The 55,786-nt window shown below is 63.0% G+C and carries 52 protein-coding genes (2 of these 52 only partly in view); 26 read left to right on the top strand and 26 right to left on the bottom strand.

The features are described from left to right. A protein-coding gene (gene paaZ / locus WG899_RS07495; RefSeq protein ID WP_339595002.1) for a phenylacetic acid degradation bifunctional protein PaaZ crosses the window boundary here: on the top strand, positions 1 to 136 show its final stretch. Its footprint begins 1,919 nt before the window's first position; 136 of the gene's 2,055 nt are visible here — the last part of the coding sequence; the start codon falls outside the window, past its left edge; its stop codon occupies positions 134 to 136. A gap of 46 nt (positions 137 to 182) precedes the next feature. After that, positions 183 to 707, top strand: a complete 525-nt coding sequence (locus WG899_RS07490; protein WP_339595001.1) for a hypothetical protein — start codon at positions 183 to 185, stop codon at positions 705 to 707. A 34-nt stretch (positions 708 to 741) separates the two neighbouring features. Here WG899_RS07490 and WG899_RS07485 read toward each other — a convergent pair whose 3' ends face one another. After that, complete coding sequence (locus WG899_RS07485; protein ID WP_339595000.1) at positions 742 to 1,566, bottom strand: C40 family peptidase; 825 nt, start codon at positions 1,564 to 1,566, stop codon at positions 742 to 744. A gap of 327 nt (positions 1,567 to 1,893) precedes the next feature. Between WG899_RS07485 and WG899_RS07480 the strand changes: the two genes are divergently transcribed. Further along, positions 1,894 to 3,801 (top strand): propionate--CoA ligase, encoded by a 1,908-nt coding sequence (locus tag WG899_RS07480; RefSeq protein WP_339594999.1) that lies wholly within the window; start codon positions 1,894 to 1,896, stop codon positions 3,799 to 3,801. Positions 3,802 to 3,939: 138 nt separating this feature from the next. Then, positions 3,940 to 4,374, top strand: a complete 435-nt coding sequence (locus tag WG899_RS07475; RefSeq protein ID WP_339594998.1) for a YidB family protein — start codon at positions 3,940 to 3,942, stop codon at positions 4,372 to 4,374. Positions 4,375 to 4,415: 41 nt separating this feature from the next. On the opposite strand, the gene WG899_RS07470 is transcribed toward WG899_RS07475, so the two are convergent. The 4 genes from WG899_RS07470 to WG899_RS07455 form a co-directional block, all read right to left on the bottom strand. Further along, entirely contained in the window at positions 4,416 to 5,252 is an 837-nt protein-coding gene (locus WG899_RS07470) for an HAD family hydrolase (protein WP_339594997.1), read from the bottom strand. Between the two features lie 80 nt (positions 5,253 to 5,332). Further along, positions 5,333 to 7,099, bottom strand: a complete 1,767-nt coding sequence (locus tag WG899_RS07465) for a PhoH family protein (RefSeq protein ID WP_339594996.1) — start codon at positions 7,097 to 7,099, stop codon at positions 5,333 to 5,335. Between the two features lie 310 nt (positions 7,100 to 7,409). Continuing rightward, positions 7,410 to 7,889 carry a peroxiredoxin gene (locus WG899_RS07460; RefSeq protein WP_339594995.1) on the bottom strand — a complete coding sequence of 160 codons (480 nt, stop codon included), beginning with the start codon at positions 7,887 to 7,889 and terminating at the stop codon, positions 7,410 to 7,412. Between the two features lie 139 nt (positions 7,890 to 8,028). Further along, positions 8,029 to 8,406, bottom strand: coding sequence for an Mth938-like domain-containing protein (locus tag WG899_RS07455; RefSeq protein ID WP_339594994.1), 378 nt, complete (start codon positions 8,404 to 8,406; stop codon positions 8,029 to 8,031). A gap of 175 nt (positions 8,407 to 8,581) precedes the next feature. Here WG899_RS07455 and WG899_RS07450 point away from each other — a divergent pair, with 175 nt between their 5' ends. Genes WG899_RS07450 through WG899_RS07425 form a run of 6 tightly spaced genes read left to right on the top strand, consistent with a single transcriptional unit; the run spans position 8,582 to position 14,523 of the window. After that, positions 8,582 to 9,808 carry a pyridoxal phosphate-dependent aminotransferase gene (locus WG899_RS07450; RefSeq protein WP_339595154.1) on the top strand — a complete coding sequence of 409 codons (1,227 nt, stop codon included), beginning with the start codon at positions 8,582 to 8,584 and terminating at the stop codon, positions 9,806 to 9,808. Between the two features lie 57 nt (positions 9,809 to 9,865). Next, complete coding sequence (locus tag WG899_RS07445; protein ID WP_339594993.1) at positions 9,866 to 11,188, top strand: homoserine dehydrogenase; 1,323 nt, start codon at positions 9,866 to 9,868, stop codon at positions 11,186 to 11,188. Further along, on the top strand, positions 11,185 to 12,591 hold the full coding sequence (gene thrC / locus WG899_RS07440) for a threonine synthase (RefSeq protein WP_339594992.1): 1,407 nt from the start codon (positions 11,185 to 11,187) through the stop codon (positions 12,589 to 12,591). Before WG899_RS07445 ends, thrC begins: the two co-directional genes overlap by 4 nt. After that, positions 12,584 to 13,831: a molybdopterin molybdotransferase MoeA gene (locus WG899_RS07435; RefSeq protein ID WP_339594991.1), complete on the top strand. Its 1,248-nt coding sequence runs from the start codon at positions 12,584 to 12,586 to the stop codon at positions 13,829 to 13,831. The genes thrC and WG899_RS07435 overlap by 8 nt, the downstream gene beginning before the upstream one ends. A 14-nt stretch (positions 13,832 to 13,845) precedes the next feature. Next, positions 13,846 to 14,097, top strand: a complete 252-nt coding sequence (gene moaD, locus WG899_RS07430) for a molybdopterin converting factor subunit 1 (protein ID WP_339595153.1) — start codon at positions 13,846 to 13,848, stop codon at positions 14,095 to 14,097. Positions 14,098 to 14,103: 6 nt separating this feature from the next. Beyond that, positions 14,104 to 14,523, top strand: coding sequence for an S-adenosylmethionine decarboxylase family protein (locus tag WG899_RS07425; protein ID WP_339594990.1), 420 nt, complete (start codon positions 14,104 to 14,106; stop codon positions 14,521 to 14,523). 24 nt (positions 14,524 to 14,547) lie between these two features. Here the strand turns inward: WG899_RS07425 and WG899_RS07420 are convergent, their stop codons facing one another. Both WG899_RS07420 and WG899_RS07415 read right to left on the bottom strand, forming a co-directional pair. After that, the gene (locus WG899_RS07420) at positions 14,548 to 16,140 is read right to left on the bottom strand and encodes a flavin monoamine oxidase family protein (RefSeq protein ID WP_339594989.1); all 1,593 of its coding nucleotides are present in this window, start codon (positions 16,138 to 16,140) and stop codon (positions 14,548 to 14,550) included. Between the two features lie 17 nt (positions 16,141 to 16,157). Beyond that, positions 16,158 to 17,750 (bottom strand): polyamine aminopropyltransferase, encoded by a 1,593-nt coding sequence (locus tag WG899_RS07415; protein WP_339594988.1) that lies wholly within the window; start codon positions 17,748 to 17,750, stop codon positions 16,158 to 16,160. A gap of 259 nt (positions 17,751 to 18,009) precedes the next feature. Between WG899_RS07415 and WG899_RS07410 the strand changes: the two genes are divergently transcribed. Then, complete coding sequence (locus WG899_RS07410) at positions 18,010 to 18,693, top strand: PEP-CTERM sorting domain-containing protein (protein WP_339594987.1); 684 nt, start codon at positions 18,010 to 18,012, stop codon at positions 18,691 to 18,693. A gap of 37 nt (positions 18,694 to 18,730) precedes the next feature. On the opposite strand, the gene WG899_RS07405 is transcribed toward WG899_RS07410, so the two are convergent. Genes WG899_RS07405 through WG899_RS07395 form a run of 3 tightly spaced genes read right to left on the bottom strand, consistent with a single transcriptional unit; the run spans position 18,731 to position 21,710 of the window. Continuing rightward, positions 18,731 to 18,955 (bottom strand): DUF350 domain-containing protein, encoded by a 225-nt coding sequence (locus tag WG899_RS07405; protein WP_339594986.1) that lies wholly within the window; start codon positions 18,953 to 18,955, stop codon positions 18,731 to 18,733. A 54-nt stretch (positions 18,956 to 19,009) separates the two neighbouring features. Then, a complete protein-coding gene (locus WG899_RS07400; protein WP_339594985.1) occupies positions 19,010 to 20,644 on the bottom strand; it encodes a DUF4178 domain-containing protein in 1,635 nt (544 codons plus the stop codon). Between the two features lie 7 nt (positions 20,645 to 20,651). Next, complete coding sequence (locus WG899_RS07395) at positions 20,652 to 21,710, bottom strand: SPFH domain-containing protein (protein ID WP_339594984.1); 1,059 nt, start codon at positions 21,708 to 21,710, stop codon at positions 20,652 to 20,654. A gap of 178 nt (positions 21,711 to 21,888) precedes the next feature. Between WG899_RS07395 and WG899_RS07390 the strand changes: the two genes are divergently transcribed. After that, positions 21,889 to 22,407 carry a molybdenum cofactor biosynthesis protein MoaE gene (locus tag WG899_RS07390; RefSeq protein WP_339594983.1) on the top strand — a complete coding sequence of 173 codons (519 nt, stop codon included), beginning with the start codon at positions 21,889 to 21,891 and terminating at the stop codon, positions 22,405 to 22,407. A gap of 5 nt (positions 22,408 to 22,412) precedes the next feature. Continuing rightward, on the top strand, positions 22,413 to 22,787 hold the full coding sequence (crcB, locus tag WG899_RS07385) for a fluoride efflux transporter CrcB (RefSeq protein WP_339594982.1): 375 nt from the start codon (positions 22,413 to 22,415) through the stop codon (positions 22,785 to 22,787). 33 nt (positions 22,788 to 22,820) lie between these two features. Here the strand turns inward: crcB and WG899_RS07380 are convergent, their stop codons facing one another. The 3 genes from WG899_RS07380 to WG899_RS07370 all read right to left on the bottom strand — a co-directional run bounded on the left by WG899_RS07380 (position 22,821) and on the right by WG899_RS07370 (position 26,943). Further along, positions 22,821 to 23,486 carry a hypothetical protein gene (locus WG899_RS07380; RefSeq protein ID WP_339594981.1) on the bottom strand — a complete coding sequence of 222 codons (666 nt, stop codon included), beginning with the start codon at positions 23,484 to 23,486 and terminating at the stop codon, positions 22,821 to 22,823. 72 nt (positions 23,487 to 23,558) lie between these two features. Next, positions 23,559 to 26,156 (bottom strand): M9 family metallopeptidase, encoded by a 2,598-nt coding sequence (locus WG899_RS07375; protein ID WP_339594980.1) that lies wholly within the window; start codon positions 26,154 to 26,156, stop codon positions 23,559 to 23,561. Between the two features lie 229 nt (positions 26,157 to 26,385). Next, on the bottom strand, positions 26,386 to 26,943 hold the full coding sequence (locus WG899_RS07370) for a DUF1993 family protein (protein WP_339594979.1): 558 nt from the start codon (positions 26,941 to 26,943) through the stop codon (positions 26,386 to 26,388). Between the two features lie 130 nt (positions 26,944 to 27,073). On the opposite strand from WG899_RS07370, the gene clpB reads away from it, so the two are divergent. Both clpB and WG899_RS07360 read left to right on the top strand, forming a co-directional pair. After that, positions 27,074 to 29,680, top strand: coding sequence for an ATP-dependent chaperone ClpB (clpB, locus tag WG899_RS07365; RefSeq protein ID WP_339594978.1), 2,607 nt, complete (start codon positions 27,074 to 27,076; stop codon positions 29,678 to 29,680). 175 nt (positions 29,681 to 29,855) lie between these two features. Beyond that, on the top strand, positions 29,856 to 30,743 hold the full coding sequence (locus tag WG899_RS07360) for a c-type cytochrome (RefSeq protein ID WP_339594977.1): 888 nt from the start codon (positions 29,856 to 29,858) through the stop codon (positions 30,741 to 30,743). Between the two features lie 40 nt (positions 30,744 to 30,783). Here WG899_RS07360 and WG899_RS07355 read toward each other — a convergent pair whose 3' ends face one another. Beyond that, positions 30,784 to 31,827: a DUF2804 domain-containing protein gene (locus WG899_RS07355; protein WP_339594976.1), complete on the bottom strand. Its 1,044-nt coding sequence runs from the start codon at positions 31,825 to 31,827 to the stop codon at positions 30,784 to 30,786. A gap of 247 nt (positions 31,828 to 32,074) precedes the next feature. Between WG899_RS07355 and WG899_RS07350 the strand changes: the two genes are divergently transcribed. Together WG899_RS07350 and nadB are read left to right on the top strand one after the other, a co-directional pair. Further along, positions 32,075 to 32,968, top strand: a complete 894-nt coding sequence (locus WG899_RS07350) for a sterol desaturase family protein (protein WP_339594975.1) — start codon at positions 32,075 to 32,077, stop codon at positions 32,966 to 32,968. A 58-nt stretch (positions 32,969 to 33,026) separates the two neighbouring features. Continuing rightward, positions 33,027 to 34,655 (top strand): L-aspartate oxidase, encoded by a 1,629-nt coding sequence (gene nadB, locus WG899_RS07345; RefSeq protein WP_339594974.1) that lies wholly within the window; start codon positions 33,027 to 33,029, stop codon positions 34,653 to 34,655. A gap of 46 nt (positions 34,656 to 34,701) precedes the next feature. Here nadB and WG899_RS07340 read toward each other — a convergent pair whose 3' ends face one another. The 4 genes from WG899_RS07340 to WG899_RS07325 all read right to left on the bottom strand — a co-directional run bounded on the left by WG899_RS07340 (position 34,702) and on the right by WG899_RS07325 (position 38,015). Next, a complete protein-coding gene (locus tag WG899_RS07340; RefSeq protein WP_339594973.1) occupies positions 34,702 to 35,505 on the bottom strand; it encodes a substrate-binding periplasmic protein in 804 nt (267 codons plus the stop codon). 65 nt (positions 35,506 to 35,570) lie between these two features. Continuing rightward, on the bottom strand, positions 35,571 to 35,861 hold the full coding sequence (locus tag WG899_RS07335; protein WP_339594972.1) for a late competence development ComFB family protein: 291 nt from the start codon (positions 35,859 to 35,861) through the stop codon (positions 35,571 to 35,573). Positions 35,862 to 35,993: 132 nt separating this feature from the next. Continuing rightward, entirely contained in the window at positions 35,994 to 37,118 is a 1,125-nt protein-coding gene (gene nadA, locus WG899_RS07330; RefSeq protein WP_339594971.1) for a quinolinate synthase NadA, read from the bottom strand. Between the two features lie 54 nt (positions 37,119 to 37,172). Next, positions 37,173 to 38,015, bottom strand: a complete 843-nt coding sequence (locus WG899_RS07325) for an AraC family transcriptional regulator (protein ID WP_339594970.1) — start codon at positions 38,013 to 38,015, stop codon at positions 37,173 to 37,175. A gap of 144 nt (positions 38,016 to 38,159) precedes the next feature. Here WG899_RS07325 and WG899_RS07320 point away from each other — a divergent pair, with 144 nt between their 5' ends. Further along, on the top strand, positions 38,160 to 39,371 hold the full coding sequence (locus WG899_RS07320; protein ID WP_339595152.1) for an MFS transporter: 1,212 nt from the start codon (positions 38,160 to 38,162) through the stop codon (positions 39,369 to 39,371). Between the two features lie 88 nt (positions 39,372 to 39,459). On the opposite strand, the gene WG899_RS07315 is transcribed toward WG899_RS07320, so the two are convergent. Beyond that, entirely contained in the window at positions 39,460 to 40,989 is a 1,530-nt protein-coding gene (locus WG899_RS07315) for a methyl-accepting chemotaxis protein (protein WP_339594969.1), read from the bottom strand. Between the two features lie 321 nt (positions 40,990 to 41,310). Here WG899_RS07315 and WG899_RS07310 point away from each other — a divergent pair, with 321 nt between their 5' ends. The 3 genes from WG899_RS07310 to WG899_RS07300 all read left to right on the top strand — a co-directional run bounded on the left by WG899_RS07310 (position 41,311) and on the right by WG899_RS07300 (position 42,978). Continuing rightward, positions 41,311 to 41,550, top strand: a complete 240-nt coding sequence (locus tag WG899_RS07310; RefSeq protein WP_339594968.1) for an RNA-binding S4 domain-containing protein — start codon at positions 41,311 to 41,313, stop codon at positions 41,548 to 41,550. 7 nt (positions 41,551 to 41,557) lie between these two features. Then, positions 41,558 to 42,064, top strand: a complete 507-nt coding sequence (rraA, locus tag WG899_RS07305) for a ribonuclease E activity regulator RraA (protein WP_339594967.1) — start codon at positions 41,558 to 41,560, stop codon at positions 42,062 to 42,064. A gap of 146 nt (positions 42,065 to 42,210) precedes the next feature. After that, positions 42,211 to 42,978 (top strand): substrate-binding periplasmic protein, encoded by a 768-nt coding sequence (locus tag WG899_RS07300; protein WP_339594966.1) that lies wholly within the window; start codon positions 42,211 to 42,213, stop codon positions 42,976 to 42,978. Between the two features lie 26 nt (positions 42,979 to 43,004). Here WG899_RS07300 and serB read toward each other — a convergent pair whose 3' ends face one another. Both serB and mfd read right to left on the bottom strand, forming a co-directional pair. Next, positions 43,005 to 43,697, bottom strand: coding sequence for a phosphoserine phosphatase SerB (serB, locus tag WG899_RS07295; protein WP_339594965.1), 693 nt, complete (start codon positions 43,695 to 43,697; stop codon positions 43,005 to 43,007). Between the two features lies 1 nt (position 43,698). Continuing rightward, entirely contained in the window at positions 43,699 to 47,175 is a 3,477-nt protein-coding gene (gene mfd, locus WG899_RS07290; RefSeq protein WP_444718817.1) for a transcription-repair coupling factor, read from the bottom strand. A 200-nt stretch (positions 47,176 to 47,375) separates the two neighbouring features. On the opposite strand from mfd, the gene WG899_RS07285 reads away from it, so the two are divergent. After that, positions 47,376 to 48,059 carry a hypothetical protein gene (locus tag WG899_RS07285; RefSeq protein WP_444718816.1) on the top strand — a complete coding sequence of 228 codons (684 nt, stop codon included), beginning with the start codon at positions 47,376 to 47,378 and terminating at the stop codon, positions 48,057 to 48,059. A 206-nt stretch (positions 48,060 to 48,265) separates the two neighbouring features. After that, entirely contained in the window at positions 48,266 to 48,499 is a 234-nt protein-coding gene (locus tag WG899_RS07280; RefSeq protein WP_339594964.1) for a hypothetical protein, read from the top strand. Between the two features lie 14 nt (positions 48,500 to 48,513). On the opposite strand, the gene WG899_RS07275 is transcribed toward WG899_RS07280, so the two are convergent. Continuing rightward, positions 48,514 to 49,578 carry an RNA methyltransferase gene (locus WG899_RS07275; protein WP_339594963.1) on the bottom strand — a complete coding sequence of 355 codons (1,065 nt, stop codon included), beginning with the start codon at positions 49,576 to 49,578 and terminating at the stop codon, positions 48,514 to 48,516. A 36-nt stretch (positions 49,579 to 49,614) separates the two neighbouring features. Here WG899_RS07275 and ispD point away from each other — a divergent pair, with 36 nt between their 5' ends. After that, entirely contained in the window at positions 49,615 to 50,328 is a 714-nt protein-coding gene (gene ispD, locus WG899_RS07270) for a 2-C-methyl-D-erythritol 4-phosphate cytidylyltransferase (protein ID WP_339594962.1), read from the top strand. Here ispD and WG899_RS07265 read toward each other — a convergent pair whose 3' ends face one another. Continuing rightward, positions 50,329 to 50,877, bottom strand: a complete 549-nt coding sequence (locus tag WG899_RS07265) for an outer membrane beta-barrel protein (RefSeq protein WP_339594961.1) — start codon at positions 50,875 to 50,877, stop codon at positions 50,329 to 50,331. It abuts the gene before it with no gap. 75 nt (positions 50,878 to 50,952) lie between these two features. Then, positions 50,953 to 51,552: an outer membrane beta-barrel protein gene (locus WG899_RS07260; protein WP_339594960.1), complete on the bottom strand. Its 600-nt coding sequence runs from the start codon at positions 51,550 to 51,552 to the stop codon at positions 50,953 to 50,955. Positions 51,553 to 51,741: 189 nt separating this feature from the next. On the opposite strand from WG899_RS07260, the gene WG899_RS07255 reads away from it, so the two are divergent. Further along, a complete protein-coding gene (locus tag WG899_RS07255) occupies positions 51,742 to 52,482 on the top strand; it encodes a helix-turn-helix domain-containing protein (RefSeq protein WP_339594959.1) in 741 nt (246 codons plus the stop codon). A gap of 7 nt (positions 52,483 to 52,489) precedes the next feature. Here the strand turns inward: WG899_RS07255 and WG899_RS07250 are convergent, their stop codons facing one another. Beyond that, positions 52,490 to 54,778, bottom strand: a complete 2,289-nt coding sequence (locus WG899_RS07250) for a patatin-like phospholipase family protein (RefSeq protein ID WP_339594958.1) — start codon at positions 54,776 to 54,778, stop codon at positions 52,490 to 52,492. Between the two features lie 109 nt (positions 54,779 to 54,887). Between WG899_RS07250 and ispF the strand changes: the two genes are divergently transcribed. After that, the gene (gene ispF / locus WG899_RS07245) at positions 54,888 to 55,388 is read left to right on the top strand and encodes a 2-C-methyl-D-erythritol 2,4-cyclodiphosphate synthase (RefSeq protein ID WP_339594957.1); all 501 of its coding nucleotides are present in this window, start codon (positions 54,888 to 54,890) and stop codon (positions 55,386 to 55,388) included. A 74-nt stretch (positions 55,389 to 55,462) separates the two neighbouring features. Here ispF and WG899_RS07240 read toward each other — a convergent pair whose 3' ends face one another. Continuing rightward, positions 55,463 to 55,786: the end of a hypothetical protein gene (locus WG899_RS07240; RefSeq protein WP_339594956.1), read on the bottom strand. It continues 489 nt past the right edge of the window; only the last 324 of its 813 coding nucleotides appear in the window; the start codon falls outside the window, past its right edge; it ends in the stop codon at positions 55,463 to 55,465.

Raw genomic sequence — 55,786 nt, 5'->3', positions numbered from 1 at the left:
CCGTATTGATCGCGGCAATCGCCCGGACCAGCCACCGCAAGGTGTGGTCGCCTGGGATGTGCAGGTGATGAACCAGCGTGGCGAGTTGGTGGCCAGTTATGACATCCTGACCCTGGTGGCCAAGAAGCCCGTTTGATGCCCTGCTGACAAGACTTGGCCGGCCGCGTGATACCGTGCCGGCCATGAACACGCATTTGAAGGCCGCCGAGGGCGCGCTGCTGAACGAAGAAGAGAGCTGGGTGCAGAGCGATCTGCTCTGGCGCGACGAGCGCTGGACCGCCCAGGTGATCAAGAACGAAGACGACGAAGGCTGGGCTGTGGCCATGACCTTGGCCGGCGAGGCCGAGCCCGCGCTGGTCGGGCCTTGGACCATGGGCCGCGACAAGAAGAACCCCAAGCCTTTGTCGGCGCCGGCTTTTCACACCCTGGTGAAGACCGCCTCCGAAGTGCTGCGCCGGCATGAGCAGCAATTGCATGCCCAGTTGCACAAGAGCCTGCGGGTGGACAGCGAACAGGGGCGGGTGCAGGTGATGTTGGACATCGTGCCCGATGAAGATAACCCTTATGCGCTGCTGAGTGCCCAGGACTTGAGTGGCGAGCTCTTGGCGCAAGTGCGCGTGTCGGCCGGCTTCAAGCTGAGCGAGCGCAGTGCGCAGGCATGGGTGGATGAGGGCTTTGCCAGGCCAGCGGGCGCGGGCGGAGACTGAGCGTTAAAGCACGCTCAGTGCGCCATAAGGCGTTTCAGCGCTGGGCTTTGGGCGAATCGACCGAGGCGTTCAGGTCAGCGCGACGGGCGCCGGTGAAGCGCTTGGCCCAGTAGGCTTCGCGCATATCTTCGACCCGCACGGCGCCGCCGACGCGGGGTGAGTGGATGAACTTGCCTTCGCCCACATAGATGCCCACGTGCGAGAAGGTGCGCTTCATGGTGTTGAAGAACACCAGATCGCCGGGCTTCAGCTCTTCGCGCTTGACTGTCAGCAGATTGGACATGCGGGCCTGCTCATCGGCTCGGTGCGGCAGCACCATGCCCACGCTCATCTCGAAGATGTGGCGGGTGAAACCGCTGCAGTCAAAGCCGCTTTCGACCGAGTTGCCGCCGCGGGTGTAGCGCACGCCGAGGAAGTTCATCGCCGACACCACCAGGCCAGAAGCGGCATCGCGCATCTGCTCCATCAAGCGGCTCGATTCTCCTTGGGCTTGAGCGAGCAAGCCCCGCTCTTGCAGAAATTTGCTGACCGGGTCGGTGGCAGCCCCCAATGCGGGCAAGCTCGGCAAACTGGACAAGCTTGGGAGTGCCACTGCCGTGGGGCTGGTGGCAACCGTATTGGTTGCAGCGGTGAGCGAAGTGCCACTGGATTTTTCAGCCGAATTCGGCGCCAGGTAGGCGGTTTTATGCATCTGCTGGCTCTGGCCCCAAGCCCCGGTCACCATGCCGGCCGGCTGGCCCGATGGATTCTGCGCCTGCGCCGAAGCAGCCAGCACCACGCCGGCCGCGCAAACCGTCAAGCGGCAGACAGACAAGAAACGGGGGATGGCAAAGAGGGGGCGGGAGCGGGCGTCGAGCATGGTGTTCGGCGCGCAGCTTAGGCGGGGGCTGTTTCGAGTGTCAAGCAAATAGGCGGCTCAGCAAGGGTAAGTCCGATCTAAATCAAGGCGCGGGGCCGGCAAGATGAAAGGAACTCAAGGTGAATTCAGGGTTATCCCTTATTTTACCGCATGCCTCATGCTTGCCTGAGGCGTCGCCTGGTTTGGGGGCTGACCTGGCGCAAGCTTTGCACGCTTTTGCCCTCAGGCTGTTGTTGCGGCGGGGCGGCAATTGGGCTGAGGTCAGTCTGCAGTCAGTCGCGGCTCATGAAATGTCTGCTCATCGAATTGCGTTCATTGGAGCCCTGTATGCCCACTCAAAGCTACGCCCAGTTTCATCAGCGCTCGCTCAGCGAGCCGGATCTGTTTTGGGCCGAGCAAGCGGAATTGATCGAGTGGCACAAGCCGGCCGAGCAGATCTGTGATTACAGCAAGCCGCCGTTTGCGCGCTGGTTCGTCGGCGGGCAGACCAATCTGTGCCACAACGCGGTCGACAGGCATGCGCGCGATCGGCCGGCAGATAGGGCGCTGATCTGGGTTTCGACCGAGGTCGAGCAGGAGCGGGTTTATAGCTTTGCCGAACTGCAGGCCGAGGTGGAGTGCATGGCCGCCATCTTGCTGGCCCAAGGGGTGCAGCAGGGTGACCGCGTGCTGGTCTATATGCCGATGATCCCGGAGGCTGCTTTTGCGATGCTGGCCTGCGCCCGCATCGGGGCCATCCATTCGGTGGTGTTTGGCGGCTTTGCCAGTCACAGTCTGGCCAGCCGCATCGATGACGCCACGCCCAAGCTGATCATCAGCGCCGACGCCGGCAGCCGCTCGGGCAAGGTCGTGCCCTACAAGCATTTGCTGGATGAGGCGATTGAATTGGCGCAGCACAAGCCCGCGGCTGTGCTGCTGGTGGATCGCGGCCTGGCGCCCATGCAGCGTGTCGCTCAGCGCGATTTGGACTATGCCGCGCTGCGCACTCAGCATGCCGGGGCGCATGTGGCTTGCGTCTGGCTCGATGCCGGTCACCCCAGCTACACCCTCTACACCAGCGGTACCACCGGCAAGCCCAAAGGCGTGCAGCGCGACACCGGCGGCTACGCGGTGGCCTTGGCCGCCAGCATGCAGCACATCTTCGGCGGCCGCAGCGGTGAAACCTTTTTCTCCACCAGCGACATCGGCTGGGTGGTGGGCCACAGCTACATCATCTACGGCCCCTTGCTGGCCGGCATGGCCACCCTGATGTTCGAGGGCCTGCCGACCCGCCCCGACGCGGGCATCTGGTGGAGCCTGGTCGAGCGCTACAAGGTCAGCCTGATGTTCAGCGCGCCGACGGCGATACGGGTCTTGAAGAAGCAGGATCCTGCCTATTTGAAGCGTTATGACCTGAGCTCGCTGCGTGGCCTGTTTCTGGCCGGTGAACCGCTTGACGAGCCGACCAGCGCCTGGATCGCCGAGGGCTTGGGCGTGCCCATCATCGACAACTACTGGCAGACCGAGACCGGTTGGCCCATCCTGTCCTTGGCCAATAGCGTGGCCGGGGTGCTGCCGCAGGCCAGTCGGCTCGGCTCGCCCGGCGTGCCGATGTATGGCTATCGTGTCAAGTTGCTGGACGAGGGCAGTGGCGAGGAATTGCTCGGCCCGAATCAGAAGGGCGTGCTGGCCATTGAGGGGCCACTGCCGCCCGGCTGTTTGCAAACGGTGTGGGGCGACGATGCGCGCTTCGTCAACACTTATTGGTCCAGCATTCCGGGGCGTCAGGTCTATTCGACCTTTGATTGGGGCGTGCGCGACGCCGATGGCTATTACTTCATCCTCGGCCGTACCGACGATGTGATCAATGTTGCCGGCCACCGCCTCGGGACACGCGAAATCGAGGAGAGCATCGCAAGCCATCCGAATGTGGCCGAGGTGGCCGTGGTCGGCGTGGCCGACGCTCTGAAGGGGCAGGTTGCGATGGCTTTTGCGGTCTTGAAGGACGCGAGTTTGGCCGCCAGCCCGGAAGGCGCACAGAAGCAAGAGGCCGAGATCATGAAGCGCGTCGATGAACAACTTGGCGCGGTGGCTCGGCCGGCGCGGGTGCGTTTTGTCAGCGTGCTGCCGAAGACGCGCTCGGGCAAGCTGCTGCGCCGCGCCATTCAGGCGGTGTGCGAGTCCCGCGATCCGGGCGACCTGACCACCATCGAGGACCCCAGCGCCTTGCAACAGATCAAGGCCATGCTGAGTTGATGTGTCTTGGCATCTGCCGCCTCGACGTTCAAATTACCGCTTACCGAAGAAGCTCGTCGTTCGTTCATTTTGTACCCTGACAATCCACACTCGATGGCGATGGGTCATCGAGTGTTTGAGTTCACAGGGAGATAGAAAATGAGTTTGATGGATTCTTTGCTGGGCTTGGCCCAACAGGCCTTGGTCGGTCAAGGCGGGGCCGTGGGCGGCGGCGGTGCCGACTGGGTGGGCATTGTGTCGGGCCTGCTGGCCAATGGTTCGGCGCATGGCGGCATGGGCGGTTTGCTGGAAAAGCTGGCCGGGGCCGGGCTTGGTGAGCAGGTCAAGTCCTGGGTGTCGACTGGAGCCAATTTGCCGGTCTCTGGCGAACAACTCAGCGCCGCCTTGGGTGGCAATCTGATGGATCAGTTGACGGCGCAAAGTGGCGCCTCGCACGCCGATGTTGGCGCCATCCTGAGCCAGATGCTGCCGCAGATCATCGACAAGTTGACGCCGCATGGTGAAGTGCCCGCTGCCGGCGCCGGCAATATCGGCGACCTGAGCAGCTTGCTGGGTGGTCTGCTGAAGGCCTAATTGCTGCCTCGACGGGCTGCAGCGGATGGGCGGTGAATGTCTTAGCGCCGCCAGTCCGTTTCAATGAAACGCAGCACGCTGTCCTCATGGTGGGGGCCGATCACCTGATGGGCCTCTTCCTTGACGGCCGCGATGGCATTGCCGACCGCAATGCCCCGATGCGCGGCGCGTAGCATCTTGATGTCGTTGACATGGTCGCCAAAGACCACCACTTCGCGGTCGTGCAGGCCGTAGCGCTCGGCCAAGGTCTTGATGCCCTGGTCTTTGGTGGCGCGCCGGTCGTGCACCGTCAACCAGGGCCAGCCGGGTTTGTAGAGATCTTCAGCCAGATGCGTTTCAACCGCGTCGCCACACAGCGCATCGATCTCGGCCTGTAGCGCGGCCAAGGGTGCTTCGCGCTCCACCACCACAAAGGTCACCGCCGGGTCATGAAGTTCGTCTTGCAGGCGAGCGCTGTGGCGCAAGCGTGGGTCGGCATTGCGCAGGCGCTCATCGACAAAGCTCTGCTGCGCCTCGTTGTGCACCGACTGGTAAAACAACTGGTCGCCCTTGGGTCCATGCGTGGAGATGAAGGGCATCAGGCCATGGCGCTCAATCAAGGCCAGCACAGCGCGGGCCAAATCGGGTTCCATGGCGTGCACCAACTCATGCCGGCAACTGGCCATCTCGCTGATGTAGGCGCCGTTCGATGAAATCACCGGCAGGCGTAGCGGCAGGTCGCCGAGGATGTTGCGGATCGAGCTGACATGGCGTGCGCTGGCCACGGTGAACAGCAGGCCTTCATTGAGCAGCCGCACCAGGCCGGCGCGGGTGCTGGGGGCGAGGCGTCCTTGGGCATCGAGCAAGGTACCGTCGAGATCGGAAACGTAAAGCGTCATGAGGGCTGCAATTGTCGCAAACAAGAAAGAACAAGGGCGGCCCGCAGGCCGCCCTTGGATGAAGTGCCCTAGCTTCGTATTTAGAGCACTTCGGAGGCAAAGTCCGCCAAGCGCGAGCGTTCGCCGCGCGCCAGCGTCACATGGCCGCTGTGGGCCCAGCCCTTGAAGCGGTCGACGGCAAAGGTCAGGCCGGAGCTGCCTTCGGTCAGGTAGGGCGTGTCGATCTGCGCCAGATTGCCCAGGCAGACGATCTTGGTGCCAGGGCCGGCGCGGGTGATCAAGGTCTTCATCTGCTTCGGCGTCAGGTTTTGCGCCTCGTCGATGATGACGAACTTGTTCAGGAAGGTGCGGCCGCGCATGAAGTTCAAGCTCTTGATCTTGATCTTGCTGCGCACCAAGTCGTTGGTGGCGGCGCGGCCCCATTCGCCGGCGGCACTGTCGCCACGCGCCAGCACCTCCAGGTTGTCATCCAGCGCACCCATCCAGGGGCTCATCTTTTCTTCCTCGGTGCCGGGCAGGAAGCCGATGTCCTCGCCCACCGGCACGGTCACGCGGGTGACGATGATCTCCGAGTAACGGCGATCATCCAGCACCTGCGAGAGACCGGCCGCCAGCGTCATCAGTGTCTTGCCGGTGCCGGCGGTGCCGGTCAGGGTGACGAAGTCGCAGTCCGGGTCCATCAGCAAATTGAGGGCAAAGTTTTGCTCGCGGTTGCGTGCCGTGACGCCCCAGACCGAGTGCTTCTGGTTGCCATAGTCCTTCAGCGTTCGCAGCACGGCGGTTTTGCCGGTGATTTCCAGCACCTTGGCGTAGAGCGGTGCGGCGCCGGGTGCTTCCAGATAGACCAACTCGTTGACCAGCAGCGAAGGCACCAGCGGCCCGTTGATTCGATAGAAGGTGAGGCCGCCTTGCTGCCAGCTTTCCATGGTCTTGCCGTGGCGCTCCCAGAAGTCGGCCGGCAGCGCCTGCACACCGGTGTAGAGCAGGTCGGAGTCTTCCAGCGTCTTGTCGTTGCGGTAGTCCTCGGTGGGCAGGCCCAAGGCGCGGGCCTTGATGCGCATATTGATGTCCTTGGACACCAGTACCACCTCGCGGCCTGGGTTCTTCAGTTTCAGCGCCTGCACCACGGCCAGGATCTGGTTGTCGGCCTTGCCCTGCGGTAGCCCGACTGGCAGCGGGGTGTCGATCAACTCGGTCTGGAAGAACAGTTTCCCGCCGGCCTCGCGGTGGCCGGTGTGATCCAGCGGCAGGCCCTTGGCCATTTCCTCGATGCCGCTGCTCTTCAGTCCGCCGGCCAGATTGTCCAACTCACGGCTGACCTGGCGCACATTGCGAGCGACTTCGGTCATGCCCTTTTTGTGGCCGTCCATCTCCTCCAGTGTGATCATGGGCAGATAAATGTCGTGTTCCTCAAAGCGGAACAAGCACATCGGGTCGTGCATCAGCACATTGGTGTCGAGCACGAATAACTTGCTGGCTTCGCTACCGGCTTGCCGCGTGCCCGCGCTCTTGCGGCTTGCCGGCTTGCTGGGCTTGGCGACGGGTGTGCGGGCTGCCTGCACCGCGCTTGGGGTGAATGTGGTTTGCACCGGAGCGGCCGGTTGGGCTTGCTGCGTCAGCGGTGTGGCTTTGGTCTGCGAGGACTTGGCCTTTGAGCGAGGGCTGTTGCTGCTGCTCATTGGTGTGACCGCTGGGCTGGCGGGTGCTGCAATAGCGGCGGCGGTGGCGGCCGGCTTGGCCGCAGCGACCTTGCGGCTCGGGTCGGGCTTGCTGACGGTCAGCGTGGTCTCAAATGCGTTTGACTCAAGACGGCTGGCGCGTTTTGTCGGGGCTTTGGGCAGAGGCATGGATGTCAGGCTGCGTTGGGTCGGCCGGCTGGCCGAAGGCTTGGGAACAAGATGGCCGGTGAAGAAAAAAGAAAAGCCGCACAGACAACTGTGCGGCTTTCAGTGTTGGCTTCATGGCTCTCGGGCATGGAACCATTATGCACAAAGCAAGGTGACACTTTGAGCGCCACTTGGGGTGAAGCACATGGCCTGGGCATCAAATGCAAAAAAGCCGGCTCGGACCCTGGGTCGAACCGGCTTTTTGAGTTTTTGCGCCGTTGGCGCTTTTTGCGGCTTGTCCCGCGAAATCGCGGATCAAGGGCAATGCAATTTAAGCGGCTTCTTTCTTCAGGGCGCTAACTTCCTTCAGCACCTCGTCCACATGGCCGGCAACCTTGATGCCGCGCCATTCGGCACGCAGCACGCCGCCAGCGTCGATCAGGAAGGTGGAACGTTCGATGCCCTTGACCTTCTTGCCGTACATGATCTTGTTCTTGACCACGCCGAACATATGGCAGAGCTTCTCTTCGGTGTCGGCGATCAGCTCGAACGGCAGTTCCAGCGTTTGCTTGAACTTTTCGTGCGAAGCCATGTTGTCACGCGAAACGCCGAGCACAACTGCGCCAGCTTTCACGAAATCCTTGTGCCGATCACGGAATTGCATGGCTTCCGTCGTGCAACCTGGTGTATTGTCCTTCGGGTAGAAGTACAGCACCACCGATTGACCCAAGAAGGTATGGGGTGTGAACTTCACGCCTCCGGTGGCAAGGGCTTCAATTTCCGGGAGTGGTTTGTTGAGCGCTGGCGTCATGTGGCGTTTTGTATATGATGCGCCCGGGTAGGCATAGCCGTTGATTATACGTTGAACGGCCGGCCCGTCCGGCGAGCCTCGATTCGCACCTTAGGGGGATTGCTTCGCCCCGAGCTATCTTGGCTTGGTTGCGCCCTACTTATTGAGGCTCGATCAGTAGCGCGGCCAAGACGGCGCGCCCCTCGCTGGCCAGTACGTTGTAGGTGCGGCAGGCCGCCGCCAAATCCATGGTTTCCATGCCAATGCGTGCCTGTATCAGTTGCTGATACAGCGCGGGCTTGGCAAAGCGAATGCGCGATCCGCTGCCGAAAATTACCAGCTCGGGTTGCATCGCCAAGATCTGCGCGAAGTGGGACTCCGTCAAATCATCAAAGCGCGTCAACGCCCAAGCCTGAACCTCGCCACGCCAGGGCACCAGCAAACTGGATTGGTGCACCTCGCCATTGACCCAAACGCGTGAGCCATCATGGCGCGAGATGGCGTTGCCGCCTTGCGGTTCATCGAGTTGAAATTTCATCGGGCTTCGCCTGGGGGAAAGTGAGCTTCTTCGGATTGCGGGTGACAGCTGCCGCAAGTGATGCGTCTTGGCCGGGTAGACCCTGCTACCCTGTGATTAAATTGTATGTTTTGCGGCGCAGCAATTTGTGCCCAAGCCTTTTCCCCAAGCTTTCCCCTGAGGAGTCCACGTCTTGTTGAAGCCCACGCTCAAGTCCCGCAAGCTGGCCAATGTTTGTTACGACATTCGCGGACCCGTGCTCGACAAGGCGCGGCAGATGGAGGAAGAAGGGCACAAGATCATCAAGCTGAACATCGGCAATATCGCCGCCTTCGGCATTGAGCCGCCGGAAGAGATCGTGCAAGACATGATCCGCAACTTGCCCGCCGCAGCCGGCTACACCGACTCCAAGGGCTTGTTCGCGCCGCGCAAGGCGGTGGTGCACTACTGCCAGGAAAAGAAGATCGCCGGCGTCACCATTGACGATGTCTACCTCGGTAATGGTGCGTCTGAGCTGATCGTGATGGCACTCAATGCCTTGCTCGATACCGGCGACGAGGTCTTGCTGCCTGCGCCGGACTATCCGCTCTACACCGCGGCCGTCGCCTTGTCGGGCGGCACGCCGGTGCACTATGTCTGTGACGAGCAAAGCGACTGGATGCCCGATATCGAGGACATCAAGCGCAAGATCACGCCCAACACCCGGGCCATCGTCGTGATCAACCCGAACAACCCGACCGGCGCGCTATACCCCGATAGCGTGCTGCAGGAGATTGTCGAAGTGGCGCGTCAGCATCAGCTGATCATCATGGCCGATGAGATCTACGACAAGACGCTGTTTGATGGCAACACCCACACCAGCATTGCCTCTTTGGCCGATGATGTGCTGTGCCTGACCTTCAATGGCTTGTCGAAGAACTACCGCTCCTGCGGCTACCGCGCCGGCTGGATGATCGTCTCGGGCGAGAAACGCCATGCCAAGGACTACATCACGGGCCTAAATATGCTGGCCTCGATGCGTTTGTGCGCCAACACGCCGGGCCAGTTGGCCATTCAGACCGCCTTGGGTGGCTACCAAAGTATCAAGGACTTGGTGGCGCCCACCGGCCGGCTTTGCCGCCAGCGTGACTTGGCCTACGACCTGTTGACGCAGATTCCTGGCGTTAGCGTGGTCAAGCCGAAAGCGGCGCTTTATATGTTCCCCCGCCTGGACCCGAAGATCTACCCGATCGAGGATGACCAGCAGTTCGCCTATGAACTGCTGGCCGAGGAAAAGGTGCTGATCGTGCAAGGGACGGGCTTCAACTGGATCGCCCCCGATCATTTCCGACTGGTGTTCCTGCCCAACTCCGACGATCTTCAAGACGCGGTGGGCCGGATCGAGCGATTCCTGAGCCATTACCGCAAACGCGCAGGCCGCTGAAACGCACGGCAGGACACCCCATTCCCAAAAGCGAATTCTGTAGAAGAGATTGAAGCCATGAAACCGATCAAAGTCGGCCTGCTGGGCCTGGGCACCGTGGGCAGCGGCACATTCAATGTTTTGCGCCGCAATCAGACCGAGATTAAGGGCCGTGCCGGCCGTGGCATTGAAGTGGCCATGGTGTGCCGCCGCAATGTGGCGCTGGCCAAGCAGATCGTTGGCGACTCGGTGGCCGTCACTGCCGACCCCTTTGAGATCATTCGCAACCCTGAGATCGACATCGTCGTCGAAACCATCGGCGGCTGCGATCTGGCCCGCACCTTGGTGCTGGAAGCGATTGCCCAAGGCAAGCATGTGGTCACGGCCAACAAGGCATTGCTGGCGGTGCATGGCACCGAGATCTTTGCCGCCGCGCGCGACAAGGGCGTGATGGTGGCGTTTGAGGCTGCTGTGGCCGGAGGCATCCCCATCATCAAGGCCTTGCGTGAAGGCCTCACCGCCAACCGCATTGAATGGATCGCCGGCATCATCAACGGCACCACCAATTTCATCTTGTCCGAGATGCGCAGCAAGGGCCTGGATTTCGGCACGGTGCTGAAAGAAGCGCAGCGCCTGGGCTATGCCGAGGCCGACCCGACTTTTGACGTCGAAGGCGTGGACGCCGCGCACAAGCTGACCATCATGTCGGCCATTGCCTTTGGTGTGCCGGTGCAGTTTGACAAAGCCCATGTGGAGGGTATCAGCCAGCTGCAGGCCGCTGACATCAAGTACGCTGAGCAATTGGGTTATCGCATCAAGCTGCTGGGCCTGACGCGCCGTCGCAGTGATGTATCTGGTAGCGGCATCGAACTGCGGGTGCACCCGACGCTGGTGCCGATGTCTCGCCTGATTGCTAATGTCGAAGGTGCGATGAATGCGGTGGTGGTGCAGGCCGACGCGGTTGGCACAACGCTCTACTACGGCAAGGGCGCGGGCGCCGAGCCCACCGCCTCGGCCGTGATTGCTGATCTGGTCGACATCACCCGTTTGCACACGGCAGACCCGGATCACCGCGTGCCGCATCTGGCCTTCCAGCCCGATGCGATGAGCGACACCGCCATCCTGCCGATGACCGAGGTCTTGACCAGCTACTACCTGCGCTTGCGCGTGGCTGACGAGGCCGGCGTGCTGTCCAGCATCACCACCATCTTGGCCGAGGGCGATATCTCGATTGACGCGGTGCTGCAGCGCGAGTCCGCCGAGGGTGAGCGTCAAACCGACCTCATCATCTTGACCCACCAGACCCAAGAAGGCGGCATGAACACTGCCCTGGCCCGCATGCAAGGTTTGCCGACGGTGTTGGCGCCCATCGTGCGCCTGCGCAAGGAAGAGCTGGCATGAGGTACATCAGCACCCGGGGTGATCAAACCGAGCGCCGTTTCTGCGAGATCCTGCTGGAGGGCTTGGCGCCCGATGGCGGGCTCTACTTGCCGCTGAGCTATCCGCAGATCGACGCGGCCACCTTGACCCGTTGGCGCGGCCTGGCTTATGCCGATTTGGCCTTTGAGATCTTGTCGCTCTATATCGACGACATCCCCGCAGACGACCTGCGCGCCATCACCCGCCGTACTTACACCGAGGCGGTGTTCGGCACGCCCGAGATCACACCGCTCAAGACGCTGGAGCCGGGCCTGGCGCTGCAGGCCTTGTCCAATGGCCCGACCTTGGCCTTCAAAGACATGGCCATGCAATTGCTCGGCCAGTTGTTCGAGTACGAACTGGCTCGGCGCGGAGAGACGCTGAACATCCTGGGCGCGACTTCTGGCGACACCGGCAGCGCGGCCGAGTACGCCATGCGCGGCAAGGCCGGCGTGAATGTGTTCATGCTGAGCCCGCACGGCCGCATGAGCCCCTTCCAGCAGGCGCAGATGTTCAGTCTGCAAGACGCCAACATCCACAACATCGCCATCGAAGGCGTGTTCGATGATTGCCAAGACATTGTCAAGGCGGTGTCCAACGATCTGGATTTCAAACGCAAGTACAAAATCGGCACCGTCAATTCGATCAACTGGGCCCGTCTGTTGGCGCAGGTGGTCTATTACTTTGCGGGTTACTTCCAGGCCACCCAGTCAAACGAGGAGAAGGTCAGCTTCACCGTGCCCTCCGGCAATTTTGGCAATGTCTGCGCCGGCCATGTGGCGCGCATGATGGGGCTGCCGATCGCGCATCTGGTGGTGGCCACCAATGAGAATGATGTGCTGGATGAGTTCTTCCGCAGCGGCGTTTACCGCGTGCGCGGCAGTGCCGAGACGCATGAGACCTCCAGCCCCTCGATGGACATCTCCAAGGCCAGCAATTTCGAGCGCTTTGTATTTGATCTCTTGGGTCGAGATGGCGCGCGGGTCAAGGCTTTGTTTGGCGAAGCCATCAGCAGCCAAGGCCGCTTCGAGATCAGCGCGACCGAGCACGCAGCGATAGCGGGTTATGGCTTCCAGTCCGGTCGCAGCAGCCATGCCGATCGCTTGAGTACCATCCGAGCCACGTACGAACGTTACGGTGTCATCGTGGACACCCACACCGCCGATGGTCTGAAGGTGGCGCAGGAGAAGCGCGGGGCCGGCGTCACCATGCTGGTCTTGGAAACCGCGCTGCCGGCCAAGTTCGCAGCGACGATTGAAGAGGCTTTACAGCTCACGCCACCGCGTCCTGCGGGTCTTGAGAACATTGAAGCCCTGCCCAAGCGAGTCACGGTCCTGCCGGTGGACACGCAGGCGGTGAAGTCTTTTCTTGCCGCCCATGTCTGAACCGTCTCAGCCGCGCGCGCCGATGCAGAGTCTCGATGAGGCTTTGCAGCGCCTCTTGAGTGCCGTCGCGCCATTGGCGCAGTCCGAGACCTTGCCCACGGCGGACTGCCTGGGTCGAGTCTTGGCGGCCGATGTGGTCTCGCAGCTCGATGTGCCTCCGGCCGACAACACCAGCATGGACGGCTATGCCTTGTGCGCCGCCGATGTGGTTCAAGTCGGCAGTGTGTTGCCGGTGGCGCAGCGGGTGCCGGCCGGTGTGGTCGGTGCTGTTCATCAAGCCGGCACGGCGGCCCGCATCTTCACTGGCGCGCAGATTCCCGTCGGCGCCGACGCGGTGGTAATGCAAGAGCAATGCGAATCGGTGCCAGGCGAGGGCTTGGGTAGCGTGCGTATCAATGCCGCCGTGCAGGCCGGGCAATGGATTCGCCGCCGCGGCGAGGATGTGCGGCAGGGCAGCACCGTCTTGGCTGCGGGCGTGCGCCTCGATGCCGCAGCGCTTGGCCTGGCGGCCACTGTGGGTGCGGCTCATTTGCAGGTGGCTCGGCGCCCGCGCGTCGCTTTGTTTTCAACCGGCGATGAGTTGGTGATGCCCGGTGAGCCGCTCAAACCCGGTGCCATCTACAACTCGAACCGTTTCACCCTGCGCGCGATGCTGCAAGGCCTGGGCTGCGAGGTGGTCGATCTGGGCATCGTGCCCGATCGATTGGATGCCACCCGTGCCGCCTTGCGCGAAGCGGCAGCGCGCGCTGACTTGATCATCACCTCGGGCGGCGTCTCGGTTGGTGAGGAGGATCATTTGCGCCCCGCCGTGCTGGCCGAAGGCCAGTTGGATCTGTGGCAGATCGCCATCAAGCCCGGCAAGCCCCTGGCTTTTGGTCGCGTCAATTCAGCAGAAGGCGGCGCCTGGTTCATCGGCCTGCCGGGCAATCCGGTATCCAGCTTTGTGACCTTCGCTTTGTTGGTCCGTCCGGTGATCTTGCGCCTCCAAGGCGCGGCTCGTTTGGCGCCACGCGGCTTCATGCTGCGTGCTGATTTCGCCTGGCCCAAACCGGATCGTCGCCGTGAGTTCTTGCGCGTGCGCCTGAACGAGGCCGGTGGACTTGAGCTGTTCCCCAATCAAAGCTCTGGGGTTCTGACCTCCACCGTGTGGGCCGATGGCCTGCTCGACAACCCGGCGGGGCAGACGATTGAGCCCGGTCAGATGGTGTCTTATCTGCCGATGTCGGAGTTGCTGCAATGAGCTCGCCGGTGCTGATCAAAGTGAACCTGCGCTTTTTCGCGTCCTTACGCGAACGCTTGGGTGCGGCCGAAACCCTGGAGTTGCCTGCCGGCACCACCGTGGGTCAACTGCGCGACCAATTGCTGGGCCGCTCTGCCGATCACGCCGAATTGTTGGCGCGCGGACGCGCCGTGCGCAGCGCCCTGAACCAGCAGCTGTGTCAGGAAGACGCGTTGCTCAGCGATGGGGCTGAAGTGGCCTTCTTCCCGCCTGTCACCGGCGGCTGAGGCAGCGTGCAAGGCCTGCACTTGACGGCGGATCTGCGCGGAGTCCGCGCTGATCTGCCCGTGATGTTGGAGCCGGCCGCCCTGCGCGAGCTGTGCGTGGCTGCCGTCGTGGAGTCCGGCTTGGGGGCCGTTGCCGAGTTGTTTCACCGTTTCACGCCGTTGCCGGTGCTTGCGAGTGGTGCGGCAAGTACCGCCGCGAATGACCCAGCGATCGGTTCAGACCAATCCGGCATCACCGGTGTCGTTTTGCTGGCCGAGTCCCATTTGGCGGTCCATACCTGGCCCGAGTTGGGTGGGGTCACCTTGGACGTCTATGTCTGCAATCTGGGGGCCGACAACAGCACGCGTGCCGAAGCCTTGATGAATAGGCTGTGTTCGGCCTTTGCTGCAGAACATGTGAAGCGCCAGAGCCTGCGTCGCGGCTGAGACTGCATCCTTCGCAAACTAGCCTCAAGCCTTTCGCTGAATCTGCTGCGCGGCTCGCGTACCTTGGGTGTATGCCTCTTCAAACACGGAATAGCCGGCCAAGTCGCTATGGGCGAAGTGGACTCTTTGCTGCCGCTGGCTGAGCGCCGCCAAAGCGGCTGAGCTGCGTATTCCCGGCACCGGGATGCTCATCGCATGGCCCCAGCGCATCAGGTCGGCCCGTTCGAGCTGGGTCAATAAATCCGGGTGAACCTCACCCCATTGCTGCAACAATTGCCGGAGCCAATAGGACCAATCCTGCTGGAACAATTCACCGCGTCGGGCCTGTGGCAGCGCCCAATAAGCGGTCAAGACGGTGGCGCCGGTTTGCGGCACCAGGCCCTGGTGCATGGCATCGACATAACCCAGGCTTTGACTGCCAAACACCACATTGTCCCAGGAGGGCGGGGCGCCTACACGCTGGAGCAACGGGCCTTTCAGCTGAAGATTGGCCACCAGCCAAGGCGCATAACGGGCTTGCGCAGCGGCATCATGCAAGGCTTGTGGTGCAGCATCGCCCAGCAAGCGTTGAGCGATGAAGAGCGGCGTTGCCATCACGAGCTCTTGTGCAAGCCAATGTTCCGGGCTTTGGCTTCGTTCATTCCAGACCGCTGCGCGCACCTCGTGTCGGCCCGCCTCAACCCGCAACACGGTGCGGGCGCTGTGAATGCGGTCGCTCAGCCCTTCGGCCATGCGGCGGGTCAGCCAGGCATTGCCTTCGGGCCAGGTCAACACCGCGTCGCGCTCGGCGCGCTCGTCCATGCCTGGTGGGTGAAAGCCGTGGCGGCTGGCGAAGTAATGGATGCCTGCCCAGGCCGAGACGGTGGCGGCGTCGGCGCCGAAGTCGTCGCGGCAGCAATAGTCCAGGTACCAGCGCAGGCGCGGGTCCTGGATGCCTTGGCCGTCGAGCCAGTGCGCGAAGGTGTGCGCGTCCAATTCGGCGTGCCCTGCCGTCCAGCGCACTGTGCGGCTAGGGATGGCAAAGCCTAGGCGCTGCTTGGCCGCGGCCACGGCACGGGCGAAGTGCAGGTATTGCGCCTGGGCTTTGGCGTCGGCGGCCGGTGGTAGCAAACCCTCTAACCATTGGCCTTGAAAGAACAGCCGCTCCTGCGGGCTGTGGCAGAGATGGCGCTCGTCAAACACGGTGCGTCCCAGCAATTGCCGCGACAGGCCCAACTCTTCCAGCAACTGGCTGACGGCCGGCGCATCGGGCCCCGGCAAGGGCAGATAGTGGGCGCCCAGCGGGCAGGCCATGCCCCCCATCTGATGACCGCGGCTATTGCCGCCGACCTCGTCCTCCAACTCCAACACGGCCACGTCATCGATGCCTGCCTGCGCCAGGCTGCGAGCACAAGCCAGCCCGGCGACACCGCCGCCAATGATCAGGACGCGTGCACGTCGTTTCGGTCCGTCCGCCATCGACGACCGTGCTGACAAGGGTTCTCTGAGTCGGTGGCCACGTTCGACCTTGGCGCCCACCCAGCCGCCCTTGAGCTCAAACGCCGAGGGCTGTTGTGGCGAGCATGCGGCCAGCACAGCGGCGCTGCCGCCCGCCTGCAAAAGGCGGCGTCGGTGCATCGGGGGCCATGGCGCATTCAATGGACCTTGCCCCATTCGGCCTCGAACTCATGCACCAGTTGCTGGTTTGACAGCCGATTGACCTCGGTCGGCAGCCGTGCCATATCGGGCGGAAAGTTCATCAGGGCCGGCAAGCCGGTCAGATCCAAAAACTTCAGACCTTGGGGCAGGGTGCGAGGCGCGGCCCAGGGCCGGCGGCCGGCCAATATAAAACCCCATTCACCAAAGCTCGGAACATGGGCGTGATACGGCGTGGTGCTCAAGCCGGCCGCTTCCAGCGTGCTGACTACCGTCCAGAAGCTGCGCCGCGCAATCAAGGGCGAGGTGGTTTGCACCACTGCGTAGCCGGCGGCCGAAAGATGCTGGTCCACCAATTGGTAAAAGCTGGTGGTGTAGAGCTTGCCCAGGGCGAAGTTGCTGGGGTCGGGGAAGTCGATCACGATCACGTCAAAGACGGTGTCGGTCTGCTGTTCCAGCCAACCGAAAGCATCGGCATTGACGATGGTCAGCTTGGGGCTCAGCAGAGCGTCGCCATTGAGCTTGCGCAACAAGGGCATGCTGCTGAAGAGGCGCGTCATGTGCGGGTCCAACTCCACCAGGGTGACGGATTCGACGGTTGGGTATTTGAGAATCTCGCGCACCGCCATGCCGTCTCCGCCGCCCAAGACCAAGACCTTTTTGGGCGCACCATGGCCGGCCATGGCCGGATGCACCAGGGCTTCGTGATAGCGGTACTCGTCCTTGGAGTGGAATTGCAGATTGCCGTTCAGAAACAGGCGCACTCCGGCATTGCCCTGGGTGACCACCACCCGCTGATAGTCCGAGCTTTCACGCAGCAAGATGTGTTCGCCATAAAAGCGATCTTCGGCCCAACTGGTCAGCTGTTCGGCCCCCAGCATCGCCAGCAGCAAAATGCACAGGGTGGCGCCACAGGCCCAGGCATGGCTTCGCCATGCTCTCAGCTGTGGGCGAAAAATGAACAGCGCCCATACCGCCACCAAGGCGTTCAGCAAGCCAAAGAATAGGCCGGTGCGCACCAGGCCCAAATGCGGCACCAGCAGCAGCGGAAAGGCCAGCGCCACCACCAAGGCGCCTAGGTAGTCAAAGGTCAGCACCTGCGAGACCAAGTCACCTAGCGCATAGCGCTGGCTGAACTGCTTCTTGAGGATGCGCATGACCAGCGGGATTTCCAGCCCCACCAAGGCCCCCACCAAGAGCACCAAGCCATACAGCAGCACCCGAAACGATGCCAATTGCCCCGGCGGCAAGAGGCTGTGCGCCATGAAAAGCGCGGCCGGCATCAAGCCGCCGACCAGGCCCACCAGCAACTCGATCTTCAGGAATTGCGCCACCAACTGCCGCTTCAGGTAACGGCTCAGCCAAGAGCCCAAGCCCATCGCGAACAGATAAGTGCCGATGATGGTGGAGAACTGCAGCACTGAGTCGCCCAGCAAGTAACTGGCCAGGGCACCGGCTGTCAGCTCATAGACCAGGCCGCAGGCCGCGACCACAAAGACGCTGACGAGCAGCAGCAACTCATGCAGTGAAATGCGGCCGGCGGCGGTCTCAGAATCCACGGGCGCGGCGGGAGGTTCGGCAAGGGAAGACATGGCCGCGAGGTTAACCGATGGCGGCGACTTGCCTGCGTATCCGAATCTGCGAATCCGCGCGTGACCCGCACTGTGTCTGCGCGGCCTTTGGAAAACGGTTGCCACGAAAGCCCAATGAGCGGCCCTCGAATAAGGGGGTTTTCAGAGCTTCATTTGCCGGGGCGTGATTTGCGTCACTGTGGCAGGCCGGTCCATGGGGTCAGGTCTTGCTCTTTGCGTAGACACTGCGGCCTCAAACCTTCACCACCTGGAACACACCATGAAAAAGAAGATGATTTCGAGCTCTTCCCTCAGCTTCTTGTGCCTTGCTGCGACGCTGATGTCGGCAGGCGCGGCGCACGCTGGCCCTGTGACCCATGTCGTGAAAAACGGAGGCTTCGAAACTCAGACCCGAGGCGGCCCTTACGGCGACTATTGCTACACAACAGTGCATGCGGGTTGTACCTTGGCCGACTGGACCACTTCGGGCAGCACCGTCGTGATTGCTTCGAACAGCGGCTCTTGGGGAGGGCCGTCGAGCTTGGCCAACGGCCAAACCGGCTTGGGCAACTTCGTGCTGGGCCTGCAGGGCGACGGCGCAACGTTGTCGCAATACCTGAACCTGAATGCAGGCTCTCAAGTTGCGTTGAGCTGGTTTGATGCAGGCCGCAGCAATTGGTCTTACGGCCTGCAAAGCTATGAGGTTTCGTTTGCCGGTACGAAACTGGGCACCTTTTCCAACAACGTCGGCCAGGGCTGGAGTCAGCACAATCTCGCCTTCACAGCCAGCGGTTCTGGTGCTTTGCAATTCCGCAGCCTGAATCTCGGGGGCTACGACCGCACCAGCTTCATCAACGGCGTCGATGCGGCCGTCACCCAGGTGCCCGAGCCACAGTCTCTGGCCCTGGTGCTTGCCGGCTTGTTTGCCGCGGCTTTGCTGCGCCGCCGCAGCCCACGCGTCTGAGTTGTCGACCCCGTAGCGTGGCCGCGGCGCTGCCGGCTCAGCCGTGTATCGCCGCTGCCACGATCAAGCCGATCGAGATGCACATGGCCGCGACCACAATGGCCAAGGCGAGGTTCTTCTCCTCAACAATCTGTTCCCAGAGCTTGTAGGGCGTCAGCTTGTCGATGATGACAAAGCTGATCCAGAACACCAGCACGCCGATGACGGCATAGAGGATGGAGCCCAGCACAATGGCAGGGCGTAACCATTCAAATCCACTCATAGAGATCTCCTTGGTTGAGTAGGCGAGCCTTGGCTTGTGGGGGCGGAGGTGGGCTCATTTATGCCCACCGCCGCTGCTGCCCGAGCCACCGTAAGAACCGCCGCCGTAACTGCCGCCGCCGCCCGGATAGATGCGAGGCCCACCGCTGCGTTTGCATTGCGCGTATTCGGCGCTGCTTTCACCGTAGCTGTCTTTATAGGCTTGGCAATCGTCCTCGGCGCAAGACTTCAGCAAGATGGCCAGCAGGATCAAAAAGAACAGACTCAACACGACATTGCGCACGATGGTCGGACTGCTGCCGCCCAGGCTCAGCCCGGAAGCATCGCGCGACAAGGCCGCCGTTTGATCCGGTGCCAGCCTGAAGGCCTTGGCGACTTCGGTGGCGTCGAGCTTGCGGCCCAGGCTCCAAGTGATTTCCTTGCCGCTCTGTTCCCGGCTCAGCACTGCGCCTGGATTGCCCAGGGCACCCTCGTAATCACTCACTTGAGCGTGTTGATCGCGCTGCACCTGCCAGTAAAACTCGCCCAGCACATGGGTCACCTTGGCGGTGTAAGTCCAGCGTTTTTTGAAGCTCTTGCCTTGCCACTGCGCGCCACTGCCGGATTCTTGCGGGGCGCCGGTCAGGGTTCGCACCAGGCTCCAGCCTTCGTCGGTGTCGACCAAAAAGGCAAAGCCCTCGACCCGATTGAACAGCAGGTACTCGCGCCAAAAGCTCTGTTCGTCATCGCTGCCGGGCGCCGGAATGTCGCAGCGCTCTTGGTAGCCGACCACTTGCCAACTCAACGGTGCCTGGCCCAGCTCCGCGGCCAGCAGGCCGCTGCGGCCGATCGGGATCTGTGGCTCATGGCCAGCGGCTGCACCGGTCTCTTGGCTGAAATGCGCCAGATCGCCGCCCGCGCCTTTTGAGATGTCCACCACCGCCCGGCATTGGCCGCAGACGATGCTCAGCGAGTTGCCCAGCTTCGGCGTCAAGGCTGCGCCGCAGCTCGGGCACTCGAGCGTTTGGGCGGCCAGGGCCTTGTCTTTGTCCTCGCGCAGACCATGCATGGCCAAGTCGGCGAAGCGCACTGGTCGACCCAGGGACCAATAGGGTGTGGCGCCAGCGCTGTAGTCCAGCGTGCCGACTTCGTTCTGCGAATTCCTCAGTTCAGCGACGAGAAATTCGGTCTGCAATGGGGGTGGATGGGGCAGCTCGCCCTGCGCTGCCAGCACCCGGCTCAAGCTCAGTGCGCCGATGCGCCAGCTTTGGCCGGCCAAGATGATCGCGTCCCCCAGCAGCAGCGCATGGGCTTGAGGGGCCGCCTCTTTCAGCGGCGCCTCAAAGCTGAGGACGAATTGACCGTTGTCCTCGGCCAACCAAGCGCTGCGGCCGGAATCGAACAACGCATGCCATTCGTTCCAAGTGCTGCGTTCGCCAGCTTCGCCGGTACCCAGTTGCAGCCGCCCGACCACGGTGAAGGGCTCACCCGCGTAGCGCCCGCTGGCGCCGAGTTGCAGTGGCGAATAGTCGTCCAGCAGCTCAGCGCTGATGCCGATCTTGCGCAGCGACTCCCCCTCCCGCAGCAGGGTGCTGCGGCAAAAGGAGCAGACCGCGCTGGCCGAGGCTGCCGAGGCGAATTCGACCGGCGCCCCGCAATTCGGGCAGGCGGCGTTCCAGCGGCGTTGAGGGGAAGCGTCTGTTTGCGCCAAGGCCCGATCAGCCCAGCTTCTTCAGCAGTTCGGCCTTCTTGGCCGCGAACTCTTCATCGGTCAGGATGCCTTTGGTCTTCAGGTCGCCGAGCTTTTCCAGCAGCGCCATGATGTCGTCGGCCGTGGGCGCCGCGGGACCGCCGGCGGCTGCTGCGCTGCCTGCGCCAGCAGCGGAGCTCGCGCCCGCCATACCGGTTTGCAGCTGCTGCGCCAAGACTTGGCCCATGGCCAAGCCGGCCCCCAAGCCCATCGCGTCGCCGGCCGCGCCGCCTCCGCCGCCTTGACCCACGCCTTCGGCCAGTTTGGGAATGGCCTGTGCGGTTTGGTACTGCATGAATTGGCCCATGTTTTGGCCGATCATGCCCATGCCAATCTTCTGGTCGAGCACCTTTTGCAAATCATCCGGCAGCGAGACGTTTTGCAGCGTCACGGCTTCGAGCTTGAGTCCGATCTTGGCGAACTCGGGGTCGGTCGCCGTTTGCAGCTGTTTGGCGAATTCAACCTGGTTGGCGGCCAAATCCAAGAAGGGGATGCCGCTTTGCGCCACGGCGTCGCTGATGTGTTGCAGCATCATGCCGCGCAGTTGGCCGTCTAGCTCTTCTGCCGTGTAGCGCTCGCGTGTGCCCGAGATCTCGGTATGAAACAGCTTGGCATCGGCAATGCGATAGCTGAAGTTGCCGAAGGCACGCAAACGCACGGCGCCAAAGTCATTGTCGCGTATCGTGACTGGCTGCTGCGTGCCCCAGCGCTGATCCACTTGTTGTCGGGTGCTGAAGAAATAGACGTCGCTCTTGAAGGGCGACTCGAACAGCTTGTCCCAGTTCTTCAGATAGGTCAGCACCGGCAGCGTTTGCGTCGTCAGCTTGTAGGTACCCGGCCCGAAGACATCGGCCACCGTGCCTTCATTGACAAAGACGGCGACTTGCGACTCGCGCACCGTCAGCGAGGCGCCGTTCTGGATTTCCATCTCGGCCATGGGAAAGCGCCAGGCCAGCGTGCCTTGGCTGTCTTCGGTCCATTGGATGATGTCAATGAACTGCTTTTTGATGAAGTTCATCAGTCCCATGCTTGTTTGCCTCGCGTTCTATGTGCAGATTGATTTGCCGCTCGATCTGTCGCGATGTTACGCAACTTTACTTTGACCTTGCGATGCGGCGAGTATCGTGCCGCCAAGCCCTGCCAAAGGCTGGCCAGAATGGGTGATATTCACGGCGGTGCCACAATTCCTTCCCATGAAACAAGACATGCCAAGAGTCAGCATCCAGACGCAAGACTTTGACCTCGCCGCTGAGACCCAGGCCTTGCGCGCCAATGATGGCGGCATCGGCGCGGTGGTGGCCTTCGTCGGCACCGTGCGGGAGTCCAGCCATGGGCAAAACGTCAGCGCGATGGAGTTGGAGCATTACCCCGGCATGACCGAGGCCTCGATTGAGGCGATGGTGGACGCGACCTTTGCACGCTTTGACATCCGTGCCGCGCGGGTCATTCACCGCGTCGGGCTGTTGCAGGCCCGCGAGCAAATCGTGCTGGTGCTGGTGGCCTCCGCGCATCGTGGCCAAGCCTTTCAAGCCTGTGAATTTTTGATGGACTATCTGAAGACGCAAGCGCCGTTTTGGAAGAAAGAGACCACGCCCGAGGGCGCGCACTGGGTCGATGCGCGGGAGTCCGACGATGCCGCCCTGGTGCGCTGGGGGGTGGCCTCCAGCAATGCGGGCGATGCGAGCCAGGTCGCCCCGACCAGCTCCGCCGCCGCGGCGGCATGAGCGGCATGTGGGTACAAGCCGCCGCGGTGGCCGGCGGTGCGGCATTCGGTGCCTTGGCGCGCTGGGGGGCGGGGCTGTGGTTGAACGGTAGCTACGGCGGCTTCCCACTCGGCACCTTGGCCGTCAACCTGCTTGGCGGCCTGCTGATTGGCATGGCACTTGAATGGTTCGGCCGTTCGCCCGATGAGTTGTTGCGGCTTTTGCTGGTCACCGGTTTTCTGGGCGGATTGACCACCTTCTCGGCCTTTTCCGCCGAGTCTTTGACGCTCTTGCAGCGCAATCAGCATGGCTTGGCCCTGGGTCATGCGGCTCTGCATGTGCTGGGTGCCTTGGCATCAGCCGCTGTCGGGATGCGGCTGATGCAGTTCTGGCTGGACTGAGCCTTTCAGCTCAGCTCAGTTCAGCACGCGCGATTACTTCGTGGCTGACTTGCGCGCCCTCAGCGCAGGCAGCAAGAGCAGGCCACCCAGCAGCAAGACCGCGCTGCTGGGCTCTGGCACCGCAGCGGCCATACCCAGTTGGAAGTTCTCAACCGTGGGGAAGACCGACAGGCTGCTGCTAGAGACCGCGATGTCCAGGCTTAGCAAATGGCTGCTGCTGACAAAGCCCAGAAAGCCAATGCTGGAGGAGCCGCTCAGGTCCAGCTCTTGCGTTGTGCTGCCCTGGGCATCGGTCAGCGTCAGAGTCAACCGAGCTTCTGGCCAGGCCTCGCCGCTGTAGGTGGTGGCCAAGAAGTTGCCGCCAATGGCGCGCAGATTGTTGGCAAAGTTGTCGAACAGCAGGTGCGCGTCGACGCGGTTGCTGCCCAACCAAACGGTGCCGTTTTCACCTGCGGTGGCGTAGAACTGGTTTTCCAGTCCGTCCAAGGCGCTAACGCGATAGTTGTGGCTGCCGGCTTGGCGCAGCAGTGGACCGTCCAAGGCGTCATTGACGCTCAGGTCTTGAAAGCTGTCCGTGCCCAACTGGCTGCTGGCGGCCTGAAAAGCACTTTGTGAGGTGAAGATCTGGACGCTGGCTTGGGCGGCCAGGCTGCTCAAGACCGTGGTGGCCAGAGCGGTGATCAGGGTGCGGATTTTCATGGTGTGGGTATGGCGTGTTAGGTGAGTGAAACCCAAGCCCTGGCCCCGAGGGACCAAGGCTTGGAATTTGCATCAAGGGTTGGTCGCGAGTTCAGCCTCGTGGCTGGCGCTCTTGCGGCTCAGGCGGGCGCTGCCGGCAGGGAAGGGCAAGTCGCTGAACATGCCGCGCAGCGTCGCGCTGGCAAAGCCGCTACGCGGCAACACGGTCACGTAGCTCCAGCCGCCCGGGCCGGTGGGCAGCTGAATGCTGACCTTGTCGCCGTGGCTGCTGGCCATCACGTCATAGCTGCTCGGGCTGGCCCAGCCGGAGGCGCGGGCGTAGATGTCGGCATTGCCGCTGACCTGGCTGAGGGTGAAGATGGTTTGCGGCCAGCTGCTGGCGGAGATATAGAACTGCATCAACGCGCCGGGAACCAGGGTCTTGGCGCAGCCATTGGCCAGTCGGCTGGCGGCGCCTAACTTACATTCCCCCAGGGCTACCGGAGTGAGCAAGGGCAGGGTGCCGGGGCGCAGGCTCTGGCAGCGTGGCGAGTCGATCTTGCCGCCGCCCACGCATTCGCTCAGCCACTGCGAGAAGTCGGCGTCCAGGCTGTTGCCGATCTGGCTGATCTGCTGGCTGTAGGCCGCGTAGTCGCCGTCGCGCATCAGGGGCAGGAAGCTGCGGTCCATTTCCGGCTGGCGCTCCAGCATGTAGCGCACGGCCAAATAGCCCCAGTTGTAGACCCGCGTTTGGCCGCTGCTGTAGGTGTTCTTCAGCACCATGCTGAGGGCCTCGGGGGCGGTTTGGGCGCGCGAGGTGGCGTCGGCATAGTAGGCGCGGCGATAGCTGTAGGACACGTATTCGGCCAGGCCCTCGATCCACCAGACGGCCGAGTTTGCGATGCCGCCTGCGCCCAGTTCCAGCGGATAGTCCCAGAAGGCGCCGCGCAGGTTGTAGCGTCCATCGAGGTAGTGGGTGAACTCGTGGTTCAGGTTCCAGATCTCGAAGTCCGACAACCAATCGGCGCGGTAGGCCAAGAAGCGTGCCTGGTTGGCCGGGTCGGCCGGGTCGCCCTCCAGATACATGCCGCCGTTGTTGGTGTTGTTGCCAAACAGATAGCCCGAGAAGCGGTTGTACTGGTCGTAGTTGTTGAACACCACCACTTCCAGGCGGCTGTTGTGATCGTCCGGCACCGGCTGTTCGGCTTGCGTGCCCATCAGGGTGTGGAAGTAGCCGGTCTGCTGGCTGATGCTGCCGCAGGTGCTGTCCAACTGAGCCGGCGTCATCGCTTGGGCGCGAATCACATACTGCGTGCCGCAGGCGTAGCGAATCGGCAGCTTCAGCTGCGCAATCGTGTCGTAGCCATTGCAGGTGCCGTAGATGCTGCACTGCTCGGCGTCGTACTGGTCCACCATGGCGGCGGCGCGCATCCAGACTTCGATGGTGCTGTCTTGGCTGACCGGGAAGCTCGCCAGCTGACTCACGCCCAAGGAGCGCACCTGCTCGCGCAGCGCGGGGTACTGCACAAAGCGAATCATCTCGCCCATGGCGTTGGCCAGGTGGTAGCCCTCATTGCTACCAGCCAGTGACTGATTGCGGGTCAGAAAGCCGTTCAGCGTTTGCGCGTAGTCGAGTTTGCTTCCTGCCCAAGCCCGATAGTCCGCCTGGTACTCGCCGTAGTACAGCACGTTCATGGCGCCCAAGATGGCGTCATTGGTCCAGTAGCCAATCTTGGTGGTGGCGGGCTGCACCTGGTTCAGCCAGCGCTGGGCCACCGGCGCATACGACTTGGCCCAACCCGCGGGTACCGTCTTGAAGAACTCGCTGACGAAGTAGGCGTTGTCCTCCGTCTGGTCCATGAAGCGCGGCGACGCGCTCAGCTGCAACAAGGCCGACAAGGCCGCGTTCATCATGCTGCGGCTGCCGGCGGGGATGCCGTTCGATGGGTCCCCATAGGTGGACATATAACTCCAATACCCAGCGGTGCGCAGATAGGACAGCAGGTTCATCGCCTTGTTGCTGTCATTGCCGGGGTATTGCGCGGCGCGGGTCTTCAGCGCCTTCGAGACATTGATGATGTTGGCGTCTGAGAAGACAGTGCGGTAGTCCGCTGCGCTGCCGTAGTAGAGCTGGTACATGCAGTTGCGCAGGTCGGCCGCATCGATGAAATTGATCAAGGCTGCGCCGCTCTTGCCTACAAAGTCTTGGCCGGAGCAGGAGGCGCCGGCGGTCGCCGTCTTGAGGCTGTTCAAGGCGCTGATGCTCAAGCCCGGGTTTTGCACCTGCAATGCGGCGCGTGCCCATGCGGGGCGTTCGTTGATGGGCACCTCAGCCTGGGCCTCGCCCAAGCGTTGCTTGTAGTGAACCGGGTCGTCGGTGCGGCGTGGCGGCAATTGGGCCGGATGCAGGCCGACCTTGGCGGCATGCTGGCCGTGCCGCACATTGCCCGGCTCATTGGGCAACTGGGCCTGACGCTGCAACTCAGTGCGCAACAGGGCTTGTTCGGTGTCGAGTTGTCCTGTGGGTTTGGCCTGCGCCTGGCCGCTGAGTGCAGCCATCAAAGCGAGTGGCACAGCCAGGGCCTTCAGGGCGCCGAAAGATTGCGGGACTTTGCCCGCTGAGATTAAGCGTTGGCGACGTGTTTGGTTTTGTAGACAGCGGCTCTGCGCCGCTTCGGATTGCGAAGACATCGATCCATCCTCCTGTGCTTGGCGAGAGCAACAGGCCCCGCCATGGCTGCGCATTAGAGGATGTTTTCTGCAAAGATACTATAAATATATTGATGAAATATGGAAATTACTGATGGGGTTTTTATGGGGCTGTCTCGGCCTGGCGCAGTCCGCCGGTTGGCGCCAACCCCTTCAATCGGCAAGTGCTTGGCAGCCTTGGGGTTGTTTGCCACTAGTCGGGCGGGTGCGCTCAACGCCAGCGATGCAGCCCGTCGAAGTCTTGTTTGCTTAAGGGCACACCTTGCTGGCGCAGGATGGCATAGGCGCAGGTGAGGTGGAAAAAGAAGTTAGGCAGGGCGAACTGCAGCGCAAAGTCCAGCGCTGGCAACTCGATATTGGTTTGACCAGCGTCGCTGCGAATGATGCGGTGTTCATCCATGGCCTGGAACTGGCTGGGCTGCAGTTCGGTCAAAAAGCTCTGTCGGTCGGACAGCATCTGCTGCAGGCCTACCAGGCTGTTCGGGTAGTCGCCAAACGCGGGGACGGGACGACCCAGCAGCGGTGCGATCGCCCGCAAGACAAAGCCGCCGGCGACTTGCACCTGGCTGCGCAGCGGCAGCATATCGGGCGCCAGACGAGCCTCTAGCAAGTCGGCCTCGGCCTGAGCCAATAGCGCAGCATCGCCGGCCGCCCCGCTGGTTTGAGCGCGGGCCCGCAGATGTTCTTGAGCTAGGTCAAGTATCAGCTGCAATTGCTGGAGATAGCGTTGAAAAACCGGCACGGTGGCCGCATAAAGGTTCAAGCTCATCGAATGGATAGATAGATATTGCGCGGCAAAGGGCGAGCGATTGTGACCGAGGGCTAGGCGCTGTTGGTCGGCCTCTTGAAATCCCCTTGCCGGGGCCTCATTTCATTTTTGTCTACGGAGGATTCACGCCATGCGACCCGACAAATTCACCACCCGTTTCCAAGAGGCCTTGGCCGAAGCGCAGAGCATGGCCATCACCCGCGACAACCCCTACATCGAGCCGGCCCATTTGCTGTTGGCCATGTTGGCGCAGGAAGATGGCCCCAAGGCCTTGATGGAGCGCGCCGGCGTCAAGACGCCCGCCCTCAAGACCGCGCTGGACAGCATCGTGGCCGGCTTGCCCCAGGTGCAGGGCGAGGGCCAGCAGGTTGGCGCCGGCCGCGACCTGGTCTCTCTGCTGCAAGCGGCCGAGAAAGAGGCCTCCAAGCGGGGCGACCACTTCATTGCCAGCGAGATGTTCTTGCTGGCGCTGTGTGATGCCAAGTCCGATCTGGCCGGCATTGCCCATGGTCATGGCTTGAGTCGCAAGGCCCTGGAAGCCGCCATCGAAGCCGTACGAGGAGGACAAAAAGTGGACAGTCAAGAATCCGAGGGCAACCGTGAAGCCCTTAAAAAATACACGCTGGACCTGACCGAGCGCGCCCGCGACGGCAAGCTGGACCCGGTGATCGGCCGCGATGACGAAATCCGCCGCGCCATCCAGGTGCTGCAGCGCCGCTCTAAGAATAATCCGGTCTTGATCGGCGAGCCCGGCGTGGGCAAGACCGCCATCGTTGAAGGCTTGGCCCAGCGCATCGTCAACGGCGAGGTGCCCGATTCGCTGAAGAACAAGCGCGTGCTGGTGCTGGACATGGCCTTGCTGCTGGCCGGCGCCAAATACCGTGGAGATTTCGAGGAACGTCTGAAGTCGGTGCTGAAGGAAGTGGCGCAGGACGAAGGTCAGACCATTCTTTTCATCGACGAAATCCACACCATGGTCGGCGCGGGCAAGGCCGAGGGTGCCATTGACGCCGGCAATATGCTGAAACCCGCTTTGGCGCGCGGCGAACTGCACTGCATCGGCGCGACCACGCTGGACGAGTACCGCAAGTATGTGGAGAAAGACGCCGCGTTGGAGCGCCGCTTCCAAAAGGTGCTGGTTGATGAGCCGACGGTGGAAGCCACCATCGCCATCCTGCGCGGCTTGCAGGAGAAGTATGAGGTTCACCACGGCGTGGAGATCACCGACCCGGCCATCATCGCTGCGGCCGAGCTGAGCCACCGCTACATCACCGACCGCTTCCTGCCCGACAAGGCCATCGATTTGATCGATGAGGCCGCGGCCAAGATCAAGATCGAGATCGACTCCAAGCCCGAGGTGATGGACAAGCTCGATCGCCGCATGATCCAGCTGAAGATCGAGCGCGAGGCGGTGCGCCGCGAGAAGGACGAAGGCTCGATCAAGCGCTTTGACCTGATCGAGGAAGAACTGCTCAAGCTGCAACGCGAGTACAACGATCTGGAAGAAATCTGGACCGCCGAAAAGGCGCAAGCCCAGGGCAGCGCCCAGGTCAAGGAGGAGATTGACCGGCTTAAGCAACAGATCGAAGACCTGACCCGCAAGGGTGACTTCAACAAGGTGGCCGAGTTGCAATACGGCAAGCTGCCGGGCTTGGAGAAGTCGCTGAAAGAAGCGCAGGCCAAAGAAGCCGGCAAGGCGGGCAAGGCCGGTCAGGCCGGCTACAAGCCCAGCCTCTTGCGCACCATGGTCGGCGCCGAGGAGATTGCCGAAGTGGTGGCCCGCGCCACCGGCATCCCAGTGTCCAAGCTGATGCAGGGCGAGCGCGACAAGCTCTTGCAGATGGAAGATAAGCTGCACCAGCGCGTGGTCGGCCAAGATGAGGCCATCACCGCGGTGGCCGATGCCATCCGCCGCTCACGCGCCGGTTTGTCCGACCCGAATCGCCCGCTGGGAAGCTTCCTCTTCCTGGGCCCCACCGGCGTGGGCAAGACCGAGCTGTGCAAGGCCTTGGCCGGCTTCTTGTTCGACAGCGAAGAACACTTGATCCGCATGGACATGAGCGAGTTCATGGAGAAGCACTCGGTGTCTCGCCTGATCGGCGCGCCTCCAGGCTATGTGGGCTATGACGAGGGCGGCTACCTGACCGAGGCGGTGCGTCGCAAGCCTTATAGCGTGCTGCTGCTGGACGAGGTTGAGAAGGCGCACCCGGATGTTTTCAATGTGCTGCTGCAAGTCTTGGATGATGGTCGCCTGACCGATGGCCAGGGCCGCACCGTGGACTTCAAGAACACGGTCATCGTCATGACCAGTAACTTGGGATCTCAGCAGATCATGGGTCTGGTGGGCGAGCCATCCGAGGTCATCAAGGAGGCCGTCTGGGGCGAGGTCAAGACGCATTTCCGGCCAGAGTTCTTGAACCGTATCGATGAGACGGTGGTCTTCCATGCCTTGTCGGCCCAACACATCGCCTCGATCGCCAAGATCCAGCTGCAGATTCTGGAGTCCCGCCTGGAGAAGCTGGAGATGAAGCTCGAAGTCAGCGATGCCGCGCTGGCCGAGTTGGCCAAGGTGGGCTTCGACCCGGTCTATGGTGCAAGGCCGCTGAAGCGTGCCATCCAGCAGAGGGTGGAGAACCCGCTTTCCAAGCTGATCCTGCAGGGGCGTTTTGGACCGAAGGATGTGATCCCGGTCGACGTGCTGGATGGCGAGTTCAGCTTCGGGCGCGTGGTGCACTGAACCTGACGAGCCATCGTCGGAGCGGGACGCTCAGCCGCAGCTGCGAGGCCCCGCAGCCTCTGCCCTGACTTCCCCTTGCCCGGCCGGGCAGGGCAGGGGGAAACACTCGCTTGGCTAGATCCCTATCAAGGCTCAGAATGCCGGCGGACTGCTTGTCCGAGCATGGGAGACCTTGATGAATCGATGGCTGAAACGCGGTGCCTGGTTGCTGGTGATCCTGTTGCTGGGGTTCGGCGCCTTGGTGGCCACCGGCCTGATGTTGGGCGAGCAGCGCGCCGCCCGGCGCTTGGACATCAAGGTCACGCCGGTCGAATTGCGCAGCGATGCGTTGACCTTGGAGCGCGGCCGCTACTTGTATGGTTCGCGCGGCTGTGTTGATTGCCACGGTGCCAACGGCGGCGGCGCCACGCTGGCCGATGATGGCAAGGGTCTCAAATTGGCCGGGCCCAATCTCACCGCGGGCAACCCGCGAATGGCCGCCTATCAGCCGGTCGACTGGGTGCGCAGCATTCGCCATGGCGTTGGGGTTGACGGCCGCGCGCTGCGCTTGATGCCCAGCGAAGACTACAACCGCCTGACCGACGCGGATCTGGTCGGCCTGGTGGCCTATGTGCGCCAGTTGCCGGCGCAGAGCGGGCAGGAGCAGGGCGTGGTCCAGTTGCCGCTGCCGGGGCGGGTGATGTACGGCCTGGGGCAGATCCCCGAGGCCGCCCTCAAGATCGACCACAGCCTTCCGCCGTCCACCCCGGTGCCGGAAGGTGTGAGCGTCGAACATGGGGCCTATATCGCTCAGATGTGCGTGGGCTGCCATGGTGCGGGCCTGCGCGGCGGACGCATCGTGGGCGCGCCGCCGGACTGGCCGGCCGCCGCACGCCTGGCCCCCGGCGAAGGCAGCGTGATGCCGCGCTACCAGCAGGCCGAGGCCTTCGTGGCCATGATCCGCAGCGGCAAGCGTGAGGACGGTAGTGTGATCGGCGTGATGCCCTTCTCCTCGCTGAAAACGATGAATGACACCGATCTGCGCGCGCTGCACCTTTACCTGAAGCAGCTTGGCGCTTCCTGAGGAGGGCGTAGCTTTCTGCGCTGACTAAGCGCAAGTGTCTTCACCATGTCGAGCGGTGGTCCTCGGTCACGCCCAGCAGCCCCTCAACCGGGCGGGATGGCGCATCACTTGCAGCCTTGACCCAGCCGCTGAAGGTGCCGATCGGCTGCACATAGTGGCTGGCGGCGACCAGCAGGTTTTTGTCCTGCTGGCGGGCGCCCTCGGGGCTGAAACTCAGGTCCAGCAGACCGTCATCGCTGCTGACCCGCCAGGGCTGTAGAGGGCGGGCTGCGTCAAATTCAAAGCGCGCCGCGCCCAGCGGGATCAACTGGCCGTCCAGCCAGAGTGCGTTTTCATTGGCACCGAAGTAGCCGCTCTGCAAATTGAAGCCGACGTCGGCCCGATGCGCGCTGGCCCAGCGCCAATCGGTGTGGCGCGACAAGAGGCCGTTGGAGCTGTCCACGCAGGCCGTAGCACCCTCCAGTGAATAAGGCCGCCCCTTGACGTGGACATGACCGCTGACTGGCAGGGCCGAGCTCTTCTGGGTGGCATGGGCAACGCCGCCGCCCGCCTCGATGCTGCCGATGGCCAGCAACATCGGCGCCGCCTCGGCCAGCGCCATGCGTGCTTCCAACTGCAAGGCGGCGCAGTCGACCGACAGCGCCAGACTATCGTCCGCACCCCGGTGCTCGAGCTTCAGGTGCGCACCGAGCCCGCGGAAATGGGCCTGCGCGCCGCTGATCGGGGCTTCCGAGACTCGGCATTGCAGGGCACTCAGGCCGGGCAGGCCGTCTTGGCTCCAGTCGGCCAGCAGGGTCTTGCTGCGCCGATCAAAGACATAGGCAAAGGCGGTGCAGATCCAGCCCAGGTCGACGATGGCCAGGCCAATGAACAGTTCCTCGTTGCCAATGCCGACGTATTGCCAGCGCTTGTGATGAAAGTGGCGCCACAGGCCGGAGCGCCGATAGGGCCCGGCCAGGCCCTGCCAGTCGATGCGGGCGATGCGGCCGGCGTAGCGGCCACTGGCGGGCGCACCGTCGACCACCACGTTGGCAGGGACAGGGGGCAGGGCGGAGGGCTGATGGCGAAGCGGTGCAGGCGTCATGGAGTGCGTCGAGGCCGGCGTTGCGGCGCAAAGGGTTTGGGGCGGATGATGCCGCAGGGCTTGCGCGACCCTGCCTCAGGGAATACGCCAGCATGGTTCAATTTGGCTCCGAGGGCCATACTCTGGCTTCAAGGGTCAGCGCATTTTCAGCGCAGGGGCTGCGAAACTGAACAGTTGATTTGCCCGCGGCGCAGCCGGCCTTGCTGGGCCTCTGTTTGCCCCTAGCCCCTTGCCACCGAAAGCACCGATGGACCACGCGCTTGAATTCTTTCGACAGCATGGCGATTGGCGAGACCTGACCCTGTTGGCCCTGTCGCCACTGTTTGTGCTGTGCATCGCCATTGAAGCGCTGCGTTTCAGGAAGACCGGCCTCTACGACTGGCAAGACAGTCTGATGAGCATGAACAGCGGCAGCAGCTTCTTGCTGGCGGATTTGTTGCTGCTGATCGGCTTGGTGATGCCGGCGCTGAATTGGGTCTATGCGCACCGGTGGCTGACGTTGGAGCTCACGCCCTGGAGTGGCGCGGCGCTCTTTTTGGGCGTGGAGCTTTGCTATTACGCCTTCCACCGCGCCAGCCACCGCATCCGTTGGTTCTGGTGTGCCCATGTGGTGCACCATGGCTCTGAGCATATGAACTTCACCACCGCTTTGCGCCAGAGTTGGCTCTATGCGATTGCCGGCAATTGGCTGTTCTACACGCCGCTGGTGTGGCTGGGCTTCGAGCCGCACTGGGTGCTGTTTGTCTTATCGCTCAACCTCGGCTTTCAGTTCTTTGTGCACACGCAATGGGTGAAGAAATTGCCGGCCTGGTTTGAATGGATCTTCAACACCCCCTCGCACCACCGCGCCCATCATGGCCGCAACCCGGTCTACCTAGATTGCAATTTCGGCGGCACCTTGATTGTGTTTGATCGCCTGTTCGGCAGCTTTGTGCCGGAGGAAGAGGCGGTTGACTTTGGCCTCCTACATCCTGTGCCGACGCGCAATCTGGTCTGGCTGAATCTGCATGAATGGGTGGCCATGGGGCGCGACTGCTGGCGCGAGTGGCACGAACACCGCTCCTGGTCTCTGGCCCTCAAACACCTGTGGGCGCCTCCGGAATGGCGGCGTGGCGACGAGCTCGGTCGGCAGGGTCCTTAGAATCGCCGCTTCATCTCTTCAGCAAGGCGCTGCCGATGGCAGCGCGGAAAACCACCGAATGAATGCTGCCGTCTCCGCTGCTCCTGCCGCCGTACCTGCCGCGCCCGTTGTTATCGTGGGTGCCGGCCTGGCCGGTTTGACGGTCGCGCTGCATCTGGCCGATCGCGTGCCCGTGGTGGTGTTGGCCAAGCGCGAGCTGACCGAAGGCGCCACCGCTTGGGCGCAGGGCGGCATCGTCGGCGTGCTGGGTAGCGACGACAGCATCGACTCGCATGTGCGTGACACCCGCGATGCCGGCGCCGGTCTGGTCGACGAGGCCACGGCCCGCTTCATCGCCGAGCGCAGCGCCCAGGCGGTGGAGTGGCTGGTCGAACAGGGCGTCCCCTTTACTCCGGATGATGATGGCCCGCTGGGCCTGCACCTGACCCGCGAGGGCGGCCACGCGGTGCGCCGCATCGCCCATGCGGCCGATGCCACTGGCAAGGCGATCCACGATCAATTGCTGGCCGAGGCGCGCGCCCATCCGAACATCACCCTTCGCCAACGCTGGATGGCGCTGGACCTGATCACCTCGCGCCATGTGCAGCGCGAGGAAGAGCCGCGCTGCTATGGCATCTACGCGCTCGACATCGACAGCCAGCGCGTCGAGGCCTTGCCGGCGCGTGCGGTGGTGATGGCCACCGGCGGCGCCGGCAAGGTCTACCGTTACACCACCAACCCCGACACCTCCACGGGCGATGGCATCGCGATGGCCTGGCGGGCCGGCTGCCGGGTGGCGAATATGGAGTTCATCCAGTTCCACCCGACCTGTCTTTACCACCCGCAGGAACGCAGCTTCCTGATCACCGAGGCCTTGCGCGGCGAGGGCGGGCATTTGAAGCTGCCCGACGGCACACGCTTCATGGCCGCGCACGATGAACGGCTGGAACTGGCGCCGCGCGACATCGTGGCCCGCGCTATCGACTTTGAGATGAAAAAGCACGGCCTGGACCATGTCTGGCTGGATGCAACCCATCTCGGCGAAGCCTTCTTGAAAGAACACTTCCCGACCATCTATGCCCGCTGCTTGAGCCTGGGCATTGATATCGCCAAGCAGATGATCCCGGTGGTGCCGGCGGTGCACTTCACCTGCGGTGGCGTGGTCACCGACCTGTCGGGTCGTAGCGACCTGCCGGGTGTCTACGCGGTGGGCGAGACCGCCTACACCGGCCTGCACGGCGCCAACCGCCTGGCCAGCAACTCATTGCTGGAATGCGTGGTGCTGGGCCAGACCTGTGCCGATCACATCCTGAATCTGCCCGAGCCGGGCCCGGCCCCCTTGCCGGGTTGGGACGAAAGTCAGGTCGAGGATGCCGACGAGCAGGTGGTCATCGCCCATAACTGGGATGAGCTGCGGCTCTTGATGTGGAACTATGTCGGCATCGTGCGCACCACCAAGCGACTCGAGCGGGCGCTGCATCGCATCGCGCTGCTGCGTGGCGAGATCGATGACTATTACGCCAACTTCCGCGTCAGCCGCGATCTGTTGGAGTTGCGCAATCTGGTCGACTGCGCCGAGTTGATCGTGCGCTCGGCCCTGTTGCGGCACGAAAGTCGCGGCTTGCATTTCAGCCGCGACTATCCGCTGACGCTGCCGGTCAGCTTCCCCACCGTCTTGATGGCCGAGCGCGGCTTGCGCAAGCTCTGAGTCCGCAGACCCGGCTGGGTCGGCGTTTGTGCCTGGCCAAGGACCGTTAAAACGGTGCGCCGACATGCTCCCGCAAGATGCGCTGCAGGGCGCCGTCGCGGCTCATGGCGTTCAGTGCCGCCTCGATGCGTGGAGCCTGCTCCAGCAAGCTGGGCGAGCGGCGACCTATCATCAGCGTCATCGGCGCGGCTTCGGAGTCGACCCGAATCTCCTTGATCTGCTCATCCAGTTGCAGTTGCCTGGCCATGCTGCGAACAACCAAGCGGTCTTCCAGAATCAGGTCGAAGCGCTCCAGCATCAGCATGCGCAGCAGGCTCTCGGTGTTGGAGCTGGCGGCCACGCGCTCGGCGCAAGCCAGATGGGTTTTGACCCAGCCATTGCCGCGCACCGCGGCCAGTTTGAATTGGCACAGCTGAGCCATGGCAAGCTCGGAGCGTTTGGCGAAAGCCGGATCGGAGCGACGCGCGAAGGCGGTCATCTGCCAATGCAGCAGCGCTGGCCCGGTCGGCACGGCGAACTGAAGGCGCTGCGGCGTGGCGGTGGCGAAGAAGGCATCGGCATCGCCCGAGGCCACATCGGACTGCGCGCGCGCCCAGGGCAGGATGCGGTGTTCGAGCTCGAAGCCAAGTCGGCGCGCAAACAATTCCTTGGCGATGTCGACCTCGATACCAGCCGGCTTGTCGCCGTTCATCCAGCTGAAGGGGCGGTAGTCCGCGTAAACCAGGCGCAGGCGCTGCGCCGCTGCGCGTGCCGGTTCAGGCTGCGCAGCGGCCGGAATGCCGAAGCCAAGGCCGAAGCACAAGCCAAGGCTCAGGCCTTGCTGCGTGAAAAGACGGCGACCGATTTGCATGGCGGCCCTTCGTTTAGCCGTACGGACAGCGGTGCTGATTCAGGCGCTGGGCCTGATGGCGAGACTCAGCCTTGGCCGCGCAAGGCCAAGCGGGCTTCGACGAAGTTGAAGGCGTAGGTGACAGCCTCTTCGATGGCGGCGTCGATTTCGCGACGCTCATGCTCGGTCAGGTAGAACAAAAAGTCGACCGCATGGCGGATATAGCGCGGCGGCAGGCGATTCAGCGCCACACAAGCCACGTCGCAGAGCAGGTCGCCATCGGCTTCGATGGCCTTGTACTGCGGGGCCAGCGCCATGACGGCAGCCAGCACCTCGCGCTCGTGGTGGTTGTAGATCGAACTGAAGTCTTGATTCATGGCGAGCAGCCTCCGGTGATATCCCTAAACGATAAACGTTTTCGGCCCACAGCGGGCAGCAGAATAGCCCGATTCGGGCGGGCTATTTGTGCGCCTTGGGCAGCCGGACGGAGGTGCGCGCGCGCCGTGACCTCACGCCGCGCCGATGCCCGGCACCAGGGCCGCCGTCACTGCTGCTGCCGCTGCTGCGGTCGAAGCCTTGTGGGCGGCCGTGAAGTCCAGCATGCGCTGGATGCAGCCCAGGGCCTTGATGCGGGTGCCTTCTTCAACCTGCACCTCGCCCAGGCCTTGTTCCAGGCAGTCAACCAGGTTTTGCAAGCCGTTCATCGCCATCCAGGGGCAATGGGCGCAGCTCTTGCACGTGGCGCTATTGCCTGCGGTAGGAGCCTCGATCAGGGTCTTGGTCGGCGCCAACTGGCGCATGCGGTGCAGGATGCCGTTGTCGGTGGCGACGATGTACTCCTGCGCTTGTCCTTCGACCACGGCCTTGATCAGCGCCGAGGTCGAGCCGACCGCATCGGCCTGCGCCACCACGCTTTGTGGCGACTCGGGGTGCACCAGAATCATCGCGTTCGGGTGCTCCTTGCGCAGCAGGTCCAGCTCAAGTCCCTTGAACTCGTTGTGGACGATGCAGTCGCCTTGCCACATCAGCATGTCGGCGCCGGTCTGCTCTTGGATGTAGCGACCCAGATGACGGTCGGGTGCCCAGAGGATTTTTTCGCCGCGAGCCTTCAGCGCCGAGACGATCTCAAGCGCACAGGAACTGGTCACCATCCAGTCGGCCCTTGCCTTCACCGCCGCGCTGGTGTTGGCGTAGACGACCACGGTGCGGTCCGGATGGGCATCGCAAAAGGCCGCGAACTGCTCGGCGGGGCAGCCCAGATCAAGCGAGCAGGTGGCGTCCAGATCGGGCATCAGAACGCGCTTCTCGGGGCTCAAAATCTTGGCGCTTTCGCCCATGAAACGCACGCCGGCCACCACCAGGGTCGAGGCCTCATGGTCACGGCCGAAGCGGGCCATTTCCAGTGAATCGGAGACGCAGCCGCCGGTCTCCAGGGCCAGGTCTTGCAGATCGCCGTCGACATAAAAGTGCGCCACCAGCACGGCCTTGTGGGCCTTCAGCAGTTCGGCCGCGCGAGCTTTCAGCGCCTGGCGTTGCGCAGGGTTCAAGGGGGCCGGTGTCTTGGCCCAGGCTTGGGCGGTGCAGCTTTGCCCCTCGTCACCTTGGCGCGTGTAGTCGAAAAGAACTTGTTCCATGGACAGATTTTAGAGGGGGAGGGCATGGCCCTGTTTTTGCAAGGATTGGCGGCCTCAGGCCTCGGCGAAGAAGCGGCTCGGCGGCATGCCGACGGTGCGTGTCACCATGGCGGTGAAGGCGCTGGCGCTGGCATAGCCCAACTCCGCCGCGATCAGGCTCATTGGCAATTTGCGGGCGGCCAGCGTCAAGGCGCGGGCGAGCAAGACCTGGGCCCGCCATTGCGCATAGCTGCTGCCGAGTTGCTCGCTGAACAGGCGCGAGATGGTGCGCTCGCTGGCGCCGACCTCGGCCGCCCAGTCGGCCAAGGCGGCGTGGCGCTGCGGGTTTTGCAGCATGGCCTCGCACAGGCGGCGCAGCCGTTTGTCCTGCGGCAGATCAACCCCCAGGCGCAGCGGCTTGGCGCGCTGCAGTTCATCCAGCACCAGGCAGGCAATCCAATGCTCGCGGCCGCCGTTCGCTTTTGCGGCCTCGGCGATCGGGTCCATGGTGGTGGCCAATTGCAGCACCAGTTCGCGCAGCAGCGGCGTCACCTCCAGCACCCGCGTGTCTTGCCAGCCCTCGGCGGCCGGCGGCTGGTGCAGGTAAACGGTGCGCAGATCGGCGCGTTCCACCGCGGTCACCGCATGTTCGCGCAAGGGCGGAATCCACAGCGCGCGTGAGGGGGGCAGCAAAAAAGTCGCGTCCGGAGTGCTGACCCGCACCACGCCGCTGATCGAGAACACCAGTTGGCCCCAGTCGTGATGGTGCGCCTGAATGTCCATCCAACTCTCCATCAGCCTCGCCTTGGCGCGCACCGGCCGGGCGGCGCCGGGAGCATAGCGCTGAGGGTCCAGCGGCGGCAGGCTGGTGCGGCCAGGCTGGCTGGCTCCCAGTTTTTTGCGGCGGGCAGGGGGCATGGCTGAATTTCGACAGTGAATGGCGAACTATCGTAACTCGGCCGAAGCGTCTGCGCCTACATTGATGGCATGAACTCCGCAGTCTTGACCCCCTCTCAGGCCGGCCCCCAGGGCCAGGCCGATCAAAACGCCGCCGAACAAGCGATGCTGGCCGAGCAGCGCCGCAAAAGCGATGTCAGCACCATCAGCCTGATCGGCTTGGCGCATGGCACCTCGCACTTTTTCCATATGCTGCTGCCGCCGCTGTTTCCGGCCTTCATTCGCGATTTCGGGCTCAGCTATTCACAGCTGGGTTTGTTGGTCACCACCTTTTTTGTGGTGTCGGGCATCGGCCAGGCCCTGGCCGGCTTTTTGGTGGACAAACGCGGCGCGCGGCCGGTGCTGTTTGCGGCCCTGTCTTGCTTTGTGCTGGCCTCGCTGGCGGCGGGGCTGGCCGGTGGCTTTGCAGGCCTGATGTTGGCAGCGGCCTTGGCCGGCTTGGGCAATGCGCCCTTCCACCCGGCCGACTTCACTATCCTCAACAAGCGCGTCTCGCCGGCCCGGTTGGGGCATGCGTTTTCGGTGCATGGCATCACAGGCAATTTGGGCTGGGCCTTGGCGCCGGTGTTCTCCATCGGCATTGCCGGCGCTGCGGGCAATTGGCGTTATGCGTATCTTGGCACGGGCCTGGTGGCGCTGGCGGTGATCGGGCTGTTGGCACTGAAGCGCGATGCGATTGACGATGCCCAAGGGTCTTGGTCGCATGAAAAGCCTGGCGCTACCGCGCTCAAGGAGGAGCATCCGCTTGCCTTTCTGCGCCTGCCCTCGGTGTGGCTGTGTTTCTCCTTTTTCTTTTTCGGCACCGCCGCGCTCAGCGCGATTCAAAGCTTCGCCAGCCCGGCCTTGAACAGTCTTTATGGCTTGCCCTTGAGTGTCACGGCCTTCGTCGTCACCGGCTATATGTTGAGTGGGGCGTTGGGCATGGTGATCGGCGGCTTCTGGGTCGCCAAGTCCAGCAGCTTGGAGCGCAATATCACCATTGGCTTGCTGACCGGCGCGGCCTTGCTGCTGGTGGCGGCTACCGGCTGGGTCGCACCGCTATTGGCCGCGGGTCTGGTGGCCTTGGCCGGCTTTGGCACCGGACTGGCAGGCCCCTCGCGCGATATGTTGATCAAGCGCGCCGCACCTCCTGGCGCCACCGGGCGGGTCTATGGCACCGTGTACTCCGGTCTGGATCTGGGCTTCGCGCTGGCCGCGCCGATTTTTGGCGCGCTGATGGACCGCGGCCTGCCCGGCGGTGTGTTCTATGGCGCAGCACTTGCGCTCTTGATGGCGATTGCCGCGGCCAGCTTGGTCGGGCGGGTTCGCAAGGCCTGAGCTTTTGGGCCTGGCCGGAGCGTGCTTGGGCGTCGCTCCGGCGATTCTGTTAAATCAGCTGTTCAGGCCATTCAGCAGATCAGCCGGTTCAGGTCGACCATTTGAAACGGGTTACCGCCTGAACCAGTTGCCCCGCTTGCTGGTTCAGGCTTTCGGTGGCCTGCACGCTTTCCTCAATCAATGAGCTGTTTTGCTGCGTGGCCTGGGTCATGCGGCCGACGGTGTCGTCCATCTGGCTGAGGCCGGAACTCTGCTGCAGGCTGGAACTGCTGATTTCATTGACGATGTCGCAGACCCGCTTGATCGAGCCGACGATCTCCTGCATGGTCTGGCCGGCTTGATCAACCTGGCTGCTGCCTTTTTCCACTTGCTCCACGCTGCTGGAAATCAGCGACTTGATCTCGCGCGCGGCCTCGGCCGAGCGCCCGGCGAGGCTGCGCACCTCGGAGGCGACAACGGCAAAGCCGCGCCCTTGTTCGCCGGCCCGCGCCGCCTCGACCGCCGCATTCAGCGCCAGGATATTGGTCTGGAAGGCGATGCCGTCGATGACGGAAATGATTTCGGAAATCTTGCGTGAGCTGGCGTTGATGCCCTGCATGGTGCTGACCACCTGGCCGACCACTTCGCCGCCGCGCAAGGCCACCTGGCTAGCACCCTGGGCCAGCTGATTGGCCTGGTGCGCGCTATCGGCGCTGTGTTTGACCGCCGAGCCCCATTCCCTGGTGCTGGAGGAGGTTTGCATCAGTAACTCGACCTGCTCATTCGAGCGTTGGCTGATGTGCTGGTTGCCGCGTGCGATCTGGTTGCTGGCGCTGGCCACGTACTCGGCGTTCTGCCGCACCATATCGACGAGCTGACGCAGATTGCTCTGCATATCATCGAGGGCGCGCAGCAAGAGGGCACTTTCGTCCGAACCTTCCACCTTGATGGGCTGGCCCAGGTCGCCGCCCGCAATGCCTTCAGCGATCTTGACCGCATAGTGCAGCGGCCGCACCACGCTTCGGCTCAATTGCACGCCGATGACCATGCCCAACAAGGCAGCCAGCAGCATCAGGCCGATGCCCCAGCGACTGGCGCGGTGGCCGTCGGCAAATGCAGCCTCCGAGGCTTGCGCGCCGCGCGCGGCAATCTTGCTGGCGAGTTCCTCCAGCAGCTTGGCCGGTTCGCGGTCCATGCCCTTGACGGCCTGGTCGCCGGCCTTGGCGTCCATGTCGGCGGCGCGATATTTCTCCAGGCCAGCCCGATAACTGGTGGCCATCTTCTGGTGAGCGGCGATGAAGTTGCCGAGCAAGGTTTTCAGACCGGGGTCATCCATGCGGGCTCGCAACTCGGTAGCGCCCCTGGCGACCTGTTGCTCTTCCTTTTGAAACGCGGCCCAGTACTTGTCTTGTTGGGCGCTGTCGCCGCTGCGCAGCAGGATGTTTTTCCACTCCTGCACCTGGGTTTTGAAGTGGCTGCTGAGTGCCGCAGCGCTGCGTTCATCGGCCACTTTTTGCATCACATCGCCCTCCAAGACATCGAGCGAACGGCTGGTGATGCTGAGCCCGCCAATGCCGGCCAACAAGGCGAGTAATAGAGCCAAGGCAAAAGCCAGGGGAACCTTGAGCGTCAAATTCATGATGGAAAACTCCTCACCAAGAAAACCAGTCTGACGGGGTTCGCGGCGCGCCCGGGGTGGAACGTGATGACAGAGGCGGCCGCTTTTTCTGCTGTGGCGAGCCTGCTGGGCATGAAGAACACGCAGACGTGAATTCCTGCACGGTAGAGCGCTGCTCTGCACTCTGTCGGACGCGTTCCGAGGACATTGAGATGAAATGACTCAATGGTGAGTATTCACCTGTCTTTGGGCATTCTTGGTCACAAGGGTGCAACAGACCGGCATATTGCTTTTGCAAGTGCCCCAGTCGGCCTAGCAACAAGCTGGGCGACAATCGCCGCCATGCAAACCATAGATTTCGAATTGCGCGGCGAGTACATCGAGCTGGACAAACTGCTCAAGGCCACCGGCTTGGTGGAGAGCGGCGGCCGCGCCCGTGTCCTCATCAGCGAGGGCAATGTGCAGGTCAACGGCCAAGACGAGTTGCGCAAAACAGCCAAGATTCGTGCTGGACAGGTGGTGGCGCTGCACGGTGTGCGCATCACCGTGCTGGCCGACCCGCAGTCAAGCCCGCAGGAGTAAGCAACGCATGAGCGGACCGGAGTTTTCAACTTGTGATTTTTGCGATGCCCACAAGGGCGATGACTCGGGCCGTTTCCGCTGGCTGTCAGCCGGTTGGCACAGTTATGGCGGGCTGAGGCGTTTTGCCGGGCCGGTCAGCACGGTCAAGTGCTTTGAGGACAACAGTCTGCTCAAGGCCGCGGTGGAAGCGCCCGGCCATGGGCGGGTGCTGGTGGTGGATGGGGCCGGCTCCTTGCGTCGCGCCTTGCTGGGCGGGCAGTTGGCCATGGCCGCCGCTCACCATGGCTGGGCTGGATTGTTGATCCACGGCTGCGTGCGTGATCTGGCCGAGCTGGCGCAAGCCCAGGTCGGTATCTTGGCGCTGGGCCATGTGCCCATGCCCACCGACCGCAAAGGCCAGGGCCTGGCCGATGTGGCGCTGCAGATCCACGGCGTGGCGGTGCGCCCCGGCGACTGGCTCTATGCGGACGAAGACGGCGTGGTGCTGAGCGATCAGCCGCTGCACGGCGCTTGACGCCATGGGCCGCCCCCGCGCGGATTCCTGATGAACCGAGCCTGCGCGTGAAAAGCTACGTGCTCGCCGTAGTTGCGCATGTATGAGCGCCGCGAGCCTGGGCTAAGCTGAGCGGCTATCAGGGCTTGATCTGGCGGGAGAGGGGTATGGGGGTGAGTTGGTCCCGCAAGTTGTGGGCTTGTGCACTTGGCGTGCTGAGCCTGCTGCCGGGCGCCTGCTTTGCCCAAGCCTACCAGTTCTATACCCATAGCGTGGGTGATCAGGTACAGGCGCTCGGGCAGACCCTGCAAGGCAAGCCCCATGGCGGTAAGCGTGCCTTTCATGTCGAAGTGGTCCGCGTGCTGATGGCTGATTTGGGCCATCCCGATGCCATCGCTGTCGTCCCTTTTGCGCGCGGCTTGAAGTTGGTGCAGGAAGGGCCTCGTCGGGCGCTCTTCAATGTCATTCGGACGCCGGGCCGAGAGAGCCAGTTCAAGTGGGTGGGACCCTTGCTGGTCGACAGCGACTGGTTTTATGAATCCAGCAAGTCGGAGAGTCCCTTGCGCAGCCAAGAGCAGGCCCGCGGCTTGCCGGTCTGCGTGGCCAATGGGACGGCTTATGAAGAATTGTTGAGCCGGCAGGGCTTCACCCGGTTTGAACGCGGGGTGTCATACGAGGCCTGCCTGCGCATGCTCAAGGCTGGACGGGCTGCCTTGATGGCCTCGTCGGAAGAGAATTTTCGCGGCTTGCTGCAGGCCACGGGCCTGGAGCAGGGTGAGTTCAGGCGCACGCCGGTCGAAGCCGGGTCAAGCCCAGGCTATATCGCGTTTTCGCTCGACACGCCCGAGGCCGAGTTGCAGCGCTGGCAGCGAGCCCTGGAGCGCTTGCGGGCGAGCCCTCAATGGCAGCAGCTTTATCTTCGCTTTCACGAATGAGGCCTGCTTAAGCGGCCTCGGTCGCTTCAGTTCAGCACTTCCAGCAAACGCTGCAGCCCTCCTTCGTTGATCGCCACCATGGCCTGCTCACGCACCTTAGGCTTTGCGTGATAAGCCACGGAGAGGCCGGCCGCGCCCATCATGGGCAGGTCGTTGGCGCCATCGCCCACTGCGATGCATTGCGACGGCAGCGCACCGATCTCGGCCGCGCATTGCAGCAGCATGCGGCGCTTTTCTTCGCCGTCGCAGATATCGCCCCAAGGCTGCATCACCAAGCCGCCGGTCAGGGCGCCGCCTGCAATTTCCAGCTCATTGCTGCGCACCCAGTCCATGCCCAACTCGGCCGCGACATAACGCGTAAAGAACGTGAAGCCGCCCGAGACCAAGACCAGCTTTAGGCCCGCAGCCTTCAGCGCCGCGCAGAGTTCGCGCGCACCGGGGTTGAACTGCAGGCGCTCTTTCAAGACCGCCTCCAAGGCCGTGACCGGAACGCCTTTGAGCAAGGCCAAGCGGCGGCGCAGGCTGTCTTTGAAATCGGTGATCTCGCCGCGCATCGCGGCTTCGGTGATGGCGGCCACCTCGGCCTTGCGGCCGGCGGCATCGGCGATTTCATCGATGCACTCGATGCTGATCAGCGTCGAGTCCATATCAAAAGCTGCGAGGCGGAAGTCGGCCAGTCGCAAGGGAGGCGTGAAGCCCTGGGTGAGGAGAGCGCTCATATCAATCTTGTTTGATGGGGGTGCCGAGAAGGCGCAGCACTTCTCGGATGGCATGCGCGCGGTCCTTGGGGTCGGATAGCGCTTTGTCGATGCGCAATTTGTCATTGCCCACCAGCTTGATGCTCTTGTTCTTTTGCACCAGCTCAATGACCCGCATCGCGTCGATGGGCGGATTGGGTCGGAAATTGATGTTCATCACCATGGGCGCAGCGTCGATCTTGGCCACGCCGTAAGGCTTGGCCAAGACGCGCAGGCGATGGGTGTCGAACAGGGTCTGGGCCTGCGCCGGCAGCTTGCCGAAACGGTCGGTGACTTCTTCCAGCAGCTTGTCGATCTGCTCGCTTTTCTCGGCCGTGGCCAAGCGTTTGTAGAGCGAGAGGCGCTGGTGCACATCGCCGCAATAGGCGTCGGGCAGCAGGGCGGGGGCATGCAGATTGATCTCGGTGGTGGCGCCCAAGGGGCTGAGTAGATCGGGCTCTTTGCCGGCTTTGAGTGAGCGCACCGCCTCGGCCAACATATCGTTGTAGAGCTGGAAGCCGATTTCCATCATATTGCCGCTCTGGTTCTCGCCCAGCATCTGGCCGGCACCGCGAATCTCCAGATCGTGCATGGCCAAGTAGAAGCCCGAGCCCAGCTCTTCCATGGCTTGAATCGCGTCGAGGCGCTGAGTCGCTTGCTTGGTCAGGCCCTCGATATCGGGCACCATCAAATAGGCATAGGCTTGATGGTGGGATCGGCCGACGCGGCCGCGCAGCTGGTGCAGCTGGGCCAGGCCGAACTTGTCGGCGCGGGCAATGATGATGGTGTTGGCGCTGGGCACGTCAATGCCGGTCTCGATGATGGTCGAGCACAAGAGCACATTGTGTTTGCCGCTGACGAACTCGCGCATCACCCGTTCCAGCTCGCGCTCGGGCATCTGGCCGTGGGCAATGATGATGCGCGCTTCGGGCAGCAGCTCTTCGAGCTTTTGACGCCGGTTCTCGATGGTCTCGACTTCGTTGTGCAGGAAGTAGACCTGGCCGCCGCGCTTCAATTCGCGCAACACCGCCTCGCGAATGGTGCCGCTGGTCTCGCTGCGCACAAAGGTCTTGATGGCCAGGCGGCGCTGCGGCGCGGTGGCGATCACACTCAAGTCGCGCAGCCCTTCCAGCGCCATGCCCAGGGTGCGAGGGATGGGCGTGGCAGTCAGCGTCAGCACATCCACCTCGGCGCGCATGGCCTTCATCGCCTCTTTGTGGCGCACGCCAAAGCGGTGTTCCTCGTCGATCACCAAGAGGCCTAGGCGCGCGAACTTCACATCCGGGCTGAGCAGCTTGTGGGTGCCGATGACGATGTCAATGGTGCCGTCGGCCAGACCGGCCATGGCGGCTTTGATTTCCTTGGTGGAGCGGAAGCGGCTCATCTCCGCCACCCGCACCGGCCACTTGCCAAAACGATCGGCAATGTTTTGGTAATGCTGCTCGGCCAAGAGCGTGGTGGGCGCCAGGATGGCCACTTGCTTGCCGCCCATCACCGCCACAAAGGCGGCGCGCAGTGCCACTTCGGTTTTGCCAAAGCCCACATCGCCGCAGACCAGGCGGTCCATCGGCTTCGGCGAGATCATGTCCTGGATCACCGCATGGATGGCGGCGCGCTGATCGGGCGTTTCTTCAAAGCCAAAGCTGGCGGCAAAGGCTTCGTAGTCATGGCCCGAGTAGCGGAAGGCGTGGCCCTCGCGGGCGGCGCGGCGCGCGTAGAGGTTGAGCAGCTCGGCCGCGGTGTCGCGCACCTGCTCGGCGGCTTTGCGTTTGGCTTTTTCCCACTGGCCGGAGCCGAGTCGGTGCAGCGGCGCTTCTTCCGCTGAAACCCCGGTGTAGCGGCTGATCAGATGCAACTGCGCCACCGGCACATAAAGCGTGGCGTCATCGGCATAGACCAAGTGCAAAAACTCGGAGGCGCCGTCACCAATGTCGATATTGATCAGGCCCTGGTAGCGCCCAATGCCGTGGTTGTTGTGCACCACCGGGTCGCCGACCTTGAGCTCGGACAAATCCTTGATCAGCGCATTGACGTCGCTGACCTGTTCTTGTTTGCGGCGCCGGCGGGTGGTGGGCGTCGTCGCGAAGAGCTCGGTTTCAGTGAAGAGCTGGATCAGCCGCTTGTCATCGGGCTCATGCCAGAAAAAGCCCGCCGCCAGCGGCGCCGCGGCAATCGCGAACTTCTCTGGGCTGGCCTCGAACTCGGCCAGGCTGCCGACCGAGGGCGGGTCGATTTTGTTGTCGCGCAGCAGCTCCAAGAGGCTTTCGCGCCGGCCTTCGCTCTCGGCCAACAAGAGCACGCGGTGCGGCGTGGCATGCAGATGGGCAGCCAGTCGCGCCAGCGGCTCTTGCGCACCGCGCTCGACGCTGACGTCGGGCAGTGGGCGGGCGAAGTCGCTGGGCTCTTGGCCGCGCACCGCCAGCACGGCATGGACGCGGGTGAGGGTGAAGAACTCCTCCACCTTCAAATAGATCTCTTCCGGCGCCAGGATGGGCCTTTCGGGGTCATGCTGCAAGAAGCGATGGCGTTCGCGGGTGTCGGTCCAGAAGCGCGTCAGCGCCTCATCCACCTCGCCATGCAGGGCCAGTGCACATTGCTCGCCGAGGAACTCGAAGATGCTGGCGGTTTGCTCGAAAAAGATCGGCAGGTAGTACTCGATGCCGCCGGTGGCAATGCCTTGATCGATGTCTTTGTAGATGCGCGAGCGGGTCGGGTCGCCGTCCATTTTCTCGCGCCAGCGTGAGCGAAAGGCCTTGCGCGCGGCCTCGTCCATCGGGAACTCGCGGCCCGGCAGCAGACGAACCTCGGGCACCGGGTAAAGGCTGCGCTGACTGTCAGGGTCAAAGGTGCGGATCGAGTCGACCTCGTCGCCGAACAAGTCGACCCGGTAGGGCACCAAGGAGCCCATAGGGAACAGGTCGATCAGGCCGCCGCGCACCGCGTATTCGCCCGGCGACACCACTTGCGAGACATGGTTGTAGCCTGCCAGCGTCAGCTGTGACTTCAGGCCCGCTTCATCGAGGCGCTGCTTTTGCTTGAAGTTGAATGTGGTCGCGGCCAAGAAGCTCGGGGGTGCCAAGCGGGTCAGGGCGGTGGAGGCGGGCAGCAGCACCACGTCCAACTCGCGCTGCTCGGCCGGCTTGCCGCGGCTTTGCAGCAGTTGCCACAAGGTGGCCAGGCGCTCGGAGATCAGGTCCTGATGCGGGCTGAAGGTGTCGTAGGGCAGGGTCTCCCAATCGGGGAAGACGCCCACGCGCAACTCCGGCGCAAAGAATTTCAGCTCATCCTCCAGGCGCTGGGTATCGCCCGGCTCGGCGGTGATGATGGCGGTGATGCGCCCGGCCGCCATTTGCTGCACGGCGTAGCGGGCCAGCAGCAACGCATCGGCCGAGCCGGTCGGGCGGGCCAGGGTGAACTTCTTACCGGGAGAGATCGAGGGCAGATTCAGGGACGACGGCATGGCGCACAAATGGAAACAGCCCCGGGGTGGGGCTGGGGCGATTGTAGGCAAGCCTCGTCAGTGGGCCGGTTTGTTTCACTGGTGCGCCGGCCAGGAGGTTGCCAGGGCCGCCAGGATTGTCTGGATTGCGAGGCCCGGTCGTCTGGGCTAGATTGCCTGCGACCGACAAGCCGTCGGATGCCACATCGTTTGGGGATGCCATGACTCGTCAAGTTCTTGGGTCGCGCCAATTCGGCGCCTTGTCCGTGTTGACCTTGGCCCTAGCCACGGCGGGGCTCAGCGCTTGCGCCTGGCTCGACATGGGTCAAAGCAAGATGAGCTTCTTTGTTACCAGTGTGAATCCGGGCAAGGGCGGCGATTTGGGCGGCTTGGCCGGCGCCGATGCGCATTGCCAGAAGCTCGCCACCGCGGTCGGGGCGGGCAAGCGGACTTGGCGCGCCTATCTCAGCACCACTTCGAATGGTCAAGCGCTGGTCAATGCGCGCGATCGCATTGGCAAGGGGCCTTGGTTGAACGCCAAGGGAGAAATGATTGCCGCCAACGTGGAGGACCTGCATGGCCGCAACCAACTCAGCAAGGCCACCGCCTTGACCGAAAAGGGTGAGGTGGTCAGCGGCCGAGGCGACCCGGTCAATACCCATGATGTGCTGACCGGCTCGCAGCCCGATGGGCGCGGTATCGCCGGCCCCGTGGACAGCAATTGCAGCAACTGGACTCAGAGCAAAGAGGGCGCCGCCATGCTCGGCCATACCGACCGCTTGGGCCTGAAGGACGATGTGCCCTCCAAATCATGGAACTCATCTCACCAGTCGCGCGGCTGTGGCATGGAGGCCTTGAAAACGACCGGAGGGGCCGGCTTGTTCTATTGCTTTGCGCAAGACTAAGTTAGTGAGGCTCCCTTCGGTCGATGCCACGGCAGTCGTGGCCGTATCCCCCAAAAACCCCCCAAAATTTGCGGACCGTCCTGAAGGAAACCCTAGTTAGCCAACTTGGGCCCCTACCTAGAATTGGGTTCCTCCAAAAGGGGAGCGCGAGGCCCGGTTTTAAGAATCTGTGGTCAAAGAATGGTTATGCAATTGGGGAGAGAGTTATGTCTGCAAAAAGTACTGCCGCATTGATGGCAATTTTGGCTTCCGGTGTCCTGTTGAGCGCCTGCGCCAGCGGTCCAGATGCGGCGCCCATCCCAGATTCTGAAGAAAAGACCATGACGACGGGCTCCATGATTCCGCGTAAGTCAGGCTCCAGTCCTACTGCGACGGTCAGCAAAGACGCGTTCAAGGACGTGCGTGCTGGCGCAATCAAAGACCCCTTGGGCGGACGCTGAGCCAAGCGTGAATCTCAGGTGCTTTGTTCTTTAGCGCCCGGTTTGGTCGGCCGATTATGAAAATGCAGCACCTGTTCTGAGGGCTGAAGGCTTCGAGCCCTCAGCTGCCCGCAACCCCCATCCACATCTTGGCCTGCTGAATCTCGCAGTTTGGTCAAGACACCGCGTTGGTGCAGGGTTCTGGCGATTTCTGCGGCGCGTTCCCAACTCGGTCGCTTGAAGTCGAGCCCCGGGATGCTGTTGTAGGGGATCATGTTCAGGATCGCGTACTTGCCCTTCAGCAAACGCACGATGCCGTCCAACTCCTCCTCGCTGTCGTTGACGCCTTCCAGCAGCGTCCACTGGTACTGGATCGGGTAGGCACTTTGGCGCGCATAGATTTCACCCAGCTCCACCAGTTCATCCGGCGTCAAGCGTGGCGCGCGCGGCAGCAATTGTTCGCGCAGCGCGGCCTTGCTGGTGTGCAGCGATAGTGCCAGCGCTGGCTTGACGCGCTGCTGTGGCAGCCGCTCGAACACGCGCGGGTCGCCAACGGTTGAGAAGACCAGATTCTTGTGCCCGATATTGCCTTCGTTGCCGAGCAGATCGATCGCCTCCAGCACGTTGTCGAGGTTGTGGGCCGGTTCGCCCATGCCCATGAAGACGACTTTTTTGACCTCTCGCTGCATGCGGGCCAGCGCCACCTGCGCGACGATCTCACCGCTCGTGACCTGGCGGATCAAACCACCCTGACCGGTCATGCAGAACTGGCAGCCGACCGCACAGCCGACCTGGCTGGACACACATAAGCCGCCACGCGGCAAGAGCACCGACTCGACGGTCTGGCCATCATTCAGGCCCACCAGCAGGCGGGCCGATCCGTCCTCACCGGGGTGGCTTGAGATCAAACGGGCCAGGCCTTGCAGCTCGGCATCCAGCGTGGCCAGCTCGGTGCGCAGGGCCAGCGGCAGAAAGTCGTCCGGCTTGCGCCGACCCTGGGTATGGGGGCGCGCACGCACCCAGTCGCGCAACAGGCGCTGCTCGTGTGGGGTCTTGGCGCCGAGGGCGCGCAGGCGCAGGCGTATGGCTTCGATTTGCATGGAGGGGCGATTTTAGGGCGACCCTAAAATGCGCCGATGACGAATTACACAGTTGGCCAGCAGCCGCGTTGCTTTGCGATCGTGCCCGCCGCGGGCGTCGGCGCTCGCTCGGGGGCTGAGGGTCCGAAGCAATATGTGAAGCTGGCGGGTCAAGCCATGATGGGGCACACCTTGCAAGCGCTCAGCGAGGTCAAGGGCTTGGTCGGGACCTTGGTGGTCTTGTCGCCTCAAGATGATCAGTTCGAGTCGGCAGTGCCGGGGTTCACGGGCGAGGGCGCTTGGGTGGCTCGCTGCGGCGGCGCCAGCCGCGCCGAGACCGTGGCCAATGGCTTGCGCGAATTGATGGCTTTGGGTGCTCAGCCGCATGATTGGGTTTTGGTGCATGACGCGGCGCGCTGCCTGCTTCGCCCCGAGTGGGTTGAGCGCTTGATGGCGGCTTGCGCCTCCGATGAAGTGGGCGGTTTGTTGGCTTTGCCGCTGGCCGACACCCTGAAGGCCTCGCAGCATGGCCGCGTGGCCGCGACCGTCTCGCGCGCCGAAAAATGGGCTGCGCAGACGCCGCAAATGTTCCGCCTCGGTCTCTTGCTGCCGGCGCTGGCTCAGCTGGATGAATCCATTACCGACGAGGCCAGCGCCGTTGAGGCGCTGGGTTATCAGCCCTTGCTGGTGGAAAGCTCGATGGAGAACTTCAAGGTCACCTGGCCGGCTGACTTCGCCTTGGCTGAGCGCTTGCTGCTCAGCCGGGCCTGATCAAAATCGGTATTCGAAGCCCGCGGACAGCAGGTTCAGCTCGGACTTAAACAGGCGCATGTACTCCAGCTTGGTGACGATGTGGGGTGTGAAGGCATAGCTCAAACCGATGCCTCCCGAGCCCTCGGTGTCGCGGCGCGAGCCCTGGCTCTTGGCAGACACCATGCGGGTGCTGCCCACACCGAGTCGGCCGTACAGCCCCAGCTTGTCGCTCAGGGGCAGGCTGCCCAGCCAAGAGACGCCGATATGGTCTTCGGGGTAGTAGTAATCCTGGGGCTCAAACAGACCCTCGAACAAGGCGAAGTTCAGGGTTCGGGCGTAGAGCTCGACCGATTGATTGGGCGTAAGCCGATAGCCCAGTGTGAAGCCGAAGGAGGGCTCCTTGCCGCGCTCGTAGACCTTGGATTTGCCATTGGCAGTACCAAGAGTAGCTCCCAAGTACACGGCGCTTTCGTCGGCGCCGCTCGGTGCCGCGCTCGCCGACAAGCTTGAAGCAAGGCCGCTGCAGACGATGGAAGCAGCGGCTAGGCCGCGAACGATTTTTTGCATGGGAGTCTCCTTTTCTTGTGTTGGCTGGAAGTGGCGGGCGGCAACTCGCCAGGCTGCCGCCGCATGGGCTGGGCCTTAGAACTTGTAGCTCAGGCCCAGCGAGAACATATTGACGCTGGCCTTGTCGCCGGCCTTGTTGTACTTGGCGCTCAGGTAGTCGTAGTCGGCATTGACGCTGAGGGTCTTGCTGAGGGCGTAGCTGAGGCCGGCGCCGCCCAGCAGGCCGAAGCTGTTCTTGCTTTCGCTGCCACCGGCCGTGTAGTTGGCCACGCCGCGGGTATAGGCGGCGCCCAACTTGCCCTTCAAGGTGACGTCACCCAGTTGCAAGGGCAGGGTGCCGACCACGCCGAGCCCGCCGATCTTGACCGAGCCTTGGGCGTCCTGGCCGGCTTGGCGAAGCGTGCCTTCGCCCTTGCCGGCGCCAAAGGCCATCACCTCGACGCCGAAGTTCTCATAGTTGATGCCGCCATAGATCTTGCCGCCGAGGCTGGCCGTTTGGTCGCACTTCTGGCCGCTGCTGCATTTGCTGTCGTACTTGTTGTAGACGCCGACGTTGGCGCCGACATAGCTCTCGGCCTGAGGTGCTGCGCTGGCGCTGCCGGCGGTGACCGCGAGCGCGAAGGCGCCCGTCAAGGTGGCGGCAAGGGTGCGAGACATAACTTTGAACTTCGACATGGTGAAACTACTCCTTGGGATCAAACGGTGCTGTCGCCGCCTGGAGCCGCTGGGGCTCGGGGTTTGGTTGCGACGTGTTGGAGTGTTCCTCGGTCGGGATTGAATTGCCAGGATGTTGAACTTCGTCGCGGATTCAGCGCTGTTTGGTACTACCATGCGCTACCAAATTGCGAAATTCCAGGGGGGAGCATGAGCAGTCCGGAAGTCATCATTCAGGTTTTGCGCAGCGAGATGCGCGCCGCCGGCGTGACCTATAAACAGCTGGCGCAGCGGCTGGACATGAGCGAGTCCAGCATCAAGCGCGTCTTTTCTCAGGGCGATATGAGCCTCACAAGGCTTGAGCAGATCTGCAAATCTGTCGGCGTGGCGATGGAGGACGTGTTACGCCAGGCGGCCGATGCCACACCGCATGCCGACACACTGACGCTCGACCAAGAAAAGTCGCTGGTGCAGGACCCTAAGCTGCTGCTGGTGGCGATTTGCTGCCTGGGCCATTGGTCCATGGAGCAGATCGTTGAAATCTACGACATCAGCGAGCCGGAGTGCATCCGCTATTTAGTCAAGTTAGACCGGCTCGAGTTGATCGAGCTGAAGGCGATGAACCGTTACCGCATGCGCGTGTCGATCGCCTTCCGCTGGCTGGCCGATGGGCCGGTGCAGCAGTTCTTCCGCAAATACGTGGTGGATGACTATTTCGGCGGCCGCTTCGATGGCGCCGGCGAGACCTTGCTGTGTGTGCACGGGCGACTCTCCAATCCGAGTGCGCAAGAGCTGGTGCAAAAAATTCGCCAGCTGGCCGCCGACCTGGCCCGCTTGCACCAGGACGACCAGCGCCTGCAGCCGGCCGAGCGCGATGGCTTCACCCTGCTGCTGGGCCTGCGCTCCTGGGAGTTTGCTCAGTTCACGGCGATGCGCCGCAACAAGGCCTGAGCCTTCGCTACCAGATCGGCCCGAGGAAGAGGTAGAGCGAGGACTGGCCTTGGTAGGTGCTGCCGGCGGCCAGGTAAAAGGGGCCGAAGCGGGTGTCGATCGAGATGAAGCCGCTGCCGGCCAATTTGCTGTCCGGCAGGTTCAGCAGCGACTTGTCGTTAGATTTCAGAATGGCGCCGGCTTCGGCCGAGAAACCGGCCCGGATCGCGCCGCCAAAGCCGACCGGCATTTGACCGATCTGGCGCGCCATCACCAAGCGCGCCATGCCGACGGTGCTGCCGTTGAGTGAGCCTTGCGGCGAGCCCGATAGACGCAAAAATCCCCCCAAATCGCCGGTACTGCCGCCGATCGCAGTGCTGGCCGCTTCGGCGTAGACGTGACCGGCCCACGTGCCGAGTCGGAAGGCGCTCAGTCCGCGGATGGAGAAGAAGTCATCCGAGACCGTGCTGCCTTCTGTTTTGCGCCGCTCAAAGACGGCGTCAAGCAGCAAGCCTCGGCTGGGGAAGGCCAGCGAATCCAGCGTGTCCGCGCGCAGGGCCAGGTATTGCTGCGTCAATGTACGCTTGGCCTGGTTGCCGGGATTCTCTGGAATGGCCAGGCTCAAACGCTGGCGCCCGCTGCCGGTACCCAAGCGGATGTCGCCCCAGTTGCCGAGTTGGCGACCGATGGCGATCGACGCACTGGCCATATTGACGTTCACCCGCGCCAGTCGCAGGCCCTGTTCATTGAACTGGTCGACCGTTTGGGCTTCATAACCCATGCTGGCTGCGGCATACCAAGGTGAGCCCGGGCCCAGCGGTTGAAACAATTCGGTGGCCAATTTGCGCTTGGCGCCAATGGTGCCGATGGTACGTAACTCTGCTCCCCAGCGGTTCAGCCAGGTCCAGACATGCATGACTGAGAGAGAGAAACGGTTGGCCTCGTCAAAGTCGCTGTACAACTCCAGGCCCACTCGCAGGCGGCTGCTGGCCCAGTCGGCCTCGGTCAAGTTCAGCGTCACTTGGCGGCGGCCGTTCTCATCGCTGATCTGGGTGTCGATGCGCTCGAAGTCACCTCGACCATACAACTCGGCGCTGGCCTTTTGGATCTCGGCCAAGCCGGTCGGTTTGCCGATGGGCAGGTCGATCTCGGCCTTCAAAGCGTCGGCGTCGGTATGGCGGGTGCCGCGCAGCGTCAAGCTGGCCAGTGGCAGTTGCTTGGCCGGGCGCGCGTCTTGGCGGTGCCGGTTCAATTCTTGCTCGGCATAGTCTTCGGGCGAGAGCGACAAGGCACGCAGCCGCTCATGGGCAGCCATGGCACCGCGCTGCCCGGAGGCAATGGCTTCTTCATGGCGCGAGAAATCCATGAAAGCGAGATTGCCCAAATCGGGGTCGATCAGCACATCTTCGGGCCGCAAGTCCTTCAGCGACTGCGCCACGTTTTGATTGGTGAGGATTTGCAGCATTTGGTTGGCCACGCCAACCGCGCTGGTGATCTCGCGTTCCTCCAGCAGCGGTGAACCCACATTCACCGCAATGATCACTTCGGCCCCCATCTTGCGGGCGATGTCGATGCCAAGATTGCGCACCAGGCCGCCATCCACCACCGCGCGGCCATTGATGCGTACCGGCGTGAAGACGCCAGGTATCGCCATCGAGGCGCGCATCGCCAGGAACAGGGGCGTGTCGACCATCTCCAGCATCTCGCCGCTGAGCAAGTCGGTGGCCACCGCCCGGAAGGGCAGGCTCATCTGGCTGATCGGCGACTCGGCTTGCAAGGGCGGCACCAGGCGCTCGAGGGCGAACTCCAGCGAACTGTTGCCGGCCGCAGCCGGTGGCAGGCTGACGCCGCTGTCGCGGTGCAGGCCCAGCTCGATGCGTGAGGGCAGCAGTTGATCCTCTTCGCGGCGCCTGAAGCTCAAGTTCTGGCGTGGCGGACGGTCCGCCATGATGGCGGGCCAATCGGTGCGGCGCACAAAGTCTTCCAACTCCTCGACATTGCGGCCCGAGGCATAGGCGCCCCCGACGACGGCACCCATGCTGGTGCCTACCACCAGGTCGACTGGCACGCGCAGTTCCTGCAGCACCCGCAGCACGCCGATATGGGCAAGCCCACGCACCCCTCCGCCGGACAGCACCAGGCCGATCTTGGGTCGGGTTGAATCTGGGGGGGAACTGGGCGCCTCTGCGTTTTGTGCCAGCGCCTGGCGGCTGTGCAGGCTTGTGGACAGACACAGGGCAAGCACAAAAGCGTGATTCAAAAAGGCAAACGGCACTCGCCTGGTGGGCGGCGCCGGCCGGATGCGGTGTTCAGACATGGTCAGCCATCAATCAAGGCCGTCACCATAGCGCAGCTTTGCGCTTGCGCTAAGCTGGCGGTGAAAATTGATCTTTTGTTCCGACTTCTCTCGCAAGGCGCTGGCTCGCATGGCTTCCACTTTCTCACTCCCCTCGATCCGCATTGGTGAAGGTTGGGACACCCACATTCTGGTCACCGGTCGGCCGCTGATCCTAGGCGGCGTGACGATTCCGCACAGCCACGGACTGCTCGGTCATTCGGATGCCGATGCCTTGGCCCACGCCATCACCGATGCTTTGTTGGGGGCTGCCGCGTTGGGTGACATCGGCAAGCTCTTCCCGGATACCGCGGCCGAATTCAAGGGCGCCGACTCAATGGTCTTGCTGGCCGAGGCCTACCGCCGGGTGCAGGCCGAAGGCTGGCAAATCATCAACATCGACTCCACCATCAAGGCGCAAGCGCCCAAGATGGCGCCGCACATTCCGGCCATGCGTGCCCGGCTGGCCGAGGTGCTGGGCATCGACATGGGACAAGTTAACGTCAAGGCCAAGACGGCGGAGAAGATGGGGCCGGTGGGCGAGTGCCTCGCCATGGAGGCCCATGCGGTGTGCCTGTTGGCCAAGACCTAAGTTGCGCGAGCCCGCTGTACGCCCCGTTGGGCGCTGCGGGCCTTGCCGTTACCACAGCACTTGGCTGACAAGACTTACAGCCACTTCTTGAGCAGCGCTTCGAACTCTGCCGTCGTGAGCGTTTTGGTGGCGATCGGGCTGCCTCCGCCGATGCCGCGCAATTCCAGCGTCTGGCTCTTGCCATCGCTGCTTTCGATCACGGTCACCGATGAACCGTCGCCGCGGCTGGAGATCTTGACGGTCTTTCCATCAGCGCTGATATCGATGGCCAGCTTCTGGGGGAAGTTGGGCGTCTGGACTTCGATGAGCATTTGGCCATTCGCTTCTTGGCGGAGCGCCAAAGTGTCAGTACGGCCATTGCGGGTGTAGCTGAAATCGGCCTTGACAGCCGATAGAGA

This window comes from Paucibacter hankyongi (assembly GCF_037482915.1).
Taxonomy (GTDB): Bacteria; Pseudomonadota; Gammaproteobacteria; order Burkholderiales; family Burkholderiaceae_C; genus Paucibacter_A; species Paucibacter_A hankyongi.
The sequence above is the reverse complement of the archived record's forward strand: the minus strand, read 5'-3'. Positions and strand labels throughout refer to the sequence as shown.

Bases quoted from the DNA above. Each gene is read 5' to 3' on its own strand.
- WG899_RS07490 (WP_339595001.1), top strand. From the start codon at position 183: ATGAACACGCATTTGAAGGCCGCCGAGGGCGCGCTGCTGAACGAAGAA.
- WG899_RS07485 (WP_339595000.1), bottom strand. From the start codon at position 1,566: ATGCTCGACGCCCGCTCCCGCCCCCTCTTTGCCATCCCCCGTTTCTTG.
- WG899_RS07480 (WP_339594999.1), top strand. From the start codon at position 1,894: ATGCCCACTCAAAGCTACGCCCAGTTTCATCAGCGCTCGCTCAGCGAG.
- WG899_RS07475 (WP_339594998.1), top strand. From the start codon at position 3,940: ATGAGTTTGATGGATTCTTTGCTGGGCTTGGCCCAACAGGCCTTGGTC.
- WG899_RS07470 (WP_339594997.1), bottom strand. From the start codon at position 5,252: ATGACGCTTTACGTTTCCGATCTCGACGGTACCTTGCTCGATGCCCAA.
- WG899_RS07465 (WP_339594996.1), bottom strand. From the start codon at position 7,099: ATGCCTCTGCCCAAAGCCCCGACAAAACGCGCCAGCCGTCTTGAGTCA.
- WG899_RS07460 (WP_339594995.1), bottom strand. From the start codon at position 7,889: ATGACGCCAGCGCTCAACAAACCACTCCCGGAAATTGAAGCCCTTGCC.
- WG899_RS07455 (WP_339594994.1), bottom strand. From the start codon at position 8,406: ATGAAATTTCAACTCGATGAACCGCAAGGCGGCAACGCCATCTCGCGC.
- WG899_RS07445 (WP_339594993.1), top strand. From the start codon at position 9,866: ATGAAACCGATCAAAGTCGGCCTGCTGGGCCTGGGCACCGTGGGCAGC.
- thrC (WP_339594992.1), top strand. From the start codon at position 11,185: ATGAGGTACATCAGCACCCGGGGTGATCAAACCGAGCGCCGTTTCTGC.
- WG899_RS07435 (WP_339594991.1), top strand. From the start codon at position 12,584: ATGTCTGAACCGTCTCAGCCGCGCGCGCCGATGCAGAGTCTCGATGAG.
- WG899_RS07420 (WP_339594989.1), bottom strand. From the start codon at position 16,140: ATGCACCGACGCCGCCTTTTGCAGGCGGGCGGCAGCGCCGCTGTGCTG.
- WG899_RS07415 (WP_339594988.1), bottom strand. From the start codon at position 17,750: ATGTCTTCCCTTGCCGAACCTCCCGCCGCGCCCGTGGATTCTGAGACC.
- WG899_RS07410 (WP_339594987.1), top strand. From the start codon at position 18,010: ATGAAAAAGAAGATGATTTCGAGCTCTTCCCTCAGCTTCTTGTGCCTT.
- WG899_RS07405 (WP_339594986.1), bottom strand. From the start codon at position 18,955: ATGAGTGGATTTGAATGGTTACGCCCTGCCATTGTGCTGGGCTCCATC.
- WG899_RS07395 (WP_339594984.1), bottom strand. From the start codon at position 21,710: ATGGGACTGATGAACTTCATCAAAAAGCAGTTCATTGACATCATCCAA.
- WG899_RS07390 (WP_339594983.1), top strand. From the start codon at position 21,889: ATGCCAAGAGTCAGCATCCAGACGCAAGACTTTGACCTCGCCGCTGAG.
- crcB (WP_339594982.1), top strand. From the start codon at position 22,413: ATGTGGGTACAAGCCGCCGCGGTGGCCGGCGGTGCGGCATTCGGTGCC.
- WG899_RS07380 (WP_339594981.1), bottom strand. From the start codon at position 23,486: ATGAAAATCCGCACCCTGATCACCGCTCTGGCCACCACGGTCTTGAGC.
- WG899_RS07375 (WP_339594980.1), bottom strand. From the start codon at position 26,156: ATGTCTTCGCAATCCGAAGCGGCGCAGAGCCGCTGTCTACAAAACCAA.
- WG899_RS07370 (WP_339594979.1), bottom strand. From the start codon at position 26,943: ATGAGCTTGAACCTTTATGCGGCCACCGTGCCGGTTTTTCAACGCTAT.
- clpB (WP_339594978.1), top strand. From the start codon at position 27,074: ATGCGACCCGACAAATTCACCACCCGTTTCCAAGAGGCCTTGGCCGAA.
- WG899_RS07360 (WP_339594977.1), top strand. From the start codon at position 29,856: ATGAATCGATGGCTGAAACGCGGTGCCTGGTTGCTGGTGATCCTGTTG.
- WG899_RS07355 (WP_339594976.1), bottom strand. From the start codon at position 31,827: ATGACGCCTGCACCGCTTCGCCATCAGCCCTCCGCCCTGCCCCCTGTC.
- WG899_RS07350 (WP_339594975.1), top strand. From the start codon at position 32,075: ATGGACCACGCGCTTGAATTCTTTCGACAGCATGGCGATTGGCGAGAC.
- nadB (WP_339594974.1), top strand. From the start codon at position 33,027: ATGAATGCTGCCGTCTCCGCTGCTCCTGCCGCCGTACCTGCCGCGCCC.
- WG899_RS07340 (WP_339594973.1), bottom strand. From the start codon at position 35,505: ATGCAAATCGGTCGCCGTCTTTTCACGCAGCAAGGCCTGAGCCTTGGC.
- WG899_RS07335 (WP_339594972.1), bottom strand. From the start codon at position 35,861: ATGAATCAAGACTTCAGTTCGATCTACAACCACCACGAGCGCGAGGTG.
- nadA (WP_339594971.1), bottom strand. From the start codon at position 37,118: ATGGAACAAGTTCTTTTCGACTACACGCGCCAAGGTGACGAGGGGCAA.
- WG899_RS07325 (WP_339594970.1), bottom strand. From the start codon at position 38,015: ATGCCCCCTGCCCGCCGCAAAAAACTGGGAGCCAGCCAGCCTGGCCGC.
- WG899_RS07320 (WP_339595152.1), top strand. From the start codon at position 38,160: ATGCTGGCCGAGCAGCGCCGCAAAAGCGATGTCAGCACCATCAGCCTG.
- WG899_RS07315 (WP_339594969.1), bottom strand. From the start codon at position 40,989: ATGAATTTGACGCTCAAGGTTCCCCTGGCTTTTGCCTTGGCTCTATTA.
- WG899_RS07310 (WP_339594968.1), top strand. From the start codon at position 41,311: ATGCAAACCATAGATTTCGAATTGCGCGGCGAGTACATCGAGCTGGAC.
- rraA (WP_339594967.1), top strand. From the start codon at position 41,558: ATGAGCGGACCGGAGTTTTCAACTTGTGATTTTTGCGATGCCCACAAG.
- WG899_RS07300 (WP_339594966.1), top strand. From the start codon at position 42,211: ATGGGGGTGAGTTGGTCCCGCAAGTTGTGGGCTTGTGCACTTGGCGTG.
- serB (WP_339594965.1), bottom strand. From the start codon at position 43,697: ATGAGCGCTCTCCTCACCCAGGGCTTCACGCCTCCCTTGCGACTGGCC.
- mfd (WP_444718817.1), bottom strand. From the start codon at position 47,175: ATGCCGTCGTCCCTGAATCTGCCCTCGATCTCTCCCGGTAAGAAGTTC.
- WG899_RS07285 (WP_444718816.1), top strand. From the start codon at position 47,376: ATGACTCGTCAAGTTCTTGGGTCGCGCCAATTCGGCGCCTTGTCCGTG.
- WG899_RS07280 (WP_339594964.1), top strand. From the start codon at position 48,266: ATGTCTGCAAAAAGTACTGCCGCATTGATGGCAATTTTGGCTTCCGGT.
- WG899_RS07275 (WP_339594963.1), bottom strand. From the start codon at position 49,578: ATGCAAATCGAAGCCATACGCCTGCGCCTGCGCGCCCTCGGCGCCAAG.
- ispD (WP_339594962.1), top strand. From the start codon at position 49,615: ATGACGAATTACACAGTTGGCCAGCAGCCGCGTTGCTTTGCGATCGTG.
- WG899_RS07265 (WP_339594961.1), bottom strand. From the start codon at position 50,877: ATGCAAAAAATCGTTCGCGGCCTAGCCGCTGCTTCCATCGTCTGCAGC.
- WG899_RS07260 (WP_339594960.1), bottom strand. From the start codon at position 51,552: ATGTCGAAGTTCAAAGTTATGTCTCGCACCCTTGCCGCCACCTTGACG.
- WG899_RS07255 (WP_339594959.1), top strand. From the start codon at position 51,742: ATGAGCAGTCCGGAAGTCATCATTCAGGTTTTGCGCAGCGAGATGCGC.
- WG899_RS07250 (WP_339594958.1), bottom strand. From the start codon at position 54,778: ATGTCTGAACACCGCATCCGGCCGGCGCCGCCCACCAGGCGAGTGCCG.
- ispF (WP_339594957.1), top strand. From the start codon at position 54,888: ATGGCTTCCACTTTCTCACTCCCCTCGATCCGCATTGGTGAAGGTTGG.